This window comes from Kiloniella laminariae (assembly GCF_027214005.1).
In the GTDB taxonomy this organism is placed as follows: Bacteria; Pseudomonadota; Alphaproteobacteria; order Kiloniellales; family Kiloniellaceae; genus Kiloniella; species Kiloniella laminariae_A.
Map to the genome: position 1 here is coordinate 1 of NZ_JAPWGY010000003.1, position 57,671 is coordinate 57,671.

Below are 57,671 nucleotides of genomic sequence, written 5' to 3' on the forward strand. Positions count from 1 at the left end.
TTTCCAATTTCATATCTACAATGTCAAACAACCAAATAACTCCCGGCAACCAAAGCCCCCAAGAGCAAGACGATATATAAAGCTTAATTCCCTATCGTCAAGGACCATCTGAAACATTTCTGTAAAAACTTTCCGAACCCTGCTTAAAGCCCGAAGCTACCTTTCCGAAGATCAGTAACTCTATGTTTTTACTCCATCTTTCCGATGTCCCGCCAGAGCAGCGCCCCGTCGGTGAGCGGTGTTATAGGCCCCCCACCCAACACTGTCAAAGACCTTTTTGAAAAAAAATCACATTTTTGCAAAATTACCGTCACAAGCGCTTTTTGTGTACGATTATTACCCGAATCAGCGCCATTTGGGATCTAATCAAAAAAGCCCCAGATTCCCATCCTATTTAAAACAGCTATATTTCCTCCGAATCACCAAGAAACGCTCTCAGACAAAGGCAAAAAACTTAAAAGATTCGCAAAAATCTTTTCAAAAATAAGGAACTCCACCGCAATGACCCGGGGCAAAGGCGTTAATTGTACAGCCTTCCCTGCTCAACGGCCTGAACATGTCCAGCAAAGGACGCGGAAGACATCAGATCCTTACAGCGTTCAAAACGCGTAATACTATAAGCCCAGAAATCTTCGGCAGGATTCTTGTTGCCGTACTGGATCAGCCCCCAGAGGGTCCAGAGCAAATCACACAGCCCCTTGTAGATAACCATGCGTCCGACAATTTCCGCCGGAGGTTCCCCGCCCCAATAGGCCATGAGCAACTCCCGATCCTGCTCCCGGGTGAATTCCGCCTCAACAGAAAGATCCCCGAGATCCCAGAGCGGATCATTCATCCCGGAATATTCCCAGTCGACAATCCACATCTTCGTCCCGTCATCGAGAAAATTTTCGGACAGAGGATCACAGTGGCAAGGCGCAAGCGGCAGGTTCTTCTTTGAGGCCAGCGTCTTTTGAATTTTCTGTGCCTGCTCGACAACCCTGTGATAGCCATCCGGCAATGCAACACCCAGATCACCAAGAACCTTCAGATATTCGTCGATCATGGAAAAAAGTTCAAAACGGAACCGAAACTCTTTTCCTGAATGATGTAACACGGCCAAGGCCTGACCGGCCCGCGCCACAGAGCCTGGCCGTAGCTTAAACGCAGAAGGGGTCATGGTCTCTGCCCCGTCAAGAAACCGTGACACCATGAGGCCGCTTGCAGGATCGCTATAAAGTACTTCAGCCGAGACCTTTATCTCTGCCGCAAGCTGCGCATTGTGAGATTCTACCTCACGGTCAATATAGCCTTCGGTTCCCTCTCCGGGAATACGCACTATATAGCTGTCTCCTTTTCGCGAGATCCTGAAAACAAGGTTGGTCAGTCCCCCCAGTCGCTCAACTGAATAGCTTTCCGGCTCCCAGTCCCTGAACTCAGACAAGCCTGCCAAAGCTGTCGCAATGCGTTCTTTTTCCATTTTCATCTCCCCTCGTCATGATTACCACATTCTTGAAGGTTCACATTTTCAGGCGTTCATTTCCCGGGTCGTACAAGGCCCCGTCAACACGGGTTGCGGGGTATCGCCTCCCAAAGGCCTCGATTTCAAACCCCTGTCGATCAGCAATTTCGACAGAAAGATACCCCAGGGCGATCTGCTTCCCAATGGTATGACCGTGGTTGGCAGAGGTTGTCAGACCGACAACCTCCTCTCCAAGAAAGATTGTCTCTGCACCATAGAGAGAAACATCGGCCTCAAGTGTAAAGGTGGATAGCCTCTTGCTGGCTCCAGCTTCCTTGATTGCCTGCAGTGCCTCGCGCCCGATAAAATCACCTTTGGATTTCAGGGCCACCTTGAACCCCAGCCCCGCATCATAGGGACTGTAGTCCGGGGTTACCTCTGAACTCCAGTAAACGTAACCCTTTTCCAACCTCAAACTGTCAATGGCACGGTATCCGACATTGGAAATCCCGTGAGCTTGCCCCGCTTGCCAAAGCAACTCATAGACATGTGCAGCAAACTCGGTCGGGATATGCAATTCCCACCCCAGCTCACCGACATATCCGATCCGCAGCGCCCAGAGAGTGGCGGCACCAACCTCGATCTGCTGGCAGGTCGAAAAGGGGAAGTTTTTATTCGAGAGATCTTTATCTGTGACTGACTGCAGAACCGATCTTGAATTCGGTCCGCAGATATTGATTACCGCCCTGGCGGATGTGACCTCAAAAGCATGAACCGAACCATCCGTGGGCAGGTGCGCCTTGATCCAGTGAAAGTCGTGTGCTGCAAAGCCGCTCCCGGTAATGACATAGAAATGCTGTTGCCCAAACCGACAGATGGTCAAATCGGCTTCGATCCCTCCCTTTGCATTACAAAGCTGGGTATAGATCACGGACCCGACTGGTTTATCGATATTGGAAACGGCAAGTCTCTGCAAAGCATCAAGAGCACCAGGTCCGACGATCTCCAGCTTTGCAAAAGATGACTGATCTATCAGAGCAACATTTTCACGTACCGCCTTGCACTCTTGCACAACCGGAGAGAACCAGTTTGTCTTTGTCCGATCGAAATCCAGTTGATCCTCCGGCTCTGTGCCGGGGGGCGCAAACCAATTAGGGCGTTCCCACCCTGCCTTGCTACCATAACAGGCCCCCTTGTCTTTCAGGATATTATAAAGCGGACTGCGCCTGATACCTCTGGCTGTTTCAGCTTCTTCACCAGGCTTATGGAGCAGGTAATGTCCGCCATAGTGTTCTATGGCCCTGCTATACATAAAGTAGCTGGTATTGTGATGCTCACTGAAGCGGCGAATATCCAGCGGCCAAAGGTCAAGACTTGGTCTTTGCTCAACAATCCATTCCGCCATCATCTGGCCTGCCCCGCCGCCTGCTGCAATTCCGTAAAGAAACCCGCTGGCAACAAAGTAGTTATCAAGCTCGGCCGCCTTGCCCATGACAAAATCGCCATCCGCAGAATAGGGAATAGGACCATTGACAAGTTCACGAATACCCACGGTATTAATAACCGGGGTGATTTCCGAGGCAAGACAGGCAAGCTGTTCAAAGCGATCAAAATTTCCGCCCAGCAACTCCCGTCCGAAACCATGAGGGATTCCCTTGTCACCAAAAGGAACTGTGCCTTTTTCATAGCCACCGACAACCATCCCCCGCACTTCCGGCTTATAATAAACCAAGCGATCGGGGTCCCGCATGGTGGGCATATCTTTAGGCACGCCCGGTATAGGATCTGTGATCATATACTGATGCTCCAAAGCGCAGGCAGGAATTTTGACATTACTGAGCGCACCGAGTTCGCGTGACCACATCCCCCCGGCGTTCACCAGAATATCAAACGTCCAGATTCCGTCTGATGTAACAACCTCTGTGGCTCTTTTGCCGTTTCGACGAACTCCGAGGACCTCTACGCCCTGTTGAATGATAGCGCCTTTGTCCCGCGCGCCCTTAGCCAAAGCCTGGCAAACCGAACTGGGATCGATATAACCATCGCTTGGTACATAGGCAGCTCCCTCTACTCCCTCTGTTGTCATGATGGGAAAAAGCTCCTGAGCTTCGCGGGCACTCAGTATCTGCATCTCCAGACCAAAACTTTTCGACGTCGTTGCCAGACGCTTTACTTCCAGCATTCGATCCCTGGAGCTTGCCAGCCGCAGACTACCGACCTTTTTCCAGTCCAGAGCCTGACCTGTTTCCGCTTCCAGGCGGTCATACAATTCAACTGATTTCTGCAACATCCGGGTTGTATTGCGCGAAGACCTCAATTGCCCAACCAGGCCAGCTGCATGCCACGTTGCCCCGTGGGTCAACTGGTTCTTTTCCAGTACAGCAACATCCGGCTTTCCCATACGGGTCAGATGATAGGCAATAGAGCAGCCAATAATACCGCCGCCGATAATAAGTATTTCCACGTGCTGCCGCTTTGACATCTGACCTCTCCCCAAAACACCCCATGACCACATAAAGCCACAATATCCACATAAAACAATGTAAAACAGAGTCGAGTCAATCGCCATAATTGATATTTTATGGTTTTTCTGTGTTTATTCCGTGGATTTAATGATGTTATGGTAAGATTTTGAATAGCAAAGCCACAAAGTGAAAATCCATGCCCCCCTCAAAGCGTCAGCTCGACATCCTCAAGAATGTTCGTTTCAGTGGTTTTTGTACGACTGCAGCACTTGCTGAGTCCCTGCAAGTCTCGATGGAAACAGTCAGGCGCAATGTAAACAGCCTTGTCGCAGAGGGGTTGCTGGAAAAAGTCCATGGTGGAGTTTCTCTCCCCGAAAGCCTGCCCGAACCCTCCTTCACCCGGCGTCTGACGGAAGGAAAAGAAAGCAAACAACAAATCGCCGCCTTGGTATCCGCCCAAATTCGCAATGGGGACTCATTGTTTCTCGACAACAGCTCGACCACAGCTTACGTCGCCATGGCCCTCAGCGATCATCGCAACCTGTTTATAGTTACCAACTCGGCCTCGATTGCCAATATTCTGGTGAGCAGAAACGGAAACCGGGTTTTCTTGGCCGGAGGCGAACTAAGAGAACATGATGCAGGAGCTTTTGGACCAGAAGCCCTGGAGTTTGTCAGCCAGTTTGAACTTCAGCATGCCATATTGTCTGCTTCAGCTGTCCAGTGCGAAAAAGGCTTCATGGTAAACCATCTCTGTGAAGCTGTTTTCTCTCAGGCACTCATCGCACATTCTCAACAGACCATTATGGTTCTCGACCACAGCAAGTTTGAAAAAATGGCCCCTGTCAAACAGTGCGATTTCTCGCAAATACAACAATTCGTCACAGACAAAACCCCGCCAAAGCGCCTGCTTGAAGCAATCAAGCAGGCGGGATGTGATATGGCAATCCCCGAAGAACAGGCCCGATTCACACAAACCCGATAAAACGAGAGCCCGTAACAGATCTTGCCTAATGTCAATTCCTCTGTGATCTTAGCAGCTTGATAGATCAGGAGAATAAACAGGAATGAATGTGGGCGGAGCTCCGGAAAACGGCCAGGTCGTTATCGGCCTGAATGCGGTTATTGTGGCAATTATAGAAGAACAGCCAAAGGTACTGGTTGTTCAACACACGCCGGAAACCCTCACCGCCCAGCACGAAACCCTGACTGATCGCGCCCTCCCACATGACGACCGTCATGAAGCTCTCCCCTTTGGCCCCTTCTATCCCCTGAAACACCGGACACTGGAAAGTGGCCTTCGATCCTGGGTAGAAGAACAGACCAACCATGAAATCGGCTATGTGGAGCAACTCTATACCTTTGGCAATGCTGGACGCGATCCTCGTGAAGGTGCCGGTGGCCCCAGGGTCGTTTCTGTCGGATATCTCGCCCTGGTTCAGGATACCGGACCGACCGCAATCGAGAATGCCATATGGCATAACTGGTATCACTACTTCCCCTGGGAAGACTGGCGCGATGGCACCCCCAGAATTCTCGAAAAAAATATCATTCCGGCTCTGAGGACCTGGATCGCCGGATCAGAAACCCGGGAACAACGCGAAGAACGATATGAACGCGCCTGTATCACCTTTGGCCTCGACGAAACTCCCTGGAGTGACGAACTGGTTCTCGAGAGATACGAATTACTTTATGAAGCCAATCTGGTTAAGGAATCACAGGACGGCAAAAGCAAACCCCTGCCCGTCGATTATCGGGGCACGCCTATGGCCCTGGATCATCGACGGATTCTGGCCACTGCGATTGGTCGCTTAAGAGGCAAAATCAAATATCGCCCGGTGGTTTTTGAACTGATGCCGCCCACCTTTACCCTGCTCCAGCTGCAGCGCGTTGTTGAAGCCCTGTCAGGCACCCGCCTGCACAAACAGAATTTCCGTCGCCTGATCGAAAAAAAGGGCCTGGTGGAAGATACCGGAAAGATAGAAAGCCAGACCGGCGGCCGCCCGGCCAGCCAGTTTCGTTTCCGTCGGGAAGTCCTGATGGAGCGACAGGCTCTCGGCGTCCGGCACAACTAAATCCCAATAGCAATTCCAGATCCCGATACGCGAGCCGACTACAGGACAGCATCAGGTTCAGGCTTTCACCGTCAGAAATTGCCTCTTCGCCCTCCCCTCTTATGCTTTAAATGAGCATAATCTGCTTGACGACAGTAATACTCATTTGTAGCATAACAAAACACAGGGGTTATCCCGTATTTTTTTCACCCCCACTTATACTCAAATTGAGCACATGAGGCTGCCATGACCGTCCGAACAGCGACCATCGAAACAACAGACCTTGTCTACACTGCCGAAGTGGCTGAACGTACAGCAGCTGTTTTTGAGAAAGTCGCGCCTGCGATCAGCGCCGAAGAGTGGCCGGACTTTGCCCCCTACATCGATGAAATCATCCGTCTGAAGCAAGAACGTAACGCCATCATTCTTGCCCACAATTACCAGACCCGTGATATCTATCACTGCGTTTCAGACATCGTGGGTGATTCCCTGGCCCTCGCCCAGAAGGCTATGGATGTGGAAGCAGATGTCATTGTCATGGCCGGGGTGCACTTTATGGCCGAAACCACCAAGCTGATGAACCCGGGCAAGACCGTATTGATTCCTGACCCAAAGGCGGGGTGCTCTCTGGCAGATTCCATTACGGGGGAAGATGTGCGCAATCTGCGTAAGAAATACCCCGGTGTCCCGATCGTCACCTATGTAAATACATCGGTCGAGGTCAAGGCTGAATCAGATATCTGCTGTACTTCCGCCAATGCAAAGAAAATTGTCGAATCTCTCGGGGTTGATCGGGTTCTGCTGATTCCTGACCGCTTCCTTGCCGCCAATGTTGCTGCGGAAACCGAAGTCGAGATCCTGACCTGGGAGGGTGAATGCGAGGTGCACGAACGTTTCACCGCCCAGCAAGTCACACAACTGCGTAAGGCCCACCCCGGTGTCACCGTACTGGCCCATCCGGAATGCCCCCCCGAAGTGGTACGGGAATCTGATTTTTCAGGCTCGACTGCTGCCATGATCAACTTTGTTGTTGATAAAAAACCGGCTGAAGTTGCCCTGATCACGGAATGCTCCATGGGCGACAACATTGCAGCTCATAATCCGGACACCAAGTTTATCCGCTCCTGCAATCTCTGCCCGCACATGCAGCGCATCAATCTGATGAATATCTGTGATTCCCTCAGACACATGACCCATGAAGTCACGATCGACCCTGAATTGGCTGAACCTGCCCGCCGGGCCGTGCAACGGATGCTGGATGCAAGTTAAGGACACACGCCATGGCGCCAAAAGTGAAATCTCCGGCAAATAGAAAAACGGGCCAACAGGCTGACAAAATGGCCTCCGACCAGTCCCTTGCCTGTGATGTCCTCATTATCGGCGCGGGCATTGCCGGCTTGATGACAGCACTCAGTCTCGCCCCCCGTTCGGTCATATTGTTATCAAAAGGACCTCTGGGTCAGGAAGCTTCCAGTACCTGGGCCCAGGGGGGCATATCAGCAGCCCTCTCGCCGGATGACAGTCCTGAGAACCATCAACAGGACACCCTCGCGGTTGCCGGAGGCATCGCCAATAGCGAGATTGCGAAACTGGTCACGGATCTGGGGCCAGAAAGGATCAGACAACTGGTCGAACTGGGGGTGGTTTTTGACCGGGATGGACAAAACCTGAGCCTCAGCCGCGAGGCTGCCCACAGTCATCGCCGGGTGGTGCATGCCAACGGCGATTCCACAGGGCGCGAGGTGATGCGGGCACTGCGCGACAGGACCCAAGAAAGCCCACACATTATTGTCCTTGAACAGGCCGAAGCCCTCGATCTGATAATAGAGGATCAGCGGGTCGCAGGCACCAGCCTGATACATCAGGGAAAAATCAAAACCGTCACTTCCGCGGCCACAGTCCTGGCCACAGGGGGGATCGGTCAGCTTTTTAGCGCGACAACGAACCCCTTTGCCGCTTCCGGCGATGGCCTTGCCATGGCCGCTCGTGCAGGGGCATTGTTACAGGATCTGGAATTCGTCCAGTTCCACCCAACCGCTATAGATGTTGCTGCAACCCCGCTTCCACTCGCCACAGAAGCCTTGCGCGGCGATGGTGCCCTTCTGGTCAATGATCTGGGAGAGCATTTCATGCTGGAGAAGCACCCTCTGGCTGAACTCGCGCCACGGGATGTTGTTGCCCGTGGCATCTGGGATCAGATTGAACAGGGGCGCCGCTGTTATCTTGATTGCCGCATCAAGATTGGTCAGCGCTTCCCCCAACTATTCCCTACTGTTTTTACCCACTGCCAAAATCATGGCATCGATCCCCGGTGCGATCTGATTCCCGTACTCCCGGCTGCCCATTATCATATGGGTGGAATCGCAACTGATGCCCGGGGACGCAGCTCTTTACCCGGGCTATGGGTCTGTGGCGAAGCAGCTTGCACCGGGCTTCATGGCGCCAACCGCCTTGCCAGCAACTCTCTGCTCGAGGCATTGGTTTTCGGCCCGCTGGTCAGTGACGATATCAAAAACAGTCTCCTGCATTCCGGCCTCCAGACTCAGGACGGGCTACTGCGGAAACCAGCTGTTACTCATACAATGCCCCCCGACTTTACTCTTGAGCCGGAAGCGGATGTCATTAAAGAATTACAGCTGCTGAACTATCGCCATATCGGACTTTGCCGAAATCGAACAGGGCTTCAACTCCTGATCGAGCATCTCCGTAAAATAGGGCAAGAGCACGACAATGCCTCCCCCCGCCTGAGAAATCTGATGACCTGTAGCCACCTGATTGCAACTGCCGCTCTTAACCGGGAAGAAAGCAGAGGTGGGCATTTCAGAAGTGACTACCCACAAAGCCTGTCCCGATATCAGAACCACAGCCTCCAGACCTTAAATGACTGCAGCATAGCGACGGGAACACCGTCACAAAGTTTTTGCTCGCCAACCGATCTCTCTCTGGCTTCCTGAACAAAGGAAAGTAACCCATCATGTCTGCTCTCCTGAGCCCCCTTCCCAGAAATCTGGTTATCCCTGCAGTTCAAAATGCCCTGCTTGAAGATTTAGGTTCAACCGGGGACCTCACCAGTAACAGCACCATTCTGCCTGACACCTGCCTTAAGGCTTCAGTCATCAGCCGGCAGGAAGGCTGCATCGCCGGAACAGATTTCCTGATTGCGACCATGGCCGAGATGTCTTCTGCAGTGAATGTAACGGTTCTTGCTGAAGACGGAACAAGGGTTCAGCCCCAATCCGTCGTGGCGACTATCGAAGGCCCCGCCCGGGCCATCCTTGCAGGGGAGCGGGTCGGGCTAAACTATCTTGGTCACCTTTCCGGGATTGCCAGCGCAACCCGAACCATCGTCGATCTGGTTGCAGGTTTGCCAGTCAGGATTACCTGCACCCGAAAAACCACGCCGGGCCTGAGAGCTTTTGAGAAATACGCTGTCCGCGCCGGTGGCGGGCACAACCACCGCTTTGGTCTCTATGACGGGGTGATGCTCAAGGACAATCACATTGCCGCTGTCGTCGGAGACATTGGTACTGCAATCAACCGGGCACGCGCCAGCATCGGGCACATGGTCAAGATCGAACTCGAAGTCGATACCCTTGAGCAGCTGGAAATCGCCCTGCCCCACAAACCGGATATCATTCTGCTCGACAACATGAATCTGGCTCAGCTTCGACAAGCTGTGAAGATGGTCAATGGCCGTGCCATAGTAGAAGCATCCGGAGGAATTACAGCACAGACAGCCCGGGCAATTGCAGAAACCGGCGTTGATGTCCTTTCACTCGGCTGGCTAACCCACAGCGCCCCCTGCCTCGACCTGGGACTGGATATTCTTTGAGATTGGGACTGTGAACAGCCGCAGCAGGCCCTGTTAATAAAACTGAGAACAAAACAAACAAAAGAGACCCCGCATTTCAGAGGGGTCTCTTTTGTCCAACACTGTACTTTCCAGTTCTGATCAAACCGCCTTGACGCTTGAATAATCAATCCAGCTTGAAACCGGGATGACTTTTTCCAAGGGTGATACATTCGGACGGGTGGCCGGGCGGAAACCATCACCGGCACTGCTGCGCAGCTTGCGGTCAATTACGGCGGTATCAGCTGGAGTTTTGCCACCATGAACCAGAATTTTCTGCCCGGTCTGGGGAACAGGGTAGCCCGCCTTTATCGTTTCACTGCTTTCCACAAAGTACACACCATCAGTCAAATCAGCGACAGTGTCATCCGTGAACTCCAAATCCTCGGAGTACTCAAGCAATAGCGGCACAGAAGCCCCCAATTCCAGCAAGGCATGGCGGGCGGATGCCAACTGGGAGCGGGCCTGCTCCAGATTGGGAAGCGTCTTGAAAGAGACCGCATCAACACCCCCAGAAACCAGCCCCTGAACCTGCCGATAAGCATCATTGCGAAGAACGGGGTTATCCCCGACAGAGGCAGACTGATCAACAACACCGAGCACGAACCGGCGACGATTGCCACCTGGCAATGCATCAACGGCCTGACAGGCTGTCTCTGCAGCAAGATGATTAATGATAAAAACCTCATCCTGCATTCCGTATTTCTCCAGAACATCCGGAGATGCATTTCTGGTGTGTGTCCGGATCACATCAGCCCCAGCCTCAAGATAATCACGATGAATAGCAGCAATCACATCCGGACGCGTGATGTTCAAAGCGACATCACAGTCCTCATGGCCAAAGCCGAAACGCTGCATATCGAGGTCCAGTTTATTCAATGCGGGTTTAATATCGCCATCAGTCAAAAGTACACGGCTGTTCAAAGCATCAATAAAAGTACGCATTATGCGGCCTCCTTCGTTTCGGCCTGCAGCGCCAGAAGGCGGCAGACAGCTTCAGTAAGTTGGGGACGGTTAAGAGTATAGAAGTGAAAAGCATCAACCCCTTGGGCCAGCAGATCCCGACAAAGATCGAGGCAGAGAGAAACAGCCACGGCTGCCGAAGTTTCAGGGTCATCCTCAAGACCTTCAAACGCCTTTGAAACCCAGGCCGGGATCCGGGCACCACAACGATCCGCAAATCGGTGTAGCTGGACAATGTTGTTGATCGGCAGGATTCCCGGAATAAGAGGAATGGTAATGCCCGCAGCCCGCGCAGCCTCTTCAAAGCGGTAAAAGCTGCCTGCTTCAAAAAAGAACTGGGTAATGGCAGAGCTTGCACCGGCATCCTGTTTTCGCTTGAGATAGTCAAGGTCAGCCTGCAACGAACGGCTATCCGGGTGTGCTTCTGGATAAGCGGCAACTGCGATCTCAAACGAGCCGAATTCGCGCAGGGCAGCAACCAGTTCTATTGAATCAGCAAAACCTTCCGGATGCGCTTTGAAGGCTTGTCCTGGCTCAGCCGCATCCCCCCGCAAAGCAACAAGCCGCTTGATGCCCAGCTCGCTCCACCCGGACACCATCCGGAGAATATCCTGCCGGGAAGCTCCGGCAAGAGTGATATGAGCAGCAATAGGCAAACCCTTTTCACCCGCCAGTTCCTGGAGCAGTTCTTTTGACTTCGCCTGCCCCGAGCCTCCGGCACCGTAGGTGACAGAATAATAATCAGGGTTAAACCCCTTCAGCCGCTCGATCGTTTTATAAAGACTGCCAAGCCCCGCTTCTGTAGCGGGGGGGAACAGCTCAAAACTTATATCCGTTTTTTTCATTCTTATATTACTCCGCTCCGGGATCGCGACGGGCTGTCCATATGCAGACGGTCAGCGGATCCCCCGGAAGATGTTCTGCTGGCGAAAGGGTCAGACCCGCTTCGGAACAGAACTCTTCTATCTGTGTGTCTTCAAAACCCAGCCAGTGATGCGCATGATCATCGCGCAGGCTGTCCATACGGTGGGGCGCGAAGTCCACCAAGATCACCCGGCCACCCGGTTTAAGAACACGGGCTGCCTCGCGCAGACACATTCGCGGATCCAGGGCATAATGCAGCACCATATTCAGGCTCACAGCATCAAACCGGTCACTGGCAAAGGGAAGCTGGTACATATCGCCCTGACGAACCTGACAGTTACCAAGTCCAGCCCGGTCAATATTATTGCGGGCGATTGCCAGCATCTCGCGAGAGATATCCACACCGATCGCAGACTTTACATCACTTGCCACCAGTTCCAGGACCCGGCCTGTACCCGTTCCGATATCAAGAAGCTCGCCCACCTCCTGTTCATGAAACCGGGCAAGAAAAGCATTTTCGATCAAAGAACTATCAATGTGCAAAGAACGTATCTCATGCCAGACAGCTGCATTCTTGCCAAAATACTCCTGCGCCTTGCGACCGCGTTCTTCCTTGATACTCTGCAAACGTTGCAAATCGAGAGTCAGTTTTGGATCATCATCCGGAATAAGGTCAATAATCAGTCGAGCCAGCTCCGAGCAGGGTTGTTTTTCAGAAAGCCGGAAATACGCCCAGTTACCTTCCTGATTTCGCTCCAGCAGCCCTGCTTCCATCAGAAGCTTGAGATGGCGGGATACCCGGGGCTGACTCTGCCCAAGAATATGAACCAGTTCACTGACGGTCAGCTCGGCATGGGCACAGAGCCCGAGAACACGCAACCGCGTCGGCTCGGCAATCGACTGTAGACCTTTTAGCAATACATCCATGCAACTTCTCCCGCCAGCGCCTCAACAGCACTCTAATTTCATATAACAATATCTTTATATCGTAATTTGACAAGAAAAAAAATACTCCAATTGCGTACATTTAAGAACCAAAAGCGACAAGTTCAATCTATCCAATTGATATATATGAATATATTTTAACCACTCCTCCCGTCGCATTTTTGACTCAAGGTAATGACACCCGAAAAAATTCAGACAGACCAAGACTCTGGCGACAGGAAACCTGCCAGCAGGAATCGCCACAAGGAGTAGTGTCTAATGCAAAATCGTAAGGAAAACGCCCGGCAAGTCTCTATTCACTCCAATCAAATCCCTTAAGGATTCACAGGAGATCCCCCCTGAAACATTTCCTGCAGAACCCAGTTCCGGAAAATATCCAGCGCAGGACAAGGGTCTGCTTTCTTTGGAGTCACAATATAATAGCCTCCCGCAAGTTTTTGTCGTGGGAGTGATGTTGGCGCTATCAAGGAACCGTTATCGATTAAATCGTCCACCAAAGGTGAACTGAGCAAGGCGATACCCTGGCCATTTTGGGCAGCTTGAACCATGGAAGTATAGGCATCAATTGATATATCAGCCGGGTCCTGGTCAACTTCCACCCCGAAATGCTCAAACCAGGTCGACCAGCGGGAATCAACCACGTAATCAAAATCGATTAAAAACTCATCCAGCAGCATTCGGGGATCATCGACCTGTGGACGATCTTTCCAATAAGCGGGACTGCAAAGGGGCAGAACCTCACTATCACACAGATAGGTAGAGGTTAAGCCGCCCCAGACTCCATTTCCATAACGTATCGAGATATGGATCCCGGATGCCTTCAGGTCGACACACTTGTCATCAACCGCAAAACGCAGATCGATCTCAGGATAGGCTGCGTGAAATTTTGCCAGGCGTGGCATCAACCAGTAAGCAGAAAAGGCCGTCGTTGTGCCCACCACCAGATGATTGTTGCCCCTCCCTTTCTGAAAATCGACTACAGCGGCTGCAATCTGGCTCAACCCTCCAGTAACAACCTGTTGAAACTTCCCGCCCTCCGGTGTCAGACGAACGGAACGATTGAGCCGCTCAAATAACCGAACACCCAGGAAATCTTCCAGCGCCTTAATCTGGCGGCTGATGGCAACCTGCGTGACACCAAGCTCATTGGCCCCACGGGTAAAGCTCATATGCCGTGCTGCGGCCTCAAATGCCACGAGGGATCCCAGAGGAGGAATATTTCGACGAAGATTTATCATAACAATAACATTATGCATAATGTCCCGATTATGCAAATTGACGATTTATATCTCCCAAATCTACTGTCCATATGAAAATTAATCCAAACGAAGGTCATGATTATGGATGACACCTCAATCTTCCCTGAAAACAATGATATGTCGATCTACATCGGATGTACAAATGAGGCCCCAGAAGAAAAAATCTTTCCCAATGACCTGGGCCTGAGAATAAATCTTGGCCTTCTTCTCGAACGTCAGGCCGCACGTTTTCCAGATAACAATTTTATTATCCAGGCTGAAACAGGGGAGACATTGACCTATGATGAATTCAACAAACGGGTGAACCGCTTATCCCATGGCCTGAAAGATCATGGGATATGTCCAGGGGACTATGTCGGCATCATGCTGTCAAACTCGATTGATTTCCTCGTCAGTTCCTACGCACTGAAAAAAATTGGTGCAATCGAGGTTTCAATCAACAGTACCTTTCGGGGTATCTCCCTCATACGCATGATCAATCTTACAGGTCTTGAAACCCTGATCACATCTGTAGACTACCTCGATGTCATTGCAGAGATCGCAACTGAGCTGCCAAGATTGGAGCGCTTCATCCTCACCAACGATGCGCGGGATACTGCCCGCGCGGCAAAAGCTTTCCCAACCAGGATCATGCTCCCCCTCAGCAGCATTTTAAGCAACTGTACCCGGGACTGTGCCATTAACACCCCTGACGATGAAACTGCCGGAATATTGTTTACCTCCGGGACGACAGGTGTGTCCAAAGGCTGTGCCATACCACACCGCTCATCAGTACGCGCGGCAGAATCCATGCTGGAAGCCTTTGATCTAGGAGAAAGCGATTGTGTCTACAGCCCTTACCCGCTCTTCCATTGCGGTGCCGCACAATATGATGTGCTCCCCGCAATGATGGTGGGTGCCCGGGCCGTTATCAGGCAAGGTTTCAGCGTCCGCAATTTTTGGCCCGAAGTATGTAAATACGGAGCAACCTGGTTCATGGCACTTGGATCGGTCCAGCAACTGCTCTGGGCCGCAGCGGAATGTCCTGAAGAAACCCAACACCGTCTGCGCTTTATTTGGGGGACGCCTCTTCCTGTCAATCACGATGCCTTTGAAGCACGCTTCAAGGTCAGACTCGTTCGCGGCGGGGGCTATGGTTCTACCGATGCCGGATCTGTCGCCCTGCCGCTCTTTCATAAAACAGGGGCAGGTAAAGTCCTGGATCGCTATGAAGTTGCTATTGTTGACGAACGGGACAATCCACTCCCCACAGGGGCTGTCGGTGAATTGATCATCCGCCCCAAAGAGCCTGCGATCATGGCTTCTTGCTATATCGGGATGCCAGAAGAAACATTGAAGACCTGGCGAAACCTGTGGTTTCACACCGGTGATCTTGCCCGTCTCGATGAAGAGGGTGACCTTTATTGGGTCGCGCGTATTTCAGAAAGAATCCGCGTTAAGGGCGAAATGGTCTCTGCCTATGAAATAGAAGAGGTCATTCTCTCTCATCCAGCAGTGGAAGATTGTGCTGTTTTGGGAGCACCGGATGGAACAGGCGAGGAAACAGTTCACCCCTTTATTACCCTGCGGGAAAATGCAGCACTTAACCTCGAAGAGTTAAAGGATTTTTGCACCCCACGGATGAGCCGTTTCATGGTACCAACCAGCATGACCCTGCTTGATATCATGCCTCGCACCCCAAGCGGGAAACCCGCCAAGGCAGAGCTGAGCAAAAGGTTCTCTTCACCCTGTGGCAGCTAAACAGTAGTCAGAGAACACAAGGGACAGGCCTCTTCCAGGTCATCAAAGAAACGGCCAGATAAATTTCACAAAGGTCAAAAATCACCGTTTCGCCACATTTCCGGCAAAGTCCCTTCGCATTTGGTTCCTATTCTTTAAATCATAGAGAGCTTCCCCTCTCTATGTACGAGATCCTGAAGATCTCCACGTTACCCCAAAGCTGGACTCTGCAGTTGCCGGCCTCCCGACTGGCAACTGCATCTTCTTGTTTCATCACTCATATCCCTGCGTCATAAGGAAACACCCGATTGGCGGCGGGGGTATTTTTTTGTTATACGCAAACAGAAGAAGTGATCATGATGGGCAAGCGGTCTTCCTCAAAGGCCTGAACTTTCCCCGCGACGAGTCAAGGAACAGCATATTGGTCCAAAGCCTATTTACTGGCGAGAAGCTCACCTGCATCAGAGGCGGCAGAACCGTTTTCACAGGGCTTGATTTATCAATCAGTCAAGGCGAAGCCCTTGTTCTCGAAGGACCAAACGGCAGTGGAAAATCTAGTCTGATCCGGCTGCTCTCTGGTCTGGTTCGCCCCAGAAGCGGCCATTTGTTCTGGCACGGGCAGGATGTCACCCGGGAACCCGAGATCTATCAACAGCAGCTCCACTACATCGGGCATCGCAACGCCATCAAACCCGTCCTCACTGTTCTCGAGAATTTGAGCTACTGGGCCGGATTTTCTCCTGAAAAACCATCGGATCTTTCACGGCTTGAACAGGCCCTGATACAGTTCAATATGCTTGCCTTGAAAGACACCCCTGCCAACCTGCTATCTTCCGGGCAAAGCAGGCGACTTGCGCTCTCGCGTTTACTGGCTACGGAGAAAGCCCTCTGGTTGCTGGACGAACCCTCTGTCGGACTTGATGTCAATTCGGTCGCCCTGCTTGAAACCGCAATCTGTGCACATCGGGCAAAAGGAGGCGCTGTTATCCTTGCAACCCACACCGAGATAGGCCTGGACACCCCGCAGAGAATAAACCTGAGTAATTACAGCCCCCTCTACAACACTGCATTACTCAAACAGGAACATCTGGAGGAAAGCTGGATATGAAGGCTTTTCTCAATATTGTGTCGCGTGATCTGCGCCTGGCCCTCAGGCAACGTTCCGACGTAACCATGGCAGTTCTTTTTTTCATTCTCACGACCACCCTGTTTCCCTTTGGGCTGGGGCCAGAGCCCAACCTTTTGGCGCGCATAGCTCCTGGAATCATTTGGGTGACGGCTCTGCTTTCCGTTTTACTTTCCCTGGAACGCCTGTTTCTCGCCGACTATGAAGATGGCAGCCTTGAACAACTTGTTCTTTCCCGCGCATCCCTGGAATCGGCTGTTCTGGCAAAAGTCCTGGCTCACTGGCTGACAACAGGCCTTCCCTTAATGGCGGCAGCCCCTCTGATTGCCTTGCTCTTCAACATGGAAAGTGATGCATTTATTATTCTGATAATTGCCATGGCACTTGGAACACCAAGCCTGAGTCTGATCGGGGCCATTGCAGCCACTCTGACCCTTGGAGCCCGGCGCGGAGGCATCCTGATCCCGCTGCTGGTTCTTCCCCTTTATATCCCGACCCTTATTTTTGGGGTTGGGGCAATTGATGCTACCATGAACAGTCTGGAAGCAGGTGTTGTACTGGCAAATGCCAAATCGCACCTTATGTTCCTTGGTGCGATCTTTCTCGTTTCGCTATTAATCGCCCCCCTGGCAGGTGCAGCCGCCTTGCGACAAGCCATGGAATAGCTTAAAGCCAGCCGGAAAGATAAACGGGACTGTCACGGAACGCCTTTCTGGTCGGCGTTTCATGAAACGGAAAGAGCAAAATCTCAGATCATTGCTCTTGCCACTGGCCAGAATGAAACAACCGGATATCGGCAAGTGACAGATTCACTGGCCTGACCGGTTCAGGATTTGATAGGGTTCGTTCGAAAACGATCTCGTTACGAGGAAGGTTCAGGACAATGTCGGTCTTTCACCGCTTTGCCAATCCAAACCGCTTTTTAAAGCTGACAAACACTGTATTGCCCTGGATTTCGGGGCTGACGGTCTTTTCGTTGTTTGCTGGACTCTATATGGCATTTTTCACCTCACCTGCCGATTATCAACAGGGTGAGAGTGTGCGAATCATGTATGTCCACGTCCCCGCAGCCTGGATGGCAATGTTTGTCTATAGCTCTATTGCTTTTGCTTCGGTCTGCGCCCTGATCTGGCGCCACCCGCTGGCTGATCTTGCCGCCAAGGCTTCTGCCCCCATTGGGGCCGGCTTTACCTTTCTTGCTCTGGCAACAGGGGCGCTTTGGGGCAAACCCATGTGGGGCGCCTGGTGGGTATGGGACGCGAGGCTGACTTCTGTCCTTATCCTGTTTTTCCTCTATCTTGGTCATATGGCCCTGATGAACGCCTTTGAAGACCAGGAACGCGGTAACAGGGCCGCAGCCGTTCTGGCAATTGTCGGCTTTATCAATGTGCCGATCATCAAGTTTTCCGTTGACTGGTGGAACACCCTGCATCAGCCGGCAAGCGTCATGCGTATGGATGGTCCTTCGATAGACCCTTCCATGCTTTGGCCACTCCTGATCATGGGAGTTGCCTTCAAGCTTTTTTATCTCGTGGTTCTTCTGATCCGGATCAAAAGCGAATTGATTGAAGCAAAACTGCGAAAATATCGCCGGGCCCTGGTTGATAACACCTGACGCGTCTGGCACAGACCAGATGATAAAATCCCAGAATAGACCATCCAGAGTCAGTCCCCCGGAGCCAGCGACACAACTTCGGAAAAAACAACTGGATGGTAAAGTAAATTTGATCATGATTTGAATCAAAGACCGACGGCGATAGTGTGACATAATGCCCCCCTGTCCTGTAGAGATGAATTGGTTATCTTCAGGACAGGAAAAACAAGCCGGAACAAGATAATCCCGGCATAACACGTTACGCAGGACAGTATGGATCAGTTAACTACCTTTTTCTCCATGGGAAGCTATGGTGCCTATGTTTGGCCATCTTATCTGCTGACAGCAGCAGTCATGCTGTCTCTGCTGCTGACAACCCTGCAGCGATTGCGTCGTAATCAGGCCGAACTCGCCGAGCTTGAGAGCTTGAAAACAGTCGATAAACAGCAGGAACTCCAAGAAAAGGCCGTCCGCTCATGACACGAAAAAGTCGTCGAATCTATATACTGGTCGTGTCTCTCACCCTTTTGGCAGCGGCCACATTTCTTGTCATAAACGCCCTGGACGAAAACCTTTCCTATTTTCACAGTCCAACAGATCTCAAGACCAAAGAAGTGACCATCGGGCGCTCTCTCAGACTGGGTGGTCTGGTCGAGGAAGGCACCTGGGTAAAGCTGGATGGTGGTCTCACTCACCGTTTTTCCATCACAGACAATGCCGAATCAGTTGAAGTCACCTATAAAGGCATTATGCCCGATCTATTTCGCGAAGGTCAGGGCGTGATCACGGAAGGCAGCCTTAATGAGCAGGGCGAGTTTATTGCTCATGAGGTCCTTGCCAAACACGATGAAAACTATATGCCCGCCGAAGTCACCGAAGCTCTCAAGGCTTCTGGTGAATGGCGTGGCGAAGAAGAAGGCCAGGCAACACAATGATTGCGGAACTGGGACAGTTTGCCATTATCATGGCCTTGCTGGCAGCTGTGGTTCAAGCCACACTGCCGCTGATCGGCGCTGAACGGCTCGACAGCCGGTTAATGAATTTTGGTGGACAGGCCGCTCTAATTCAGATGTTTTTTGCCACCCTTGCTTTTGGCTGCCTGACCCAGGCCTATATCGTCTCTGACTTTACCCTCTTGAATGTTGCCGAGAATTCCCACTCCAGTAAACCGATGCTCTACAAGATTACCGGTGTCTGGGGCAATCATGAAGGCTCCATGCTGCTGTGGGTCCTTATTCTTGCTGTCTTTGGTGCAGCCGTTGCCGCCTTTGGCCGCAATCTCCCAGCTACACTCAAGGCACGGGTCCTCGCCATCCAGGCGATGATCGGTGTCGGTTTCCTGACCTTTCTGATTTTCACCTCCAATCCCTTTACCCGCCTTGTAACTCCCCCTCTGAACGGGAATGATCTTAATCCGCTGTTGCAAGATCCCGGCCTCGCCTTTCACCCCCCAATGCTCTACATCGGCTATGTCGGTTTTTCCGTCGCCTTTTCCTTTGCTATCGCGGCGCTGATAGAAGGCAAGGTTGATGCGGCCTGGGCACGCTGGGTCAGACCCTGGACTCTGACGGCCTGGACCTTCTTGACTGGCGGGATTGTTCTGGGCAGCTGGTGGGCCTATTACGAACTTGGCTGGGGCGGCTGGTGGTTCTGGGATCCGGTAGAAAACGTCTCCTTTATGCCCTGGCTCATGGGGACAGCACTGCTGCATTCCGCCATTGTCGTCGAGAAACGCAATTCATTGAAAGTCTGGACCATCCTGCTGGCCATCCTGACCTTCTCGCTTTCTCTTATCGGCACCTTCATTGTCCGTTCCGGTTTGCTGACATCAGTCCATGCCTTTGCCGTCAATCCCGAACGGGGTATCTTCATCCTCTTCCTGCTTGCCATCGCCATTGGCGGCTCTCTGACGTTATTCGCCCTGCGCGCACCCGCCCTTAAAGCGGGGGGGATTTTCTCCCCGATCAGCCGCGAAGGCGGCCTGTTGCTGAACAACCTCTTGCTCAGCACCGCCTGCGCCACAGTCTTTCTTGGTACGCTTTATCCACTCTTTCTCGAGGCCATTGGCGGCGGGCGGGTTTCCATCGGACCACCGTTTTATAACAACACCTTCGTTCCGGTGATGATACCTCTGTTGTTGCTTGTCTGTGTTGGTGCCCACCTGCCCTGGAAACGGGCAGATCTCCTGGGTGTCCTTGGCCGACTGAAATTTGCCGGACTCGCCACCATCATCGCTGCGCTTGTTGCCTGGTATATTGCCGATGGAGGACCTCTTCTGGCCATTCTGGGGCTGGGAATGGCAAGCTGGTTACTGCTCGGTACGATCAGTGAATGGATGGACCGGATCAAGCTGTTCCGCGCCCCTCTTTCCACCAGCTGGCAGCGTGCCATTAACCTTCCCGGATCAGTCTGGGGGATGACACTCGCCCACGGCGGCTTGGCCATTGCCGTAGCCGGGATGATCGCGACGACAGCCTGGAAGGTCGAAGAAGTTGCCATCCTCAAACCCGGGGAAACTCTGAGTGTTTTCGGGACGGACTATCGTTTCGAAGGTGTGCGGGAGATCACAGGTCCGAATTATGGGGCAATTGAGGGCACCTTCGTGGTGAGCCAAAACGGCGAGTATATGGCGACATTGAAGCCGGAAAAACGCCTCTATAATGTTCAGAAAATGCCAACTACCGAAGCGGCAATCCATTCAACCTTTGTCGGCGATTATTATGCTGTCATCGGCGATCCGGACGGCACGGGGGGGTGGACTGTCAGGATCTACCGCGAACCGCTGGTCACCTGGATCTGGTTCGGCTGCGGACTTATGGTTTTTGCCGGACTGGTTTCTCTGGCTGACAGGCGTTTGAGGGTCGGTGCCCCGGCGGATAAAAAACAAGCACGTCTGCCACGCAAAGCAGCAGAGGCCTCCTCATGAACAGAAAAGTTCTTTTTCTCCTCCCTCTGCTGGTGACTATTACCATCTTCGGATATTTTTTCTGGGCATTGACCTCCCCTGGTCGCGACCCTAAAAAATTACCCTCGGTTCTGATCGACAAGCCTGCACCGATGTTTGATCTTGTTGGCCTCGAAGGCCTGGATGTGCCAGGGTTTGCGCGACAGGACCTGACAGACAACGGCAAGATATCCGTGGTAAATATCTTTGCCTCCTGGTGTATTCCCTGTCTCGCCGAACATCCCTATATGCTCAAACTCGGCGCAAGAGATGATATCAACCTTTTCGCCATCAACTATCGGGACAAGCCAGAAGATGCCCTGAAGTGGCTCAAGAAACACGGAAACCCCTATCACCGTATTGGACGCGATCCCAACAGTCGCGCTGGGATCGACTGGGGTGTGTATGGTGTTCCTGAAACCTTCATTGTCGATTCTGGTGGCACCATTCGCTATAAACATGTTGGCCCCCTGAACACGGGGGATCTGGAAAATATTATTCTTCCAATCATTGAAAACCTTCAAGCACAGCAATAGCCATAGACCGCTAGGGAAGCTCTGTACTTATGCGCGCCACCATTAATGCTACAGGCCTCGGCCTGCTGTTCTTTACCCTGATGCTTCTGATGGCAATTAATCTTGCCCATGCTGTCGAGCCGGATGAAATCCTCGACGATCCCGTTTTGGAGGCCCGCGCCCGCGAAATTTCCCAGGAAGTTCGCTGCCCGGTCTGCCAGAACGAGCCAATCGATTCCTCCAACGCCGAACTCGCCCGGGAACTCCGTCTTGTTGTGCGCGAACGGCTGGTTGCGGGTGACAGTGATGAGCAGGTCAAAAACTACCTTGCAGATCGCTACGGAGACTTCGTGCTGTTTCGCCCACCTGTGAAAACGACAACATATCTGTTATGGGCAGGACCGGGGTTGTTTTTTCTCCTCGGCGGGGTGGGAGTTTTCTTTTTTTATCGGGGCAGCCGACGCCAAAAGGTACCCACACCACTCAGCCCGGAAGAACAGAGCAAACTCGATCAACTTCTCGCTGATAAGAGCGGCAAAGAGGATTCCGCATGATTTTCTGGATCACAATTGCAACACTGAGTGCACTTTCCCTGCTTGTGCTCCTGAAGCCCTTGATGAAAAGCGCTGAATCAGCCCCCGCCGATACCGCTGAATCCGACCTCGCAGTCTATAAAGACCAGCTCGAGGAAATCGAGCGGGATTTGTCTGCCGGAAACCTTGCTCCTACACAGGCAGAAACAGCAAAACTGGAAATTCAACGCCGGATTCTCAACGCCAGCGATGGCCAGTCCTCAACAACAAGCGGCAATCCGCTCCCGGCACCTGCCATCCGGGCTCTCGTCTGGGGTCTGGTCGTCTCCTTTCCGCTCGGTGGTATCCTGCTTTATCTCCAGCTCGGGAGCCCCGATCTGGGAGGTCAGCCCTTTGCCCAGCGGGATATTGCGGCTGAACAGGCCACAATCATCAACCAGCAGGAAAATGCCCGGAACAGTGAAATGCTGATACTGGCTGAAAAACTGGAAGCCCGTCTGAAGCAAGATCCGGAAAAACCTGATGGCTGGATGTTGCTGGGCAGTACCTATGCTGAACTTCAGGAGTTCGCCCGCGCCGAAGAAGCTTTCCGGAATGCCGAAAAATTCAGCCCCCCTTCACCGGTCATTTACGGGGCGATTGGGGAAATGCTTGTCGTCCAGAACAACGGTCAGGTCACCAATGAAGCCATCAAGCTTTTTCGACAGTCACTGGAACTGGACCCCCGTGATGCCCGCGGTCTCTATTACAGTGGCCTGGCTCTGGCCCAGGCCGGGGACACCAATAGCGCCCTGCAGGTCTGGCTTACCCTGCGCAAAACTACTCAGGAAGATGACCCCTGGCTCCCCGTGCTTGATTCGCGCATTGGCGAATTGGCTGACACCCTGCAACTGAATGCTGAGGAACTTATCGCTACAGCGCCAGCTCTTTCCGCGGCGCTCCCCGAAAGTCAGCGCCCAGTTGGACCAGATTCAGAAGACATGGCCGCAGCAGCCGAACTCAGCAACGAAGATCGTCAGGCCATGATCAATGGCATGGTCGATCAACTGGCAGAACGGCTCGAAGCCACGCCGGATGATTTCGAGGGCTGGTTAAGGCTCATCCGCTCCTATCACACCCTGGGACGTGGCGATGATCTCGCAACAGCTCTTGAACAGGCCGAAAAGGCTGCCTCCCGACAGGCAGATGCGTCTCTTGCCTCGACACAGCTTCAGGACCTGAAAAAAGAACTCGATCTTTGAACCGCCCGCAAAAGAGGCCCAACCGATGAGCAGGCCGTCAAAGCAAAAACCTGACAGGTTGCTCGGCCTCTCCACGCGCTCAAAACGAGTGTAACTATTACAAATCTGGCATGTCAGACGCGCAAATATCAGCCTGGAGACATCAATATTTCTCTTTTTGATGACTCAGGCAGCAGAAGTCTCTGTTAATTTAAAGAAATATTCTTCCGTTTCCAGAGCCTCACCGGAATATTCTGCGCCTTGAACGGCCTGTACAGAATTATCTTCACTTTCCGCTACAGGCCTTTCGCCTCAACTCTTTTTTCTTTCAATTATAACAAAACAACACTAATTTCGTTAGGAACGAAAAACAGCAATAAATAAAACAACGGGAACAGATCATATGGCGTCAGTCGCCACGGCAACAGCAGATCAGATACCCGCTCTTGTCTGTGAAGATATCCACAAATCTTTCGGTTCCATCGAAGTTCTGAAGGGAGTTTCCCTTACAGCCAACGAAGGTGATGTGATATCCATGCTAGGCTCGAGCGGTTCCGGAAAGAGTACTTTCCTCCGCTGTATCAACCTGCTTGAAACGCCAAATGCGGGACAGGTCACAGTCAGTGGTGAACTGATCAAGATGGCCACCAATAAAAAAGGCGAATACCTCCCGACCGATCCCAGGCAGATCGAAAAAATCCGAACCAAGCTGGCTATGGTGTTCCAGGGCTTTAACCTCTGGTCACATATGACCACGCTGGAAAACATTATCGAGGCTCCGATCCATGTCCTTGGTTTAAGCAAGGCTGAAGCAACAGAGCGCGCCAAAGCGGTTATGGATAAAGTCGGCATTTATGAACGTCGTGACTATTACCCCGCCCATATGTCCGGCGGACAGCAACAGCGTGTCGCCATTGCCCGTGCTTTGGCTATGGAACCCAAAGTCATGCTGTTTGACGAACCAACCTCGGCGCTCGATCCAGAGCTGGTCGGGGAAGTGCTCAAGGTCATGCGTGATCTGGCCGATGAAGGCCGCACCATGATTGTGGTAACCCATGAGATGGGATTTGCCAGAGAAGTTTCCTCTGAGACAATTTTCCTGCATCAAGGGCGTATACTCGAACAAGGACCGCCAAAAGAAGTCTTTGGAAATCCAAAATCTGAACGCTTTCAACAGTTTCTCGCTGGAAACCTGAAGTAAATCAATTCAGAATAGAAAAATAATAAACCGACTAGGGAGTCATCAAATGAAGAAGTTTATTGTTGCTGCCGTTGCTGCAGCTATGACATTTGCAGCAGGTTCTGCCTCTGCACAGGAAGAAATCCGTATTGGTGTTGAAGGGGCCTACCCCCCTTTCAGCAGTGTCGACCCGAGTGGCAATCTTGTCGGATTTGACATCGAGATCGCCAATGCGCTTTGTGATGAGATGAAAGTCAAATGTACTCTGGTAACCCAGGACTGGGACGGAATTATTCCGGCTCTGCTGGCGAAAAAGTACGATGCGATTATCGCCTCTATGTCGATCACCGAAGAACGCAAGCAGAAGGTTGATTTCTCAGAGAAATACTACAACACTCCGGCACGTTTCCTGCGTAAAAAGGGTTCCGGCATTGAAATCACAGCCGAAGGCCTCAAAGGCAAAAGTGTTGGCGTACAGCGTGGTACAATCCACGACACCTTCCTGACCGCAGAATTCCCTGATGTTGAAATCAAACGTTACGGCACCCAGGACGAAGCCTATCTTGACATGACTGCTGGTCGTGTGGATCTGCTGCTGGCTGATTCTGTTGCCATGGACGACGGCTTTGTCAAAACCGACGCTGGTAAAGACTACGAACTCTTTGGTCCTTCCTACAGCGAGCCAAAATACTTTGGTGAGGGTGCCGGTATTGCCGTTCGTAAAAGCGACACTGAATTGCGTGACCGTCTAAGCGCAGCTATCATGGCAATCAGAGCCAATGGCGTTTACAAATCCATCAACGACAAATATTTCGACTTCGATATCTATTAAGATCGAAGGCGGATTTGATTCTGCCGTCTTTTGGCGGCGAATAGCGTAATGAGCACCGCCAGAGTCACAACTCTGGTGGTGCTTTTTTAAAAGGGAACGATCTCAAGAAGATCGTATAAGAAATATGCTTGATCTGGAAGGCTATGGGTATGGCATCATTGTGGAAGGTGCGGGGGTGACATTGTTTGTCGCGCTCAGCTCTCTTTTCATTGCCGTGCTTCTGGGGATGACAGCCGCCCTTGCAAAGCTGTCAAACAGTCCTACAGCGCAAGCCATTGCCGGAATCTATACGACGGTTATCCGAGGCGTTCCTGACCTTGTCCTGATGCTGTTGATTTTTTTCGGTGGCCAGATCTTTATCAATAATCTGCCAGACAACCTTCTGGAACTGCTTCTCTACATCGGCGAGAAAACCGATCAGGGAGATGCTCTAAAAATCTCCATGGCACCGTACCTCGACTGGGGATATATCGATGTTAACCCCATGATTGCCGGGATTTTGACCATCGGTTTTATCTTTGGTGCCTATATGGGCGAGACCTTCAGAGGCGCCATTTTGGCCGTAGATCGTGGCATGCTCGAAGCGGGCACAGCTTACGGTATGTCCAAAATACAGATTACCCGTCGGATACTTATTCCTCAGATGATGCGACACGCCCTGCCTGGTTTTGGGAATAACTGGCTGGTTCTTATGAAGGCAACTGCGCTGGTATCCATTATCGGGCTTTCTGATATGGTTCGCCGCGCGGGACTGGCGGCTGGTGCAACGCGAGAACCTTTCAAATATTATCTGGTTGTGGCCCTCGTCTTCCTGTTCTTTACAACCTTGTCTATCTGGTTCCTGAAGTGGGCGGAACGCCGTTACAGTGTTGGTGTCAGGAGAATGAGCTAATGGATTTTTCTGTCATCATCAACGAGCTCCCTCTTTACTTTGAGGGCCTGCTGCTCACTGCACAGCTTGTACCCTTTTCCCTCATCCTAGGTTTCCTGGCCGCCATTCCCGTTGCCATCATGCGGTTATCGCGGAATCCGCTGGTCAATTATCCTGCCTTTGCCTTTACCTATTTTTTCAGAGGTACGCCGCTTCTTGTCCAGCTTTTCCTGCTTTACGCAGGAGTTGGCCAGCTCGACGGTTATAGCGAACTCACCAAGGAATTCGATTTCCTGAAAGGCGCTTACTTCTTTGCCTTGCTGGCTTTCTTCCTCAATACAACGGCCTATACTGCTGAAATTTTCCGTGGAGCCATGGCCGAGACCCCCTTTGGCGAGATAGAAGCGGCAAAGGCCTGTGGCATGTCAAAGTGGATGATCCTGCGCCGGATTACCATTCCCAGTGCCCTGCGGCGGGCTCTCCCTGCCTATTCCAACGAGGTCATCTTCATGCTGCATGGCAGTGCTCTTGCCAGCACAATCACGCTTGTGGACCTGACCGGAGCTGCCAGAATTGTACAATCTCGATACTACGCACCTTTTGAAGCTTTCATTACTGCCGGGGTCTTCTATTTCGTGCTGACATTCCTGCTGGTCTGGGCTTTTCGCCTGGTTGAAAAGCATTTCAACAAGCACCTCAACCGCCGCGAGGAAACCATCATCGAGGTTGTCACCTGAAGCACCCTATTCAATACAAATTACAACAGGCCGGAATTGTTCCGGCCTGTTTCTTTTTGCGCTACAGCTTAATAAATGAGCCATCAAAAGCTATAGAGCTCAAAATTTCTAACAAATTTGAAGTCGCTCTAGACATCCGCTCGACAGCTCCCTTCAGTTGATTATGTCTCACCCTCAAAAGCCTTCAGATGTATTTAATTTCTTTTTTGGTTTATTGTATAATTTTTTAACAACCATAGCCTTCACAGGACCGTGACGACATAAAATCGCTGGAGTTATCTCATTATTAACCCCTCTTGCATTAGCGTTTTAATCTAGGTTAATGGTTAATTTGCACACAAACCGATCATAAATAGATCGGAAACAGTAAAAGAGAATCTGTACGGGGAGCTGGGCTATAGAAATGACCTCAAGCAAAGAAGACCTCGAAAAAATCAGGGCAAGACTCCCTGGCTCCAATATTGATGAGACTTCTTTTCTGGCTACAGATTACCTGAATCATCTTAATGAAGCAGTCATGATGCTCGAAATGGTACCGGACATGCCGGACCTTTTTGAAGAGGTTCAGGAGTGGCAACCCAAGAGCTATCAACAGCATTTTCTGGACAGCAGTTTTCAAGCCAAGGATCTCGCTGTCGCAGCTTATGAGGCTGCACCGGTCCAATTCCGTACCCCCTTTGATAAAGCGGTTGAACTGGCTGATCAGGGGATCAAGGATAGCAAGGACGCCATCGAACAAGCTCTGGCTGTCGGGGATATGGTGGCGATAGCTGCGCTTGTCCCCAATGCCTCGACCCATATCCGGCATATGATCGACATTGCCAGCGCGGTCATTCACGGGAACAGCAACGTTCTCTCTCCTGAAAAAATTATGGAAATCGAGATGGACTGGCAGGCAACTCTTTCCGGCAGCATGATGGCCGGCGGTTTTGATCACGCCAAAGATGATGAGGAGGAAGAAGAGGCAATCAACATTGGCGCCATGGCGCAAGACGATATTGATGCGCTCTTCGACTGATCCTTTAAATTCCCGATTAAATCATCAGTTATGAGGTCATTAGCTGATCTGGTAACTTGACGCCCCCTACAGGCTTTAGCAAACTCCCCTCGCTTTATTAGGGAGAGAAGAATGCAGGATCTGGAGAATTTCTGGGCGATTACACTAGAAGTCTGGCATCAGGGTGTTTTTGGCATTGATGTAGGCCGTATCATTACTGCAGCAGCTATTTTTATCGGCTTCCTGATAATCCGGGGATTGTTTTCCCGTATTGTCATGAACCGCTTGAAAGTGGTTACCCTCAGAACCAAAAACTCGATTGATGACCATGCTCTCGAGGCATTGGACGGTCCCATTCGTATGGTCCCCATTGCGCTAGGCGTTTTCTTTTCTCTGGATTATCTCAACCTTGATGGCGAGGCAGCAAATCTGGGAAACAATTTTCTACGCTCTCTCATCGCCTATACCCTTTTCTATGCCATCTATAAACTGATCGATCCGCTTGATTTTCTCCTGCACCGTTTTTCCAGCGTCCTCACATCCATCATGGTCGAGTGGATTATCAAGGCACTGAAACTTTCGATTATTCTGCTTGGTGCTGCGAGTATACTTGAACTCTGGGGCATTAACGTCGGTGCCATTATCGCCGGTCTCGGCCTCTTTGGCGTAGCTGTTGCTCTCGGTGCCCAGGACCTGTTCAAAAACCTGATTGCTGGCATCCTGATTATTGCCGAGAAACGTTTCTCTCGTGGCGACTGGGTTCGCATCGAGGGTGTCGTCGAAGGGACAGTCGAAGATATCGGCTTCCGCTCCACCCGCGTGCGCCGCTTTGACAAGGCGCCGGTGTATGTTCCGAATGCAAAACTGGCCGATAATGCCGTTATCAATTTCTCAAAAATGACGAACCGGCGGATTTACTGGACCATCGGTCTTGAATACGACACCACCACCGAACAGCTCAGAGCTGTTGTTCAACAGATCAAAGAACATCTCTACAGCAATGAAGCTTTTGAAACAGATGATGCCCGCGTAACCACTCTGGTGAACGTCGACAGCTTTAACAGCTCTTCAATCGATGTGATGATCTACTGTTTTACCAAAACCACAAACTGGGGTGAGTGGATGGATATCAAACAGAACTTTGCCCTGACCCTGAAAGAAATTGTCGCTGCCAATGGCACCGCTTTTGCGTTCCCCACCTCCACACTTCACCTGGCCTCTCTTCCAGAAGCACCTGCGCAGGTCAGGTCGCTCCCTGATCACATCGTCGAAAGGCCATCCAATACAGCGGGACAAAGCTCATAGGCAAAGAATCTACTGCTCCCCCCAAGGCATAATCGGAACCGAACTTATTGAATTTTTGGGACTACCTTCGATCACCCGGTCGCTGTAGACCAGATAAACCAGAACGTTTCGTTTTTTGTCGAGGAACCTGACAACCTGTAAAGATTTAAAAATAAGGGATGTCCGCTTGGTAAAAACCTCTTCCCCGTCATCCAGCTCCTCTCGAAACTTGATCGGGCCGATCTGACGACAGGCAATAGCAGCATCAGAAGTATCTTCAGCCAGCCCGACTGCCCCTGACACACCGCCGGTTTTGGCCCGACTGAGGTGACAAGCCACGCCTTCCACCTTTGGATCATCAAAGGCTTCGATGACGATCTTGTGGTTGGGCCCAAGCCACTTGAACACAGTATCAACAGAGCCGATCTCCTCGGCCTGCAAGGGGTTTGTCAATAACGCAGCAAAGCTGGCAATCCACAAACTACGCCAAACACGGGTCATATTCTTTCCTGTTTATTCTTTCCCGGAACACGCCGGGTGGTTAACCTTTACCTGCTGACTCTGTCAGCGCGGTTCAATTTCTTCATATCGGAAACAATCCGTAACATGATCATTCACCAGACCACAGGCCTGCATAAAGGCATAACAGATCGTCGGTCCAACAAAGCGAAAGCCCTTTTTCTTTAAAAGCCTGGAGAGTGCTTCGGACTCAGCCGTACTGGCAGGAACATCGGAAAGTTTCTCCCACCTGTTGTTCAGGGTCTGCCCCGACACCACTGACCAGACCAAGTTCGAGAAAGCCCCTTCGCCCTGTTTCATAATTTCCAACCAGGCTTTGGCATTGGAAATTACCGAACGGATCTTCAGGCGATTACGCACCAGCCCTGTATCTTCCATTAACCGCTCGACATCTGCCTCACCAAACCGGGCTATCGCTTCCGGATCGAACTGCGCAAAAGCGGCGCGATACCCTTCGCGCTTTCTCAAGATGGTAATCCACGATAGCCCCGCTTGTGCTCCCTCAAGGATCAACATCTCAAACAGCACGCGATCATCATAAACCGGAACACCCCACTCTTCGTCATGATAGGCAAGATATTGCGGGTCGTCTGTAACCCACCCACAGCGAATAACCTTTTGATCTCTATCGTCCATGCTCCCCCCTCCTGAGAAATATACGAACTGTTCACCCCTGAAATTCAGAGTAAAACATCTTATATCTTGCCAGCTTGTCCCCCTGGACAATGCCCAAATTCAATACCCGGGTACAATATCAGGACTGACCCCTACAAGGTTTACAAATCCTCCGCTTCGCGATAATCAATCACTTCCTTGCACACTGGATCAACAGAACTGGTATATAGGTAGATTATGGACGGAATCAAACCACTACTTGATGGATACAAAGCATATCTGACTGTCGACTATCGTCGTGATGAAGCTCTGTTACGCTCTCTTGCCGAGCATGGACAATCCCCAAGAGCAATGGTGATAAGCTGCTGCGACTCCCGCGTTGAACCTTCAGCCGTTCTGGGTACAATTCCAGGAGATCTTTTTGTCGTACGAAACGTCGCCAACCTGATCCCTCCCTATCTTGATGACAGCAGACACCACGGTACTTCTGCCGCGCTTGAGTTTGCAGTGACCAGTCTTGAAGTGCCACACATCATCATCATGGGACATGCAATGTGCGGCGGGATCAAGGCCCTGATTGAAGGCTCTGTTGACGAATCCGGCGGCAGTACCTTTATTGCCAACTGGATGTCGATTGCGCGTGAAGCAAAAGATTCTGTCATCTGCAATGGACATGATCATGAGAAAGTTCAGGAAGAAGTAGAGAAGGCAGCAATTCTCCACTCACTCAAAAATCTGATGACATTTCCTTTTATCAAACAACGGGTTGAGGCAGGAAAATTGCAGTTGCATGGCTGGTATTTTGATTTTTCCAGCGGTGAGCTTCTCGGATACGACAAGGATCACGACGGCTTCATCAATCTCACTGCGAATCTATAAACCCGGAAATATTTTCACAGATTAACTATTCATCAAAAAAAGCAAGGCATCATAGTCCCCAGACAAAGTCACAATAAAAACACAGGGGGTGGTGCGTCCCGCGCACTACAGACAATATGGCACTTGCAGAACTGGATAGCCGAAAACGCAATTCAACCGATGAAAGTGCCGGTTCTAAACGGAAAAAAGATTCCGATCTGTTTATCAAACACTATTTTAGCCGGATTTCCCCCGAGGTTGCCGCCACCTTCACCGATGAACAAAAACATGCCATCAAACAGATGTTCGGAGCCCGTGAAATTGCCCGTCACCCGGTTGAATTCAGACGGTCTATTCCTTTTGGCCGACACAGGTTTTATCTGATCTTTCTTTCAGGTCGGGAACGCCGTGCTTTTGACAGGTTAAAAACCGAAGGTCAGGCAACAGGGTATGTTGCCTATGCCCTCGCAGGGGCATTCTGGCTGGTCCCGTCAGTCGCAATAGCAGCAATGTTGTATTTCTTCAGCTGAACCGAAAGAACAGCACACAGGATTACTTCTGATTTTCCTGAATTTTTGCCACGGTTCCAGTGGTCGAAAAACCGTCTTCTAGTTTTGCAAGAACAACCTCTCCACCGTTCCTGATCACCACATCTCCCCCGACTACCTGATCAACACTATAGTCAGCCCCCTTGACCAGTACATCCGGCAAGATTGCTTCTATCAAAGCCAGCGGCGTGTCCTCTCCAAACAAGATAACCTGATTCACGCTCTCGATTGCAGACAGCACCACAGCCCGGGCGTCCTCATTTTGAATCGGGCGGCTTTCCCCTTTCAGGCGTTTGATTGAGGCATCCGTGTTCAGACCCACGATCAGGCGATCACACGATGCCCGAGCCTGTCTGAGAATAGAAATATGCCCGGGGTGCAACAAATCGAAACAACCATTGGTGAAACCGATTTTGTACCCCGCCTTACGCCACTGACCTACCCTGTGTAACACAGTGTCCAGTTCGGCAATCTTTCCTTTAGAAGAAAGACCGTTGCGGGCGAGCAGAGCCTGACGGATCTCGCTTCCGTAGGCAACAGCCGTTCCTGTTTTACCAACCACGATCCCCGCGGCAACATTGGCAAGACAAGCAGCTTCTTTCATGCCGAGTCCGGCAGCAAGCGCAGCCCCCAGCACGGCAACAACCGTGTCTCCAGCACCGGAAACATCAAAGACCTCACGCGCCTCAGCAGCAAAGTGTTCAACCACACCAGCCTCTGTTACCAGGGTCATGCCTTCTTCGCTACGCGTTGCCAAAACCGCCTTGATGCCACAGCTTTTAATCAGCTGTTGGCAGGCAGCCACCACCGCATCATCTCCGGCAACAGACATCCCTGTTGCCTCCTGCAGTTCTCGACGGTTTGGTGTAACAACTGTTACACCCTTGTAAACGCTGTAATCGCGCCCTTTCGGATCAGCGATAATCTGACACCCGGCCGCGACCCCGATTGCAATGATCTCTTTAAGGGTTTCCGGGGTCAGAACTCCCTTGCCATAATCTGAAAGGATCAACACAGGTGTCGTCCCCAGGCGCTCCCGCACCCGTGCCACAAGCTGTGACCGGGTATCCGCAGTAAGCGGCAGATCCATTTCGCGGTCTGCCCTGAGAAGTTGCTGATTGCTGGCAACGTAACGTTCCTTGATTGTCGTCAGTCGACCGGCTTCAACAATAAGATCAAGGGCAGCTCCTCCCGTCTCTTTCTGAACCAGCTGTCCGACCTCCTCCCCGACCATGTCATCCCCAACCACAGCAATAAATGCTGCCGAGGCCCCAACGGCCGCGAGATTGCGCAGGACGTTGCCTGAACCGCCAAGCATGGAGACCTGGCGATCTATCTTCAGCACCGGAATCGGCCCTTCGGGAGAAATCCGTTCAACATGACCATAGATAAATCTATCCAGCATCAAGTCCCCTACAGTCTGGACCGATGCTCCTGCCAGATCATCTACACGGGATGCCAGGTCGAGAAATTCAACAGGGTTGGAAATGTGTGCTGTCATGTAATGTCATAGCCAATTCAGAATTAAGAGGCCTCTTTTGTGCTATCAAAATAGCTTTTGGGCAAGGTTTTTACCACAAGATCAACCAGACTTCTGGAGGGATTATTTATCTGGAACTGAGGATCGCACGACTTGTTTCTCTCTTACTGGTCCATCAGGAATACTGTATGATGACACTCAGAAAGCCAGAAAGAGAAAACAAGGTTAACGATCTTTGAAGACTCTTCCGGGTAATAATGATAGTTCCTAATCTCTCGCAACCGGATTCAGCAAAGCCCGTCGATGGAAAATTCTTTTTCAAGTACGGCCCCAGAAGGCCCATTCAATCAGGAAAAGGTTTTTCTTGATTTTGTAAAGCGTATTGGAAAACAGACGGATAACCGCAGAGCTGTACATATCCATTTGTCACGTCTACGCCCCTATCATCAACGGGAACACCATCTTCGTATCGCACAGAATGCCTGTGAAGAACTCATCGCTAAATTCCAGGGCACACTCTTTCGACTTATTAACAATGACATCGTTCTGGTCACCAACGGGGCAACAATAACCCAGATTGACGAAACCATTCTGCGGCTTCGTTATCTCTTTAGTGACGATCCCATGCTCGCGGGGGACTATGATCTCGAAGCTGACCAATTCTGTACCTGGTTTGACCTTACCCGGCAGTATGCAGAACTGATCGCATTGGCAATCCAGAAAAATGAAGAACTGGAAGCCCTGAAGCTAAGGGAAAAAGCAGAAGCTATCGCTGCCATAAACGGCAAACCCCCTGAATTACCGACAACTCCCTTGGCGCCGTCCCAGCTGGCTGCCGTTGCCCAGGCAATTAACCAGGCAGATCTTTCCAGCCTGTTAAAACGCCAGGCGATTTTTCTGGTCAACGAAGACCGGAAGCCCGAGCCTCTGTTCAAAGAGCTTTTTTTCTCGATCGAACAGCTGCAGAAAACCCTCCTCCCGACACACAACCTGTTGTCAAACCGCTGGCTGTTTCAGGATCTGACCCGTTATCTCGACAAACGCATGCTCGTTATCTTGCGTCAGAATGATGATTCGACCCTGACCCGCTCTTACAGCCTGAACCTCAATGTTGCGACGGCACTATCCAATGAGTTTCTGAAACTGGACCAGACCCTCGGCGCGTCTGTGCGCAAGAGTATCGTTATCGAATTCCAGTTGCTTGATGTCTTTGCCGATGTCGGCAGCTTTACCTTTGCCCGCGATTTTCTCAAGGAACGTGGCTACAAGATCTGTCTGGATGGCATCACCCATCTGTCCATGCCGATGATTGATCGTCGTAAAATGGGCTTCGATCTGGTCAAGCTGCAATGGAATCAGGACCTGACCAAGTTTCTCACCACTTCCCGTGCCGAGGATATACGGGCAACAGTTCAGAAAATTGACCCCAACCGGATGATTCTTTGCCATTGTGGTGCTGTGGAAGCAATCAAAACTGCCCAGGATCTTGGCATCAAGCTAATGCAGGGGTTCTACATTGACGAATACGTTCGCAACTATGGGCGCAATCAGAAAGAAGAAACCCGCAACCTTGCCGATGCAATAGGCCGGCACCGGGCTGAGGCAGATCACAGCTAGAACCGTTAAGGCTTGCTTCTGTCCGGGCTGTTTTGACAACAGCCCAGAAGCATCAATTTTCTACAAATATCTTCAGGCGTGTGGAGCGTATTTCGCGAGAATTCGCTGTAATGTCCGGCGGTGCATGCGTAAACGCCGTGCAGTTTCGGAAACATTCCTGTCACACTGTTCATAGACCCGCTGAATGTGTTCCCACCTTACCCGGTCAGCCGTCATGGGCAACTCGGGCGGTGGTGGCATGTCACCTTCCTCGCTGGATTGCAACAGAGTTGCCGCAACCTGATCAGGATCGGCTGGTTTCGGCAGATAATCCAGTGCACCAACCTTTACAGCAGCAACAGCTGTCGCAATATTGCCATAGCCCGTCAGAACCACAACTCTCGCATCTGCAGAAAACTCATGGATGGCCTTGACCACATCCAGTCCGCTGCCATCCTGAAGTCGTAGGTCCACGACCGCGTATTCCTGATGTTCCGACTTGGCCAGACGAGTACCATCCGCAACAGAATTGGCGACAACAGGGACAAATCCGCGCCGTTCCATTGCCCGGGCAAGCCTTTCCGCGAAACGTTCATCATCATCTACGATCAGCAGCTTTTTACCTGCAGCTTCTTGCGATTCCGACATTACCTGTTAACCCCTAGAGTTCTTGTTTATTGTTATCATTGTATCTTAAGCATCTCAGCACATCGGGTCAAAGAGCCATTAAGCTGAGCAGTTCTGCAAAAAATTCAAAGCATATCAGATAGTAACCTCAAGCCTCTGCCGAGGCCAGACAACGCTCACCAGCGCCCCTCCCCCGGCATGATTGTCATAGGTTATCTTGCCACCCGTGTGGGTCAGAAGTGTCGTGGCAATAAATACCCCAAGCCCCATATGTTCTCCATCTTCTTCCTTGCGGGGATCGTGACTCTTGAGGGCTTTATCCTTGCTTCCCAGAAGAGGATCCCCCAGTTGGCGCAATATCTGTGGATCAAATCCCGGCCCATTATCCTGAATGACAAGAGAGATAACACGTTCGTCCCAGAGCAGGGATATCTCAACCTTTCCCCGCGAAAACTGGATTGCGTTTTGAACAAACAAACCCAGACTGTGCAAGATCTCCGGGCTCCGCCGCACCATCGGCTGCGGGCTGTTACTGCCCTCGACCGACCCTGCAGAAATCACTGTGCTCACGTCTGCCTTCTCATGCGGAATGACAGCAGCTTCGATCAGGCTTTCTATCGGAATAATGTTATAGGGGTCTCCGCCATCTTCTTCCGGCCAGGTGGCCAGATTTTGCAAGATCTCCCGACACCGCAGAATTTCACTGATCAGCAATTCCACATCTGCCAGATAGATATCATCCGGCGGCAATTCTTCTTTCATCTCCTTGGCTACAACCAGCATGGTGCCAAGCGGGCTGCCCAGTTCATGGGCCGCGGCCGCCGCAAGTCCGCCCAAAGCAGAAAGCTTCTGCTCACGCGCCAAAGCCATCTGGGATGCAACCAGCGCCAATCCCATGGATCGGGCTTCTTCAGTCAGGGATGACACATAAACAGCAAGAAAAATCGCGGTAAAGACCAGTGCCGCCCAAAGTCCATAGAGATAAAGCGGATGCAGATAAAAGCTCCCTTCGGGCCACGGCAGAGGCATAAACCAGAAAGCATTAATCGATACCATCAGAATGGCCAGAGCGCTCAAACACAAGGTACTCCGCCGGGAAAGAATAGACGCGGATACAGTGACGGGCCCAAGAATCAGGATCGAAAAGGGATTGGTCAAGCCACCTGTCAGGGACAAAAGCACCGAGACCTGCATCAGATCAAATGCCAGTGACATGGTTGCTTCTTTGTTGCGCAGCCAGGACGAAGCCGGGCGGGTCACAATCTGGGCAACATTCAACGCACCGGATGTCAACACCACGAGTAAAGCCGGAATCAACTCCAGTTCCAGCCCAATTCCAAAATGGACCGTAAGCAGGGCGGTTGTCTGCCCGCAAAGCGCAAGCCATCTGATCAAGACCAGCGTGCGTAACCGCACCCGACCTTGATCCGGTTGAAGTCCCAGCTCGAGTTGTCGCTTAAATAACGTTTTCATGACGTGGTCCGGGGTCGTTTTTACTCTGTAGCTATTTCACTAACAAACTTCAGGAGAAAGCAAAACAGGACAGGAAATAATTATTGGGCATGTTATATAGAAAGAATGACACAACTCTCAATTGAGGTTGAGAATCTCTGTAAATCCTTCGATGAGATACTCGCCGTTCGCAACATTTCTTTCACGGTAGCACCTGGTGAAACCGTCGCCCTGCTGGGCGGGAACGGTGCAGGGAAGACCACAACAATCTCGATCCTGCTTGGTGTTCTTCTCCCCACTTCAGGGACAATAAGACTGCTCGGGCAGGATATCGTCCGGGATCGGTTCCCGATTATGCACCGGATCAATTTTTCTTCCCCCTATGTCGATCTGCCCCGGCGCCTGACTGTCCGACAAAACCTGATGTTTTTCTGCAAGCTTTACGGGATCGTCAACGCCCGGGAACGAATCGCTCAACTCAGCGACGAACTCGAACTGAAAGACCTGTTGAAGCGCCAAACAGGAAGCCTTTCTGCCGGACAGAAAACAAGGGTTTCCGTTGCCAAGGCCTTGATCAACGAACCTGAAATTCTGTTGCTTGATGAACCCACCGCCTCCCTTGATCCCGATACCGCCGACTGGGTAAGAAGTTATCTCAAAGCCTATCAGAACAGAACCAGGGCAGCGATCCTGCTTGCCTCACACAACATGTCCGAGGTTGAGCGTCTCTGTGACAATGTCCTGATGATGAAGTCAGGCCAGATCGTCGACCAGGGTACCCCTTGCGAACTTCTTCAACGCTATAGCCGAACCAATCTTGAAGAAGTATTTCTGGATATTGCCCGGGATAGGAACAGGCCAAACACATCGGAATCGACAGAACCGAGAGAAAATATCGAAGTGGGAGATATCTGACATGTCCGATTCCCTTCAGATTGGCACCCGGTCTTCAGATACGGCAGTTCGTGTCATCAGAAAAGACTCCTCCCTGATGCGGGTACAGGCCGTTCTCTTGCGCCATCTCTATCTGATGCGCGCTTCCTGGCCACGGATTTTCGAGTTGATGTATTGGCCCTCCATACAGATTGTCATCTGGGGATTTTTTACACAGTTCCTGCTGACAAACAGCTCGTACGTTGCCCAGGCAGCCGGGGTTCTGGTTTCTGCTGTGCTGCTTTGGGATGTGCTTTTTCGCGCCCAGCTCGGGTTCAGTCTTTCTTTTCTTGAGGAACTCTGGTCACGCAACATTGGAAATCTGGCTGTCAGTCCTTTGCGCCCGATAGAATTTCTCGGCAGCCTGATGATCATGAGCGCGTTCCGGACATTAATCGGCATTCTCCCGGCCACCTTTATCGCCATCCTTTTTTACGAGGTATCAATATACGAACTCGGCTTGCCGCTCGTCCTGTTCTTCTCGAACCTGATGATTATGGGCTGGTCAATCGGTCTGATGGTTTGTGCTCTGATTCTGCGGGTTGGTCTTGGCGCTGAATCCATGGCCTGGCTGACAATTTTCCTGATCGCACCAGTTTCGGCAATTTATTACCCCGTTGATATTCTGCCAGGATGGCTACAATCCATCGCCTGGTGCTTGCCAACCGCCCCGGTTTTTGAAGGCATGCGCGCCATCCTGTTTCATCAGGGATTCAGCCTCGAGCTTTATCTGCATTCTCTCGGTCTGAACGCAATCTATCTTGCTATCGCAATGGGGCTCTTTATCTGGTCCTATCATGTCGCCAGAAAAAGAGGATTGCTGTTACAGATCGGGGAATAGTCTCCGGTGGATTCAGACAGAAAAAAGCCTTCAGGCTGCTTTCCAGCTGAAGGCTTTTTTGTTTGGTCGACTAATTTAAGTCAGCATCTAGTCTGCGGGGCCACTGACACCCGCTTCGGCAAAGGTCGCCATGCCGTTATGGCAGGCACAAGCAGCCTTCAGCAACAAGATCGCAAGGACTGCACCTGACCCCTCGCCCAGACGCATGTTGAAATTCACCAGAGGCTGTTTCCCGATCTTTTCCATCAGGGCGACATGACCGGGTTCGACTGACTGGTGCGCGACAACACAATGGTCCAGTAACCGGGGATCAATCGCGTGGAGAACCGCTGCAGCTGCTGTACAGGTATAGCCATCCAGAAGAACAGGTGTCCGCGCGAGACGGGCAGCAATGACCGCACCAGCAATCGCGGCAAGCTCCAGACCGCCAACGCAACGCAATATTTGCAAGGGGTCTTTGGCAAAGTCTGCTTGATGCAGCTCCATTGCCTGATTTACCAGATCTTTTTTCAGCTTGAGTGTTGCATCATCGACGCCAGTCCCACGCCCGACCCAGTCTCCGGCATCGCCGCCATAAAGCGCCGTGCAGATCGCCGCCGCCGAGGTGGTGTTACCAATACCCATTTCCCCGAGGGCCAACACATCAATCCCCTCTTCGACGGCCATCATGCCGTAGGCCATAGCCCGGATAAAATCGTCTTCCGGCATGGCTGGAGCTTCACTGAAATCAGCTGTCGGTTCATCCAGCGACAGTTCGTAAACCCGCAGGTCAGAATCCGCCAGACCACAAAGCTGATTCACGGCAGCACCGCCATGAATGAAGTTTGCGACCATCTGTTTTGTTACTTCCGTCGGATAAGCCGAGACACCTTTGGCAGCAATACCGTGATTTCCGGCAAAGACAGCCGTAAATGGTCGTTCGATCTGTGGCTTTGCCCTGCCCTGCCATGAAGCAAGCCATATTGCCAGCTCTTCCAGGCGTCCAAGTGCCCCGAGGGGTTTGGTCAACTGGCTTTGCCTCTCTTCCGCCTTTGCCGCAGCGGCCCTATCCGGGCCAGGCAATTCTTTGAGCAGAACATGAATTTCATCCAGTGTGGAAATCGAGGCCACATCAACCATTATCAGTATCTCTCCCTGATTTTCACCGCGTGGTAAAAACCCTATCCATAAACACGCAAAACGCTTTACAGCACCGTATCTGCACGGCAACTGTTGCGTCTGATTTTGTAATCTTGCCGGCAAAGCCATAACATAGCCCCTGGACTTTGTCTTGACACTTTGCTCCGCTATTTGTCGCATCTCCTCCAGTTCACTCCACGAAGGTTACCATGAACATCCGGCAACTGATTTCCTCGATCCCTTTCCAGCTACTGACACAGGACATCAGAATTGCGTTTGCCTTTCTCACCCGTATTCCTCTGTCTTATCCGCTAAATGCACAAGGACAGCCGGTTGAACGTACCCTTGCGGCTGCTTCCTGGGCCTTTCCTCTTGTAGGGCTTATTGTCGGTCTCACGGGGGCTCTGATCTTAACACTCTCTGATCTGTTACATTTTCCTGCGCTTGTCAGTGCTCTCCTGGCCATAACAGGGACCATTCTGGTAACCGGCGCACTTCACGAGGACGGGCTTGCTGATGTGGCTGACGGTTTTGGCGGCAGTCATGAACGCGACCGAAAGCTCGAGATCATGAAAGACAGCCAGGTTGGGAGCTACGGCGTTCTGGCGCTTTGCCTATCGCTCCTGCTTCGTACAGCTCTGATCGCTGGCTTGATCGACTTTGCCTCCATGGATCAGGAAGGAGCAATCACCCCCAATGCCGCGGCAGCTGTCGTGATCGCAGCCCATATCATTGCACGGGGATATCTTCCTCTGATGATGAGCCACCTTCCCCTCGCCCGCAGGAGTGGCTTAGCCGCTCAGGCAGACAAACCCAAACTTCGCAGCAGTTATGCTGCTTTCCTCATCTGCCTGATCCTCGCCGGAAGCCTTTTGCCCTTCACCATGGCTGTTCTCGCAATCTTCCTGTCACTTCTCGCAACAGCCCTGTTTTCGTGGTTAAGCTTCCGGCAAATTGGCGGCTATAGTGGTGATGTTCTGGGCTCTACTGCTCAGCTTTGTGAAATAGCAGTCTATATTGCTGCTCTGGCTTATATCACTTAGGATCACCCCCGCAGCAACATGACCAGATAGAGTAACAAATAATGTCCAGAACCAGGTGGTGGTGGATCCGGCACGCTCCGGTGACTGAAAACAACGGTACGATCTATGGCGATGCCGATCTGAATTGTGACTGCAGCAATCTCGAAGCGTTTACTGCTTTGGCTCACCGTCTTCCAGAGCAGGCAATCTGGGTAACGACACCTCTGCTGCGAACCCGCCAAACGGCAGAGGCTCTATTCAAACAAAAAGCGTTTCTCCCCGAACCCTCTTATTATGAGGTTCGCGAATTTCAGGAGCAATCCTTTGGCGAATGGCAAGGAATGACACACAAGGAGCTTGGCGAGAAACGAAACAAAGCCTGGCATCGCTTCTGGCTCGCACCGGCCTCAGAAGCACCCCCGGGGGGCGAAAGTTTTCTTGATTTGCTTCTGCGAACTGACAAAGCCATAGATCGTTTGAACCACGATCATCAGGGCCAGGACATTGTTGTGATAGCCCACGGAGGCACCATTCGGGCAGCTGTTGCGAAAGCTCTCGATCTCTCTCCGGAAAAAGCCCTTGGTCTTGCCATCGACAACCTCTCGCTGACTCAACTTGACTACTATACCGCGGAAAATGATCCCTTTACCGACCAGAGTTCCTGGGGCGTTGGCTGTCTGAACGCCGCGCCCCTTGCCTTTAACTTCAATCAAACATCCTGAAAGAAAAAGGCTCCCGGAGGAGCCTTTTCACAACAATCTGAAGACCATATCTTACCAGATCATTGTTATCACAAAGAAAATACAGGCTGAAAGCAGCGCCGCTGCAGGCACAGTAATAACCCAGGCAGCGATGATCGTCGTAAAGTGAGAGCGACGAACCAGCTTGCGTCGAGCAACATCTTCCTGATCATAAACCGTCTCTTTCCCGTCATCCTCATCATCGGTATCTTCGCTCGTACCATCGAGAACAGCCCGGCTGTGCTTTTTTACATACTGTCGGCGACGATTGCTTTTGCTCGTATAGTATTCGCGGAAAAACCCAACCCCAAAAACAGCTCCGACAGCGATATGGGTAGAGCTAACGGGCAGACCAAGTGCCGAAGCCAAAATTACGGTTATAGCCGCTGACAAAGCCACACAATAAGCCCGCATCGGGTTCATCTTGGTAATTTTCTCACCCACCATCCGGATCAATTTTGGTCCATAGAGGAATAGCCCGAGGCTGATCCCGAAAGCACCAATAATCATGACCCAGATCGGCAGTTCCACCTTAGCCGCAATATCACCGGACTGTGCGGCATGCAGGATCGCGGCAAGAGGGCCAACCGCATTCGCGACATCATTTGCTCCATGCGCAAACGACAACAGGGCAGCCGAGAAAATCAGAGGCAGATGAAACAGTTCCCGCAAAGACTGATTCCGATTCTCCATACCCTCAGACTGTTTCCTGATCATTGGCTTGAGAATGACATAAGCGAGAACGAACACAGCAACACTGATCAGGGCGATGTAGCCAATACCCGGCTTCCATATTTGCTTCAGCCCCTTCATCAGCAGGTAGCAGGAGAAGGCACTCGCCATGATCGCAAGCAATACAGGAACCCAGCGACGGGCTGCAGCAATTTTGTCATCACGATAGATGATATTGTTCTTAATAAAGGCAAGAAAGAGAGCGGCAATCACACCACCAAGCAAGGGAGAAATCACCCAGCTCGCAGCAATCGCGCTCATGGTTCCCCAGTTAACCGCACCAAAACCAACCGCCGCTATCCCGGCTCCCATTACCCCGCCAACAACCGCGTGTGTGGTCGAAACCGGTGCCCCGATACAGGTCGCGAGATTGACCCAGAGCGCAGAAGCAAGCAATGCAGACATCATCGCCCAGATGAAGGTCTGGCTATCAGACACAAGTGACGGATCAATAATTCCCTTGGAAATCGTTGAAACAACATCACCCCCGGCGATCAGAGCACCCGCACTTTCAAAGACCGCCGCGATAATCAAAGCGCCCGTCATGGTCAGTGCTTTGGAGCCAACTGCCGGCCCGACATTATTGGCAACATCGTTGGCCCCGATGTTCAGGGCCATATACCCGCCGAGGATTGCAGCGACAACGACAAAGACGGCGTTGGGCTGGGCACCGATCAGAACACTGGCAAACCCACCGGCAACCGCCAGAAACAGAACCGCAAGTCCAGGAGCCATGAGGTGCTGGGAAAGCGAGCGGGTTGCCTCTTCCATCGAGACAATCTTGCTCAGATCCTTGTCGAGGGAAGGTTTTGAAAGATGGACTTTTTTAGAGGACCCGGAGGAAGACGCATTATCAGGCTGATCTGAAGTCGGCATTTTTTCAACTTTCACAGATGCAAAGCCCCGCTACAGCGTGGGGCTCATGAAGCAATGTTGAAATGTGATAGTTTCATTGCATTTAAATGACAAATGACTGTTTCATGACTTATATATTACAGTTCAATGACATGCACTTTAGCGATCTGATTTTAAACAGAAGTCGTCGATTTATAACATCTGGACGATATCCACCGGGCAAAGAAACTTTGCCCGGTCACGACCTTTTAATGTGATGAGAGGATCAAATCCGCCGCCTTTTCGGCAATCATCATGGTCGGGGCATTTGTATTACCAGACGTGATTGTCGGCATGATAGAGGCATCAGCTACACGTAATCCGTCAATCCCGATGACCCGCAGCTGTTCATCAACGACGGCCAAGGGATCAGATCCCATTTTGCAGGTTCCGACCGGATGAAAAATTGTCGTCCCGATATCTCCCGCCGCCTTTGCCAGGTCCCCGTCAGAGATAATACCAGCTCCGGGAAGATGCTCAACCGGACTGTATCTGGCAAAGGAAGGAGCACTGCAAATCCGGCGGGTCAGCCTGATTGCCTCTGCGGCTATCAGGCGGTCTTTCTCTGTCGAGAGATAATTTGGGGCAATAATCGGTTTCTTGCTGCCATTCGGTCCATCCAGATGGATATACCCTCTCGATTCAGGGCGCAGATTACACACTGAGGCAGTAAAACCATGGAAATCATGTAGTGGATCACCAAGCTTGTCCGTAGAAAGAGGCTGGACATGATATTCCAGATCCGGTGTTTCCAGCGCAGGATCACTTTTGGCAAAACAGCCCAGCTGGCTTGGTGCCATTGACAGGGGACCGCGACGGAACAGGGCATAATTGATCCCCATACCGATTTTGGATAACAGGCTGTGCGACATCTCGTTCAGTGTCCGCACCCCTGAAACCCGGAATACCGTCCTGATCTGAAGATGATCCTGCAGGTTTTGCCCAACACCAGGCAGGTCGTGCAGAACCTCTACCCCGTTTTTCTTTAACAATTCTCCGGGGCCGATACCTGAGGTCTGGAGTAAAACAGGGCTTGCTACCGCCCCGGCCGACAAGATGATTTCCTTGTCCGCGAAAACCCGGGCGTCTTCACCTTTAATGTTAAGAGATAAAGCCCGGGCTTTTTTCCCCTCCAGTTCAATTCTCCGCACTTCAGCTCCTGTAAGTACGGTGAGATTCTTACGGGTTTTTACAGGGTGCAGATAAGCCCGGGCAGCACTGAAGCGGAAGCCCTTTTTCTGGGTCACCTCAAAATAACCAACCCCTTCGTTATTTCCCCGGTTAAAGTCTTGGCTCCGTGGTATGCCCGTTTCCACTGCGGCATCAAGAAAGCCATCAAGGATTTCCCACGAAAGCCTCTGTTCTTCAACGCGCAGTTCACCCTTACCCCCGTGGAATTCCCCCTCACCGCGGTGGTGATTTTCACCTTTTTTGAAATAGGGCAGCACATCATCCCAGCCCCAGCCCTGATTGCCCATCTGACGCCATTGATCATAGTCTCTGGCCTGCCCCCGCATATAGATCATGCCATTGATTGAGGAGCAGCCTCCGATAACCTTACCTCTCGGGTACCCGAGTTTGCGCCCATTCAGCCCTTTCTCCTCAACAGTCGAAAGGCACCAGTCCGTCCTCGGATTGTTGATGGTATAAAGATAACCAATGGGGATATGTATCCAGTGGTAGTTGTCACTGCCACCTGCTTCGAGAAGGAGTACCGAGTTATCGGAGTTGGCAGAAAGCCGGTTGGCAAGAACGCAACCGGCAGAACCTGCACCGACAATGATATAGTCAAACTTTCCCAGATCCCTCACAGCTGTCCCCCTGATCCCCCTGTCATCCACCAAAGCAAGTATATCGCTTTCATTGACAGGATAAGCCATCAAACCAGCCAGATCCTGCTTGGCAGTAGAGACTGGAAGTCTTGATTAATCGACCCGTTTGCAGATTTTTCTCACTCAATAATATTCAAACTAGGCTATGGTCCCTAAAATGTCTCTGCCTTTTCACCGCTTTTCCTGCGATACTGCTGTGCAGATTTAACCATACCTTCATTCAGGCTTACCTTTCGAGCCAAAAGAATATTCAGGAGAATACAATGACCTTGAGCCTCGCCCGGGCTTTCTTCCCAGCCAGTTTCTTGAGACTTGCGATCATCACCACTGCTTTCGCCACCCTGTTTTCCTTTAATACAGCAAAAGCGGCAAGTGATGCTGAACAGCTGGTTGCCGCATCCCGTTACAGCCTCGAAAAACTTCTGAGCAACCCCGATTATGCCAAGCTCAAGGAATTCGCTGGCAAGGCTCATGGCATTCTTATTATTCCCCAGCTGGTTAAAGCCGGGTTTTTTATCGGGGGCGAAGGTGGATCTGGCGTGCTGCTTGTCAAAGGTGCTGATGGTACCTGGAGCTATCCCGCTTTCTATACCTTGGCAGCGGGGAGTATCGGTTTGCAGATAGGCGGGGAAGTTTCAGAAGTCGTCTTTACCCTGATGAATGCCGGGGCAGTCGAAGCCATTCTTGACAGCGAAGTCAAATTTGGCGGGGATCTCAGTCTTGCAGTTGGCCCTTTTGGGGCCGGAGTGGAAGCTTCGACCACAGCCAATCTTGATGTTGACGTCTATGCTTTCTCCAGCTCGGTTGGTCTGTTTGGCGGCGGTGCCTTCGAAGGAGCCAAGCTCTTTACCCGTGAAAGTTATAACAGCAGTTATTACGGTGCCGGAGCTGCACCGCGGGGCATCACCATTGAACGGGCTTTCTCGAATAGCCACGCAGATAAACTGCGGGCAGCCCTGCCACAGTAGACATAACTCTATCTGGAGCAGCTCTTTCCAGTTATTGATAAAGCTGCTCCAAACCAGATACGTACACTTGATCTTTAAAGGGCATACCGCAGCAGTACGACACCTGCGATCAGACCAACCGCCAGTATTCCCGAGATGATAACAATCAGGCTGGCTCTCTCCAGATCTTTGCGGCGATGCCCCTTCTCCGCCTTTTCCTCTCCAGGCTGATCCGGCTGGAAATTAAGCGCTCCACCCAAAGCAGCATCTGCAAGCCGATGGCTGCTCCAGCAGCGCCGGATGGCTTGACCTATGGCCGTGCCAGGAACGAAAAATGCAGCCAGAATAAACAAGAGCGCCGTTAAGGCATCAGGTAAAGCCATCAAGACATGATCCATTCCGGTAAAAGGCTTACCGAAATTCCGTTCGAGCGGCGCCTGAAGCTGCCGTTGTCGATAAAACCGCGTGCCCTGGTAAACCGCCTGCTGGACAAACAAGCCAGGCAAACCGAGTAAACCATACCAGAAAGCCGGGGCGACAAAGCCCTCGACAAAGCCGCGCGCCATGCCGCCAACAGCCGTTGCAGCCAACCCGCTCCCCTGGAGCCGTTCAAGGTCATTAATCCGGAACCAGCTGGACACAAGAGGATAGAGTTCGCCACGTACGGTGATCAGGCTATTCAACGCCAGAGCTTTTCGTACCCGGTTTAAACGGACCTGATGCGAACGATTGTCCAGACAAAGTGCAATCAGCACCACCTCGATCAACCAAAGAAATGGTGCATTGCGGCTAATAAAGGACAGTCCATACCCTGCCAGAGCTGCCAGACCGCCAAGAAGGAAAAGACTGGTCGCCCCGTTGACCAGTTGGGTGACAGCCCCCTGGCCCGGTTGTTTTTGTCCAGCCGCGCTGCTACGGGAGTTATTCAGTGCCCGATCAAGCCTGACAATGACAAGCCCCATCACCTTGCGAGGACGGGGCAACCAGTCTTCCAGGCGCAAAATCCCGCCATAAAGAGCCTCTAGTCCAAAGGCAAAGAGCAGAAGAAACAGGGGTTCTGCTGAACCAAATACACCCGGCACCGTGATAACGTCCTCATAAAACAGAGCAAAGTTCTCTTGACCGATCATCGTCTGATTTTGGGTCAAGGGGAAGCCCGGACTTGCAAAAAGCATCTGGATGGGTCAATTGATCCCCGATTAAAACGGCGGATTAAAATCCAGGACATAAATCGGGACCAATAACCGGGGATCACATGACGAGTTCAAATACCACTATCGCTACCGGCGTAAATAACAATGCCGTGCTTGATGTAGAAGACAAACCTTCTGTTAAACTTTGGGGCCTGTTGAGCCTGCAACACCTCTGCGCCATGTTTGGGGCAACAGTACTTGTGCCCTATCTTGTTACCGGCGGTATTCTTGCCAATGATCCTGACGCAACAGGTTTAAGTACAGCCATTGCCCTGATTACGTCCGGTGGCGGGACCTTGCTTTATCTCTGCATCACCGGATTCCGGATTCCAGCCTATCTTGGATCATCCTTTGCCTTCATCGCGCCGTTGATTTCTGCCGCCGTCGCCGCCGGGTTGCCCGGTGCAATGTTTGGTGCATTCTGTGCTGGTCTGGTTTATATCGCCGTTGCCATTCTCATCCGCTTTTTTGGTGTAAGCTGGTTGATGAAAATCCTGCCGCCAGTCGTGGTCGGCCCTGTTATCATGGTTATTGGTCTCGGGCTGGCTCCTATCGCCATTGGTATGGCAACCAAGGGAGCAGGCGATGACTACAGTGCACTCAACCTCTCGGTTGCGCTCTTCACCCTGGTGATGACGCTTCTCTTTTCTCTCGCCTTCAAGGGGATTTTCAGCATCATTCCCATTCTGCTGGGTATTATCTGCGGGTATATTCTCGCATTGACCCTTGGCATGGTAAACCTCTCGCCAATAGCCTCAAGCAACTGGATCGCCGTTCCGGACTTTACTTTCTTCCCTGCTGTTTTTGCCGAAGGACTGCCCTGGTTTGTCCTGCCACTCCTGGTCCCCGTCGCGCTGGTGACTATTGCCGAACACATTGGTGATCAGATGGTGCTTTCCCGTGTTGTCGGCCGGAATTTTCTGCGTAAACCAGGGTTGGACAGATCACTTGCCGGCGATGGAATTGCCACTCTCTTTGCCTCACTTCTTGGTGGCCCGCCCAATACGACTTACGGAGAAAACATCGGTGTTCTGGCCATTACCAGAATTTATTCTGTCTATGTCATCGCAGGGGCTGCTGTCCTCGCCCTCTCGCTCGGTTTTATCGGCAAGATCTCTGCGCTGGTCAGTTCCATACCCGTCCCGGTAATGGGTGGAATCGCCATCGCCCTGTTTGGTGTGATCGCCTCGTCAGGACTGCGGACGCTCATAGAAGGCAAGGTCGACCTCAATGAAAAACGCAATCTGCTGATCACTTCTGTTATTCTGGTGCTGGGTATTGGTGGGGCCGAGCTCCCGATTGGGCAGTGGGCAACGCTCTCCTCCATGGCCTTTGCAACGCTGGCCGGGATTACCATGCATCTGATCCTTCCAGGAAAAGAGACCGCAGGAGACAGTGATAAATCACTCGGATAGCTTTTTTGGGGAGAACATCCCGGAAAAACTGCAGGATCTTAATCGTGAGGCCGGACATAGGTTCGGCCTCACGTGCTTTTAAAGCAGAGACGCCCCCGCTGGGTCTTGCAAAGGCAAAAGAGTTGCCTGTAAAGCCAAAGCCAGTTCTTCTCTTTCGCCAGGTGCCAAAAACTCTCCCAGCACGACACTGCGTCCATGTGAAGAAAGGATCAGCCGCCCTTCAGCGTTTTCAGAGCGATCAAACGAAACTCTGAGCCAATAGGGCTGAAACCTCGTGCAACTGCGTGTCCCCCAGTGGCTGACTTTTGTGACGATCAGATCATCGGCAGTAACCTGTACGGTTTCATAACCGCTGCCAGAGCGATAACTCAGGCGAAAAGCAAAATAGACAAGGGCAACATCCAGACCGAGAAAACCAAGTACAGGCCAGGCTCCTGCCAGCATGAACCCGGTTCCAGACAACACGACTGAGGCAATCACAAAACCCATCAGATAACGGAATCCTCGAGGACTCAGACTCCGGTTTGGCTGTAACAACGCCTGAAAGAGAACAGCTTCATTCCTGTTTTCCGCTGTTGCAGGTCCTCTACCTCCAGGGCCAGCATGACTCCAGTCTTTGGAAAGCATCTTGGTTCTACCCGGTTCACCTGGTCGTTCAGATTATAACTGAAACAATAACCGACTTCGCCCCTCGACAATAAATCATCATGATCAGGATCGCGAAACTGTGATCAGAGAGGGTCTGATTACCTCCCCCGATACACTTTCTGTAAGTCCGACCGTGAACCCGGGTTTACAGCAGCTTTGGGGCGTGACATCCGTCAGGGTCTTTGGCGCGCCAGCAACAGGCTTCGGAAACAACTGCGTTTATCCATTGGCTGAACCGCCGCATTGCGCGCTTCAACATAGCTGGTCAGGGCATCATAAAACACCAGATCCAGCACGCAGTCGGCAGCATTATATTGCCAAATTTCCGCGGGACTTTCCTGCCGAATAAGTTTTGGCGTGCCGAGCAACTCCTCAAGACCAGCAGCATCAAGTCCGATCAGCTGTTCCGGATTGTCATCGACTTCCAGCTCCGGCTTAGCTTTTTCCGGAGGCAGGGACGCCAGTTCTTCCCCCTCTGGACCGATATCGCCCGTGACCGATGTTTCTGCTTCTGCCTCTGGCTTACTCGATTTGCCATCAACACGACCTGTCTCCCCGGCAACAGACCCTTGCGTCCTGTCAACAGAGGTTGCAGGTGGAAGCTCGGTTATTTTGAGCACTCTGTTCGGTCTTGATTTTCCACAGGCCGATAAGCTGGTGAGAACAAGAAAAACAATCAGGATCTTGAAAGGATAAGTCATGAGAAGGTTAATACCCTCATGCCTCTAGCTGCCGGAAGTTTTCGAAGCGATGAAGCATAAAAGCTGTCGCCCAGATTGGCATGACAATGTTCAGGACAGGCACCGTCAGAAGGAAAGCCAGAACGAAACCAGCCAGAACGACCCGCCCACGATACTTCCGGCGAAGGGTTTTGACTTCTGCCAGCGCAAAGCGGCGCAAAGCAACCATTTCAAAATATTCCCGCCCCAGAAGGTAGCCGTTGATCACATAAAACAAAATCAGATTCACACCCGGCAGAAGATAAAGCGGCAAGGCAAGGATATTTACCAGCAAGGTAATTCCCAGAAAAGACAGACTTCCCCATATCGTCTCGCCCAAAGGCGGTTCCCGTCCGGCGTCAAGCTGTGGATAGTGTTTGCTTTCGACAGCCCGGGCGATGTCCTCGAGGAAAAAGGGAATAATGACCAACATAACGGAGGGGAAGAGCAGAAAGCTCAGGACCACGACGCCAAGCCAGGAGATCAGTTCGGCCCCCCAAACCAGAATGGATGTAAACCACCCACCTGATTCTGACCACTGTACAATCTGATCATCAAGCAAACCGACCGCGTATCCTGCAGCAATCCAGAGAAGAGCAAACACAACCAGAGAAGCTGCAGCAGAAATAAAGAACACGCGCCGGAAGGCGGGATCACCTGTCTGACCAAATGCTTTCGAAAGATCACTGAACATGAAGGCTGCTTCCATTTATTGAGAATTCAGATTTGGCGAGACCAGCCATACCAGAACAATACCCTGATTGGCCTCCCCCGGATGCTTTCTTTTTTAATAAGGGGGAAACGCGACTTTTTCAAGACGCGATCCGGTAACCGAACGCCAACCGATTATCAAGGCCGGCCGACACTTCGGATCAAACGGCACGCCCTTATCTTGCAGTCCCAATCAAACCGGGCGCTTATGTCGCAAGTACCGACGCAGTTGTGATGGAGAGAAACCATTGTTTTCCAGTTTCCTACCCGTTAGAACAAAAGACAATCTCACCAATTCAACCACCCGCGGGATATGCTCATGCCAACCAGTTTTCTATCACGCTCTGTATTTGTTATTGCCTTGGCCCTGATTGTTGCAGCAGCGGTCTTTCTGGGCATGAACTATCTCAACAAGTCTTCTTCAAATAATGCCCGGTCCCTGATTGGCGGCCCGTTCTCGCTGGTCACCCATACCGGTAAAGCCGTTACGGAAAAAGATTTCGAGGGTAAATACATGCTGATTTACTTTGGCTATACCTTCTGTCCAGACGTCTGCCCAACCTCTTTGACCCTCTTGTCCGATGCAATGGATATTGTTGAAGCAAAGGATCCGGAGCTTGCCGGGCTTGTCGTCCCGGTTTTTATCACCGTGGATCCCGAAAGAGATACCGTCTCGGCGCTCAAGGACTATGTAGGTCACTTTTATCCAACCATGGTTGGCTTGACCGGGAGTCTGGAACAGGTGTCTGCTGCAGCAAAGAGCTATAAGGTGTTTTACCAAAAAGCAGAGGCCGAGGAATCAAGCGACTATCTGATGGATCACTCCTCCATCACCTATCTGATGGGTCCGGATGGTGTTTATGTGAAACATTATTCCCACGGCACCAATGGTGAAGTCATGGCCGCATCCCTGCTGGAGATCCTTAAGAAGTAATACGGCAAGACCGTCCCGCAGGTTCTCTTGTCTGGGAACCTGCGGAACGTTACTCTCTAGCCATGGCAAAACAGAGTTCCTCACATCGAACCAGAATTAATGGAAAAGAGCTTGATGTCCGGATTCAATCCCATCCGGCATCCCGCAAGCTATCCTTACGCCTGATCACCGGAGAAAATGCTGTAAAGGTGGTCTCGCCCCCGGACTATCCCCTTCAGGAGATCCTCGATTTTGTTTCACGCCAGCACGACTGGATTGCCCGCAGGCTAGAAAAACACCCCGAAATCCCCGCCTACCATCACGGCATGACAATTCCAATCCTGGGCAAGGATCACAGGATCACCAGAATAGAGCCTGGTACCGCGGCAAACAGGAACAAGGGGGCAGCCTGGCTTGAATCTGAACAGCTTTTCATCAAATCTCATGAAGAGCACCTCCCGCGTAGAGTCCGCGACTTTCTCAAAGAAGAAGTCAGGTATGAGATCAATCTTCGGGCCAGGGAAAAATCAGCAAAGATTGAAAAAAAAATTACCGGCATACGGATCAAGGATACGACCAGTCGCTGGGGAAGCTGTTCATCAAGTGGCAATCTGAATTTTTCCTGGCGGCTTATATTTACCCCAGAAGCTGTTCTCGATTACGTGGTCGCCCACGAGGTTGCTCATCTTGTGCATATGAATCACAGCTCTGATTTCTGGGGTCTTGTTGATCAGCTAACCACAAGCCGGAAAACGTCCCAACACTGGCTCAAACAACATGGTTCCCGATTGCTAGCCTATGGATAACTTTGTAATCCCTGCTTTGTAACCCCGGTTTTTCCTGATCAAGGCTCTCCGTAGACCTCGATTTCCACGATACGAAAATCGCCAGCATGGTTACCAATAAGCAGGCCATCGAAATCGCCCGCCAGTCTGGTATCAGTGACAGAAAAAAGCTTCTGATCATCCAGAACCACGTCCATCAAACCTTCTCGGTTCCGGTTGAATTCAAGACTGTGGCCAATACCGGTCAAGCTCTCTGCCAAGGCTATAGAACCGATTGTCTCCTGACCGCTGGAAGTTGTGGCGAGCAGCTCTATTCGACTTGTCGCTCCGGTCTGATAGGCCAGTTTATACCCATTAATGCGCGCGCCACCCTGGTAAACACCTGTAACCAGGCGACCACCATCCAAAAGGCCATTCAGGTTAATTCTAACAGAAAAACTCCCTGGAATCGGGGATGCATTATAGATTTCTGCATAGCCGGTGTACTGCCCGACCCTCTCTTCAGGTTGAAGGGCTTTCGAAAAAATTCCCGAAAACAGTCCGACCGCTTTTTGAGTAGTACTTTTTTCCCCGGTGGATGTTTCCCCAGAAGAAGATGATGTACGAGGCACAGGAACAGAGGTAAAGAGGTAATCCCTGCTGCGGACCTCGAAATCTCCGGATTCAACACTCCATTCAGGGTTTTGGACAAAATCACCGTCAATAAAATTGTCGAAGAAAACCCGAAGGGACCATGGACGATCATATTCTTGAAGCAATGCCGAGATTCTTTGTTGGTAAACCTCTTCCGGCAAGGCTGTCTTACTACCATCGTTCACAAGTTTTCTAAGCTGATCCACCAGAATTTTCTCTTTGTCGACAGCTTCAAAAGTCGCCTTGGAAGAAGAAGGTACCTCTGTTTCAGAAGATATTTTCCCTTGATTTCGGCTGCGCAACTCATCCAGAAGAGCCCGCTGCACCAAACCATCTATTTCCAATCCGAAATCAGCCTGATAACTGCGAATAGCCTGCCGTGTCCTGTCCCCGGGCAGACCATCAAGAGGTCCCGGGTCATAGCCTAAAGCCTTTAACAGACTTTGAAGGGTTCGTTTTTCTTCCCGATCTAATGGTGTACTCTCGCCAGGGGGCGCAGACCAGACAAGAACCGGTTCATCTTCTGTGGTTGCAGCCGTATCCGTGTTCTTTGAACTTTTCCCTGCCTCGTCCAGGGTAACCGCTTTCCATTCCTGTGCCAGCTTTTGAGCCAGCGACACCTGCTCTGCTGTCATTGCCGCAACAAGCTTGTCTCTCGCCCGGCCAGCTTCCCGGTCCCCCTGAGCTGCCGCCAGATTGAACCATTTATGAGCTTCGACATAATCCTGGGGCGCCCCGAAACCTTTGGAATAGACATAACCCAGCATGAATTGTGCATCCCGATGTCCAGTAGCAGCACTTGCTGAAAACCCTTGATATGCCACAGCATAATCACCGTTTTCAAAATGCCCCATCGCCTCCTCAAAGTTCTGAGCACTTGCTGGGAAACTGACCAGTAGAATTCCCAGAATCATCACAGCCGTTGCACAGAGCTGGCGGAATGTCTTCATTTTTGATGCCTTACACTAAAAGCCGGACTTTATAAGATCTCGGTAGAGTTCTTCGTCAGTATAGACATTGGAATTTGTCAAAAATGTGCTGCAGGTTCTTTAGCAGCATTCGTTATCCAGTAAGGTCACAACGGATACCCGGCGGTATTCCCAAGATTTGGAAAATAGTGTCTCCTTGATCAAGGAACCTTTGCACCGCAGAGACCGTGCAAAATCAGAATCAAAATCAGGACCCCAGACTTCATCAGAATCCTCAATACAGTCATTATTCATTGTTTTTCTTCTCGCAGAACCCCGATTTCACAAGAAATAAATGCATTTTCCCCAGTCGCAGACTATAACAACGCAAACACGACATTTTAAATTCCCATCCAGAAAGTACCCGGACCATGCCTTCAAACAAGGAAACGGAAAGCCGTCTCTTCATTGCTCTTCTGATTTTCCTTATGGCGCTGGGACCAATTTCAACGGATCTCTATCTTCCTTCCCTGCCCAGCATAGCTACTGATCTCCGTGCGAGTCAGGCAGATATTCAGCTGACCCTGTCAGTTTTTCTGCTCGGGTTTGCCACGAGTCAGCTGATTTATGGGCCGCTGTCCGATCGCTTTGGGCGCCGTCCTGTCTTTATTGGCGCTCTGTTTCTGTATCTGCTGGCCTCTTTGGCCTGCACCTTCTCCAGCACAATAGGGGAACTGATCGCGTTACGTTTCGTTCAGGCACTGGGTGCCTGCGCGGGCCCAGTTCTAAGCCGAACAATCGTGCGCGACGTGTATCAACGTGACGAAGCTGCCCGTATTATGTCCTGGATGGGAATGGCCATGGCGCTGGCCCCTGCTGTCGGTCCCATTATCGGTGGACAGATCGAAATCCTTTTCGGCTGGAGAGCCAACTTTCTGGCTCTATCGGGTTTCTGCAGTCTTGCACTGATATGGCTGCTGTTCCGCCTGCCGGAAACCAATCTGGATCTGAACATGGAAGCCATGCAACTCCCCCGCCTGGTCCGGAACTATCTCGGCTTGCTCGGCAACACACGGTATATGGGCTATGTTCTGATATCCACGGGAAGCTTTTCTGGTATTTTCTGTTTCATTTCCGGCTCGCCTTTCGTCCTTATCGATCAGCTTGGCCTGTCCCCCGATGTCTTCGGGTTATACTTTGCCGTCATAGTTGTGGGCTATATGACCGGAACTTTTCTTTCTGCTCAACTCACACTTCGATTTGGGCTCCATCGAATGATTATGATCGGCTCTAGCATCAGCTTTGCCGGGGGCCTGGCTGCTGTGGGACTCTCCTTGTATGGAGAATTCGGGGTTCTCAGTATTATTGGACCCTTTGCCATCTTTACAATCGGGGCGGGCCTGACCTTCCCGAACAATATGGCTGCTGCCCTTGCGCCCTTCCCCCGGATTGCCGGATCGGCTTCTGCGCTAATGGGTTTTATCCAGATGATCTTTGCTTCAGGTGTTGGTGTTCTGATCAGCTCTTATAACGACGGAACGGCACTGAGCATGACGGCAGCTCTTGCCGGTGTTACAGCAATGGCATTTGCATCCTATGTGTTCCTGATCCATCCCCATAAACTCGAAGTCGTTGAAACCCCCAAAACCCCTGCTATTTAAATTGAGCTGTCCCGCGCTGATTTTTTCCTGCGTCAGGAGCATGACTGCTCGGCTTTTCAGTACTCTCGTTTCCACTTTGACCTGACTTCAGACGACCAAACAAATTCTGCAAGAACCCGCCAACCTCCTCAATTTTTTCTTCCACAACATTTGAAGGCGCATTCTGTGGGAGTTGAGCGACCGGTTGACCTTGCTCAATCTCCTTGATCAAGCCGCCCCAAACACTTGCTGGAAGGGTTCCGCCGGTCACACCCTTCATCGCACTGCCATCATCATTCCCGAACCATACCCCCGCGACAGTCGTGGGGGTATAACCGATAAAAAGAGCATCTCGATTGCTTTGAGTTGTCCCCGTTTTACCTGCGGCGGGTCGTCCGGTCTGTGCCGATTTGCCTGTTCCCCAAGCCACCGTCGCACTCATCATATCATTCATCATGGCAACATGCCGAGGTTGAACTGCCTGCCCCAGACCACTTCCACTGCGCCGATACAATTTTTGCCCCTGAGCGTTCTGGATCTCAAGAATGCCATGTGGTTGCACCACCTGACCACCATTGGCAAAAACCGCATAACTTCCGGTCAACTCCAGCAATGTCACCTCTGATACCCCCAGCGCAACAGCTGGTGAATTATCAAGCGAAGAGCTTATACCCAACCGTTTAGCCACCTCGATTACATTGCCTGGTCCTACCTGTTGCGAAACCTGTACCGCTACCGAGTTCATCGAGCGGGCAAAGGCTTCCCGAAGGGTCACATCACCATAATACTTATCTTTATAATTTCCAGGTTTCCACTTGCCCACGGCTATTGGCTTATCGACAAAACGACTGTCCGGGTAAAGCCCGCTTTCCAGCCCGGCCAGAAAAACAAAAGATTTAAAAGCCGATCCCGGCTGCCTCAGTGCTTGTGTTGCCCTGTTAAACTGGCTGGCCCGATAATCCCTTCCCCCGATCATGGCACTGACCGCTCCCTGCGGAGACATGATGATCAAAGCGCCCTGACCAACCCTGCTCTGGTCATGGGCCGCGGCCAGAACCTGTTCCATATGTTTCTCCGCCAACCGCTGATGACGGGTATTGAGGGTCGTGTGAACAATCAGATCGCCGTTATATCCCCCGGTATAGTCATCAACCTGGGACAAGATCCAGTCCGCAAAAAATCTTTCCTGGTCACTTGAATTTCCGCCAAGAGTGGGCCGGTTTTTCTTGGCTTTGGCTGCTTCCTCGGGTGAAATGAACCGAGCGTCTACCATCGCATCCAGCACCAGTTCTGTCCGGCGTTCTGCCTTTGATGCACTGCTGGTGGGATTATACCGCGAAGGGGCCTTGAGCAGACCGGCAATAAGCGCTGATTCATAAAGACCCAGGTTCCGGGCTGACTGACCAAAATAGATTTTGGCCGCAGCATCCACGCCATAGGTCCCTGCACCGAAGTAAACCCGGTTCATATAGAGCGTAAGAATCTGGTCTTTGGTGAATTTTTGTTCAAGCCAGATGGCCAGAAGGGCTTCCTGGACCTTTCGTTTCAGACTGCGTTCAGAACTGAGAAACAGATTTTTTGCCAGCTGCTGGGTAATCGTTGAGCCCCCATGCGCCATCCGCCCGGCTTTAAGATTGACCAGGCTGGCACGGACAATGCCCAGAACATCTATACCAAAATGATCATAAAAACGGCGATCCTCAATCGCAATAATCGCCTGAGGCAAGAACCGGGACATCTCTGATGCCTCGAGTGTCTCACCATAGAGATCACCATAACTTGCCAGGCGAATACCGTCTTCCGACATTAGTGTCACAGAAGGACGCCGGGATATCTGGTCCATATCACCAACATCGGGCAAGTCCCAGGCATACCAGGCGACAACACCAGCGAGGAAAATAAAACCCCATATGGCAACAACCGACGCCCAGGTCAGCAGGGTTTTAAAGATCCCCTTA

General features: G+C 51.5%; 53 protein-coding genes (1 of these 53 running past the window's edge). 33 read left to right on the forward strand and 20 right to left on the reverse strand.

Annotated elements, in window-relative coordinates; all coding sequences use genetic code 11:
- Positions 1-520: 520 nt before the first annotated feature.
- Both O4H49_RS09035 and O4H49_RS09040 read right to left on the reverse strand, forming a co-directional pair.
- Positions 521-1,459, reverse strand: a complete 939-nt coding sequence (locus O4H49_RS09035; protein ID WP_269423108.1) for a choline kinase family protein — start codon at positions 1,457-1,459, stop codon at positions 521-523.
- 40 nt (positions 1,460-1,499) lie between these two features.
- The gene (locus tag O4H49_RS09040; RefSeq protein WP_269423109.1) at positions 1,500-3,923 is read right to left on the reverse strand and encodes a GcvT family protein; all 2,424 of its coding nucleotides are present in this window, start codon (positions 3,921-3,923) and stop codon (positions 1,500-1,502) included.
- A 179-nt stretch (positions 3,924-4,102) separates the two neighbouring features.
- On the opposite strand from O4H49_RS09040, the gene O4H49_RS09045 reads away from it, so the two are divergent.
- The 5 genes from O4H49_RS09045 to nadC all read left to right on the forward strand — a co-directional run bounded on the left by O4H49_RS09045 (position 4,103) and on the right by nadC (position 9,792).
- Entirely contained in the window at positions 4,103-4,891 is a 789-nt protein-coding gene (locus O4H49_RS09045) for a DeoR/GlpR family DNA-binding transcription regulator (protein WP_269423110.1), read from the forward strand.
- An 82-nt stretch (positions 4,892-4,973) separates the two neighbouring features.
- Positions 4,974-5,981 (forward strand): NUDIX hydrolase, encoded by a 1,008-nt coding sequence (locus O4H49_RS09050; RefSeq protein ID WP_269423111.1) that lies wholly within the window; start codon positions 4,974-4,976, stop codon positions 5,979-5,981.
- A 225-nt stretch (positions 5,982-6,206) separates the two neighbouring features.
- Positions 6,207-7,229, forward strand: coding sequence for a quinolinate synthase NadA (nadA, locus tag O4H49_RS09055; RefSeq protein ID WP_269423112.1), 1,023 nt, complete (start codon positions 6,207-6,209; stop codon positions 7,227-7,229).
- Positions 7,230-7,240: 11 nt separating this feature from the next.
- Positions 7,241-8,914 (forward strand): L-aspartate oxidase, encoded by a 1,674-nt coding sequence (locus O4H49_RS09060; RefSeq protein WP_269423113.1) that lies wholly within the window; start codon positions 7,241-7,243, stop codon positions 8,912-8,914.
- Positions 8,915-8,934: 20 nt separating this feature from the next.
- On the forward strand, positions 8,935-9,792 hold the full coding sequence (gene nadC / locus O4H49_RS09065) for a carboxylating nicotinate-nucleotide diphosphorylase (RefSeq protein ID WP_269423114.1): 858 nt from the start codon (positions 8,935-8,937) through the stop codon (positions 9,790-9,792).
- Positions 9,793-9,912: 120 nt separating this feature from the next.
- On the opposite strand, the gene O4H49_RS09070 is transcribed toward nadC, so the two are convergent.
- The 4 genes from O4H49_RS09070 to O4H49_RS09085 all read right to left on the reverse strand — a co-directional run bounded on the left by O4H49_RS09070 (position 9,913) and on the right by O4H49_RS09085 (position 13,778).
- Positions 9,913-10,755, reverse strand: a complete 843-nt coding sequence (locus O4H49_RS09070; protein ID WP_269423115.1) for a homocysteine S-methyltransferase family protein — start codon at positions 10,753-10,755, stop codon at positions 9,913-9,915.
- Positions 10,755-11,618, reverse strand: coding sequence for a methylenetetrahydrofolate reductase [NAD(P)H] (gene metF, locus O4H49_RS09075; RefSeq protein ID WP_269423116.1), 864 nt, complete (start codon positions 11,616-11,618; stop codon positions 10,755-10,757). Before metF ends, O4H49_RS09070 begins: the two co-directional genes overlap by 1 nt.
- A gap of 7 nt (positions 11,619-11,625) precedes the next feature.
- Positions 11,626-12,564 (reverse strand): ArsR/SmtB family transcription factor, encoded by a 939-nt coding sequence (locus O4H49_RS09080; protein WP_269423117.1) that lies wholly within the window; start codon positions 12,562-12,564, stop codon positions 11,626-11,628.
- 332 nt (positions 12,565-12,896) lie between these two features.
- Complete coding sequence (locus O4H49_RS09085; RefSeq protein WP_269423118.1) at positions 12,897-13,778, reverse strand: LysR substrate-binding domain-containing protein; 882 nt, start codon at positions 13,776-13,778, stop codon at positions 12,897-12,899.
- 144 nt (positions 13,779-13,922) lie between these two features.
- Between O4H49_RS09085 and O4H49_RS09090 the strand changes: the two genes are divergently transcribed.
- The 16 genes from O4H49_RS09090 to O4H49_RS09165 all read left to right on the forward strand — a co-directional run bounded on the left by O4H49_RS09090 (position 13,923) and on the right by O4H49_RS09165 (position 29,414).
- Entirely contained in the window at positions 13,923-15,581 is a 1,659-nt protein-coding gene (locus O4H49_RS09090; protein WP_269423119.1) for an AMP-binding protein, read from the forward strand.
- A gap of 400 nt (positions 15,582-15,981) precedes the next feature.
- A complete protein-coding gene (ccmA, locus tag O4H49_RS09095) occupies positions 15,982-16,668 on the forward strand; it encodes a heme ABC exporter ATP-binding protein CcmA (RefSeq protein ID WP_269423120.1) in 687 nt (228 codons plus the stop codon).
- Positions 16,665-17,351: a heme exporter protein CcmB gene (gene ccmB / locus O4H49_RS09100; protein WP_269423121.1), complete on the forward strand. Its 687-nt coding sequence runs from the start codon at positions 16,665-16,667 to the stop codon at positions 17,349-17,351. Before ccmA ends, ccmB begins: the two co-directional genes overlap by 4 nt.
- 218 nt (positions 17,352-17,569) lie before the next feature.
- Positions 17,570-18,301, forward strand: coding sequence for a heme ABC transporter permease (locus O4H49_RS09105; RefSeq protein WP_269423122.1), 732 nt, complete (start codon positions 17,570-17,572; stop codon positions 18,299-18,301).
- A 252-nt stretch (positions 18,302-18,553) separates the two neighbouring features.
- Entirely contained in the window at positions 18,554-18,760 is a 207-nt protein-coding gene (gene ccmD, locus O4H49_RS09110) for a heme exporter protein CcmD (protein WP_269423123.1), read from the forward strand.
- Positions 18,757-19,215: a cytochrome c maturation protein CcmE gene (gene ccmE / locus O4H49_RS09115; protein WP_269423124.1), complete on the forward strand. Its 459-nt coding sequence runs from the start codon at positions 18,757-18,759 to the stop codon at positions 19,213-19,215. Before ccmD ends, ccmE begins: the two co-directional genes overlap by 4 nt.
- Positions 19,212-21,206, forward strand: coding sequence for a heme lyase CcmF/NrfE family subunit (locus O4H49_RS09120; RefSeq protein WP_269423125.1), 1,995 nt, complete (start codon positions 19,212-19,214; stop codon positions 21,204-21,206). The genes ccmE and O4H49_RS09120 overlap by 4 nt, the downstream gene beginning before the upstream one ends.
- Positions 21,203-21,760 carry a DsbE family thiol:disulfide interchange protein gene (locus O4H49_RS09125; RefSeq protein WP_269423126.1) on the forward strand — a complete coding sequence of 186 codons (558 nt, stop codon included), beginning with the start codon at positions 21,203-21,205 and terminating at the stop codon, positions 21,758-21,760. The genes O4H49_RS09120 and O4H49_RS09125 overlap by 4 nt, the downstream gene beginning before the upstream one ends.
- A 29-nt stretch (positions 21,761-21,789) precedes the next feature.
- Positions 21,790-22,293 carry a cytochrome c-type biogenesis protein gene (locus O4H49_RS09130; RefSeq protein ID WP_269423127.1) on the forward strand — a complete coding sequence of 168 codons (504 nt, stop codon included), beginning with the start codon at positions 21,790-21,792 and terminating at the stop codon, positions 22,291-22,293.
- Positions 22,290-23,513 carry a c-type cytochrome biogenesis protein CcmI gene (gene ccmI, locus O4H49_RS09135; protein ID WP_269423128.1) on the forward strand — a complete coding sequence of 408 codons (1,224 nt, stop codon included), beginning with the start codon at positions 22,290-22,292 and terminating at the stop codon, positions 23,511-23,513. The genes O4H49_RS09130 and ccmI overlap by 4 nt, the downstream gene beginning before the upstream one ends.
- Positions 23,514-23,928: 415 nt before the next feature.
- Positions 23,929-24,693 carry an ABC transporter ATP-binding protein gene (locus O4H49_RS09140; RefSeq protein WP_419715224.1) on the forward strand — a complete coding sequence of 255 codons (765 nt, stop codon included), beginning with the start codon at positions 23,929-23,931 and terminating at the stop codon, positions 24,691-24,693.
- A 46-nt stretch (positions 24,694-24,739) separates the two neighbouring features.
- Positions 24,740-25,504: an ABC transporter substrate-binding protein gene (locus tag O4H49_RS09145; RefSeq protein ID WP_269423130.1), complete on the forward strand. Its 765-nt coding sequence runs from the start codon at positions 24,740-24,742 to the stop codon at positions 25,502-25,504.
- Positions 25,505-25,628: 124 nt separating this feature from the next.
- Entirely contained in the window at positions 25,629-26,396 is a 768-nt protein-coding gene (locus O4H49_RS09150; RefSeq protein WP_269423131.1) for an ABC transporter permease, read from the forward strand.
- Entirely contained in the window at positions 26,396-27,112 is a 717-nt protein-coding gene (locus tag O4H49_RS09155) for an ABC transporter permease (protein WP_269423132.1), read from the forward strand. The genes O4H49_RS09150 and O4H49_RS09155 overlap by 1 nt, the downstream gene beginning before the upstream one ends.
- A 403-nt stretch (positions 27,113-27,515) precedes the next feature.
- Positions 27,516-28,130, forward strand: a complete 615-nt coding sequence (locus tag O4H49_RS09160) for a hypothetical protein (protein ID WP_269423133.1) — start codon at positions 27,516-27,518, stop codon at positions 28,128-28,130.
- Positions 28,131-28,241: 111 nt separating this feature from the next.
- A complete protein-coding gene (locus O4H49_RS09165) occupies positions 28,242-29,414 on the forward strand; it encodes a mechanosensitive ion channel family protein (protein ID WP_269423134.1) in 1,173 nt (390 codons plus the stop codon).
- Positions 29,415-29,423: 9 nt separating this feature from the next.
- Here the strand turns inward: O4H49_RS09165 and O4H49_RS09170 are convergent, their stop codons facing one another.
- Positions 29,424-29,894, reverse strand: a complete 471-nt coding sequence (locus O4H49_RS09170; protein ID WP_269423135.1) for a CreA family protein — start codon at positions 29,892-29,894, stop codon at positions 29,424-29,426.
- A 63-nt stretch (positions 29,895-29,957) separates the two neighbouring features.
- Positions 29,958-30,548, reverse strand: a complete 591-nt coding sequence (locus O4H49_RS09175) for a DNA-3-methyladenine glycosylase I (protein WP_269423136.1) — start codon at positions 30,546-30,548, stop codon at positions 29,958-29,960.
- Positions 30,549-30,764: 216 nt separating this feature from the next.
- On the opposite strand from O4H49_RS09175, the gene O4H49_RS09180 reads away from it, so the two are divergent.
- Complete coding sequence (locus tag O4H49_RS09180) at positions 30,765-31,406, forward strand: carbonic anhydrase (protein ID WP_269423137.1); 642 nt, start codon at positions 30,765-30,767, stop codon at positions 31,404-31,406.
- A gap of 116 nt (positions 31,407-31,522) precedes the next feature.
- Entirely contained in the window at positions 31,523-31,915 is a 393-nt protein-coding gene (locus O4H49_RS09185; RefSeq protein WP_269423138.1) for a hypothetical protein, read from the forward strand.
- Positions 31,916-31,937: 22 nt separating this feature from the next.
- Here O4H49_RS09185 and rfaE2 read toward each other — a convergent pair whose 3' ends face one another.
- Positions 31,938-33,434 (reverse strand): D-glycero-beta-D-manno-heptose 1-phosphate adenylyltransferase, encoded by a 1,497-nt coding sequence (gene rfaE2 / locus O4H49_RS09190; protein WP_269423139.1) that lies wholly within the window; start codon positions 33,432-33,434, stop codon positions 31,938-31,940.
- A 282-nt stretch (positions 33,435-33,716) separates the two neighbouring features.
- Here rfaE2 and O4H49_RS09195 point away from each other — a divergent pair, with 282 nt between their 5' ends.
- Complete coding sequence (locus O4H49_RS09195; protein WP_269423140.1) at positions 33,717-35,030, forward strand: hypothetical protein; 1,314 nt, start codon at positions 33,717-33,719, stop codon at positions 35,028-35,030.
- A 72-nt stretch (positions 35,031-35,102) separates the two neighbouring features.
- Here O4H49_RS09195 and O4H49_RS09200 read toward each other — a convergent pair whose 3' ends face one another.
- The gene (locus tag O4H49_RS09200) at positions 35,103-35,657 is read right to left on the reverse strand and encodes an ActR/PrrA/RegA family redox response regulator transcription factor (RefSeq protein WP_269423141.1); all 555 of its coding nucleotides are present in this window, start codon (positions 35,655-35,657) and stop codon (positions 35,103-35,105) included.
- 114 nt (positions 35,658-35,771) lie between these two features.
- Complete coding sequence (locus tag O4H49_RS09205; protein ID WP_269423142.1) at positions 35,772-37,109, reverse strand: ActS/PrrB/RegB family redox-sensitive histidine kinase; 1,338 nt, start codon at positions 37,107-37,109, stop codon at positions 35,772-35,774.
- Between the two features lie 105 nt (positions 37,110-37,214).
- Between O4H49_RS09205 and O4H49_RS09210 the strand changes: the two genes are divergently transcribed.
- A complete protein-coding gene (locus O4H49_RS09210; protein ID WP_269423143.1) occupies positions 37,215-38,003 on the forward strand; it encodes an ABC transporter ATP-binding protein in 789 nt (262 codons plus the stop codon).
- 1 nt (position 38,004) lies between these two features.
- Entirely contained in the window at positions 38,005-38,862 is an 858-nt protein-coding gene (locus tag O4H49_RS09215; RefSeq protein ID WP_269423144.1) for an ABC transporter permease, read from the forward strand.
- Positions 38,863-38,949: 87 nt separating this feature from the next.
- Here O4H49_RS09215 and cobT read toward each other — a convergent pair whose 3' ends face one another.
- Complete coding sequence (cobT, locus tag O4H49_RS09220) at positions 38,950-39,981, reverse strand: nicotinate-nucleotide--dimethylbenzimidazole phosphoribosyltransferase (RefSeq protein WP_269423145.1); 1,032 nt, start codon at positions 39,979-39,981, stop codon at positions 38,950-38,952.
- A gap of 209 nt (positions 39,982-40,190) precedes the next feature.
- Here cobT and O4H49_RS09225 point away from each other — a divergent pair, with 209 nt between their 5' ends.
- Both O4H49_RS09225 and O4H49_RS09230 read left to right on the forward strand, forming a co-directional pair.
- Positions 40,191-41,024, forward strand: a complete 834-nt coding sequence (locus tag O4H49_RS09225) for an adenosylcobinamide-GDP ribazoletransferase (protein ID WP_269423146.1) — start codon at positions 40,191-40,193, stop codon at positions 41,022-41,024.
- Between the two features lie 41 nt (positions 41,025-41,065).
- A complete protein-coding gene (locus tag O4H49_RS09230; RefSeq protein ID WP_269423147.1) occupies positions 41,066-41,725 on the forward strand; it encodes a histidine phosphatase family protein in 660 nt (219 codons plus the stop codon).
- Between the two features lie 51 nt (positions 41,726-41,776).
- Here the strand turns inward: O4H49_RS09230 and O4H49_RS09235 are convergent, their stop codons facing one another.
- Both O4H49_RS09235 and O4H49_RS09240 read right to left on the reverse strand, forming a co-directional pair.
- Positions 41,777-43,351 (reverse strand): inorganic phosphate transporter, encoded by a 1,575-nt coding sequence (locus O4H49_RS09235; RefSeq protein ID WP_269423148.1) that lies wholly within the window; start codon positions 43,349-43,351, stop codon positions 41,777-41,779.
- Between the two features lie 227 nt (positions 43,352-43,578).
- Positions 43,579-45,249: a GMC family oxidoreductase gene (locus O4H49_RS09240; RefSeq protein WP_269423149.1), complete on the reverse strand. Its 1,671-nt coding sequence runs from the start codon at positions 45,247-45,249 to the stop codon at positions 43,579-43,581.
- Positions 45,250-45,464: 215 nt separating this feature from the next.
- Between O4H49_RS09240 and O4H49_RS09245 the strand changes: the two genes are divergently transcribed.
- Entirely contained in the window at positions 45,465-46,169 is a 705-nt protein-coding gene (locus O4H49_RS09245) for a lipid-binding SYLF domain-containing protein (RefSeq protein ID WP_269423150.1), read from the forward strand.
- A gap of 74 nt (positions 46,170-46,243) precedes the next feature.
- Here the strand turns inward: O4H49_RS09245 and O4H49_RS09250 are convergent, their stop codons facing one another.
- A complete protein-coding gene (locus O4H49_RS09250; protein ID WP_269423151.1) occupies positions 46,244-47,296 on the reverse strand; it encodes a cobalamin biosynthesis protein in 1,053 nt (350 codons plus the stop codon).
- A gap of 107 nt (positions 47,297-47,403) precedes the next feature.
- Between O4H49_RS09250 and O4H49_RS09255 the strand changes: the two genes are divergently transcribed.
- The gene (locus O4H49_RS09255) at positions 47,404-48,756 is read left to right on the forward strand and encodes a uracil-xanthine permease family protein (RefSeq protein WP_269423152.1); all 1,353 of its coding nucleotides are present in this window, start codon (positions 47,404-47,406) and stop codon (positions 48,754-48,756) included.
- 78 nt (positions 48,757-48,834) lie between these two features.
- Here the strand turns inward: O4H49_RS09255 and O4H49_RS09260 are convergent, their stop codons facing one another.
- The 3 genes from O4H49_RS09260 to O4H49_RS09270 form a co-directional block, all read right to left on the reverse strand.
- Positions 48,835-49,383 (reverse strand): DUF2244 domain-containing protein, encoded by a 549-nt coding sequence (locus O4H49_RS09260; protein ID WP_269423153.1) that lies wholly within the window; start codon positions 49,381-49,383, stop codon positions 48,835-48,837.
- A 194-nt stretch (positions 49,384-49,577) separates the two neighbouring features.
- Positions 49,578-50,024: a hypothetical protein gene (locus O4H49_RS09265; protein WP_269423154.1), complete on the reverse strand. Its 447-nt coding sequence runs from the start codon at positions 50,022-50,024 to the stop codon at positions 49,578-49,580.
- A gap of 97 nt (positions 50,025-50,121) precedes the next feature.
- A complete protein-coding gene (locus O4H49_RS09270) occupies positions 50,122-50,817 on the reverse strand; it encodes an EI24 domain-containing protein (protein WP_269423155.1) in 696 nt (231 codons plus the stop codon).
- Positions 50,818-51,153: 336 nt separating this feature from the next.
- On the opposite strand from O4H49_RS09270, the gene O4H49_RS09275 reads away from it, so the two are divergent.
- Both O4H49_RS09275 and O4H49_RS09280 read left to right on the forward strand, forming a co-directional pair.
- A complete protein-coding gene (locus O4H49_RS09275; protein WP_269423156.1) occupies positions 51,154-51,768 on the forward strand; it encodes an SCO family protein in 615 nt (204 codons plus the stop codon).
- 62 nt (positions 51,769-51,830) lie between these two features.
- Positions 51,831-52,553, forward strand: coding sequence for a M48 family metallopeptidase (locus tag O4H49_RS09280; protein WP_269423157.1), 723 nt, complete (start codon positions 51,831-51,833; stop codon positions 52,551-52,553).
- Positions 52,554-52,591: 38 nt separating this feature from the next.
- On the opposite strand, the gene O4H49_RS09285 is transcribed toward O4H49_RS09280, so the two are convergent.
- On the reverse strand, positions 52,592-54,115 hold the full coding sequence (locus O4H49_RS09285; RefSeq protein ID WP_269423158.1) for an SEL1-like repeat protein: 1,524 nt from the start codon (positions 54,113-54,115) through the stop codon (positions 52,592-52,594).
- A 389-nt stretch (positions 54,116-54,504) separates the two neighbouring features.
- Here O4H49_RS09285 and O4H49_RS09290 point away from each other — a divergent pair, with 389 nt between their 5' ends.
- Positions 54,505-55,734, forward strand: coding sequence for a multidrug effflux MFS transporter (locus O4H49_RS09290; protein WP_269423159.1), 1,230 nt, complete (start codon positions 54,505-54,507; stop codon positions 55,732-55,734).
- Here O4H49_RS09290 and O4H49_RS09295 read toward each other — a convergent pair.
- Positions 55,727-57,671 carry the 3' portion of a transglycosylase domain-containing protein gene (locus O4H49_RS09295; protein ID WP_269423160.1) on the reverse strand. 158 nt of this gene lie beyond the right edge of the window, so 1,945 of the gene's 2,103 nt are visible here — the last part of the coding sequence; the start codon falls outside the window, past its right edge; its stop codon occupies positions 55,727-55,729. The two genes, O4H49_RS09290 and O4H49_RS09295, sit on opposite strands and share 8 nt — an antisense overlap.

Bases quoted from the DNA above. Each gene is read 5' to 3' on its own strand.
- O4H49_RS09035 (WP_269423108.1), bottom strand. From the start codon at position 1,459: ATGGAAAAAGAACGCATTGCGACAGCTTTGGCAGGCTTGTCTGAGTTC.
- O4H49_RS09040 (WP_269423109.1), bottom strand. From the start codon at position 3,923: ATGTCAAAGCGGCAGCACGTGGAAATACTTATTATCGGCGGCGGTATT.
- O4H49_RS09045 (WP_269423110.1), top strand. From the start codon at position 4,103: ATGCCCCCCTCAAAGCGTCAGCTCGACATCCTCAAGAATGTTCGTTTC.
- O4H49_RS09050 (WP_269423111.1), top strand. From the start codon at position 4,974: ATGAATGTGGGCGGAGCTCCGGAAAACGGCCAGGTCGTTATCGGCCTG.
- nadA (WP_269423112.1), top strand. From the start codon at position 6,207: ATGACCGTCCGAACAGCGACCATCGAAACAACAGACCTTGTCTACACT.
- O4H49_RS09060 (WP_269423113.1), top strand. From the start codon at position 7,241: ATGGCGCCAAAAGTGAAATCTCCGGCAAATAGAAAAACGGGCCAACAG.
- nadC (WP_269423114.1), top strand. From the start codon at position 8,935: ATGTCTGCTCTCCTGAGCCCCCTTCCCAGAAATCTGGTTATCCCTGCA.
- O4H49_RS09070 (WP_269423115.1), bottom strand. From the start codon at position 10,755: ATGCGTACTTTTATTGATGCTTTGAACAGCCGTGTACTTTTGACTGAT.
- metF (WP_269423116.1), bottom strand. From the start codon at position 11,618: ATGAAAAAAACGGATATAAGTTTTGAGCTGTTCCCCCCCGCTACAGAA.
- O4H49_RS09080 (WP_269423117.1), bottom strand. From the start codon at position 12,564: ATGGATGTATTGCTAAAAGGTCTACAGTCGATTGCCGAGCCGACGCGG.
- O4H49_RS09090 (WP_269423119.1), top strand. From the start codon at position 13,923: ATGGATGACACCTCAATCTTCCCTGAAAACAATGATATGTCGATCTAC.
- ccmB (WP_269423121.1), top strand. From the start codon at position 16,665: ATGAAGGCTTTTCTCAATATTGTGTCGCGTGATCTGCGCCTGGCCCTC.
- O4H49_RS09105 (WP_269423122.1), top strand. From the start codon at position 17,570: ATGTCGGTCTTTCACCGCTTTGCCAATCCAAACCGCTTTTTAAAGCTG.
- ccmD (WP_269423123.1), top strand. From the start codon at position 18,554: ATGGATCAGTTAACTACCTTTTTCTCCATGGGAAGCTATGGTGCCTAT.
- ccmE (WP_269423124.1), top strand. From the start codon at position 18,757: ATGACACGAAAAAGTCGTCGAATCTATATACTGGTCGTGTCTCTCACC.
- O4H49_RS09120 (WP_269423125.1), top strand. From the start codon at position 19,212: ATGATTGCGGAACTGGGACAGTTTGCCATTATCATGGCCTTGCTGGCA.
- O4H49_RS09125 (WP_269423126.1), top strand. From the start codon at position 21,203: ATGAACAGAAAAGTTCTTTTTCTCCTCCCTCTGCTGGTGACTATTACC.
- O4H49_RS09130 (WP_269423127.1), top strand. From the start codon at position 21,790: ATGCGCGCCACCATTAATGCTACAGGCCTCGGCCTGCTGTTCTTTACC.
- ccmI (WP_269423128.1), top strand. From the start codon at position 22,290: ATGATTTTCTGGATCACAATTGCAACACTGAGTGCACTTTCCCTGCTT.
- O4H49_RS09145 (WP_269423130.1), top strand. From the start codon at position 24,740: ATGAAGAAGTTTATTGTTGCTGCCGTTGCTGCAGCTATGACATTTGCA.
- O4H49_RS09150 (WP_269423131.1), top strand. From the start codon at position 25,629: ATGCTTGATCTGGAAGGCTATGGGTATGGCATCATTGTGGAAGGTGCG.
- O4H49_RS09155 (WP_269423132.1), top strand. From the start codon at position 26,396: ATGGATTTTTCTGTCATCATCAACGAGCTCCCTCTTTACTTTGAGGGC.
- O4H49_RS09160 (WP_269423133.1), top strand. From the start codon at position 27,516: ATGACCTCAAGCAAAGAAGACCTCGAAAAAATCAGGGCAAGACTCCCT.
- O4H49_RS09165 (WP_269423134.1), top strand. From the start codon at position 28,242: ATGCAGGATCTGGAGAATTTCTGGGCGATTACACTAGAAGTCTGGCAT.
- O4H49_RS09170 (WP_269423135.1), bottom strand. From the start codon at position 29,894: ATGACCCGTGTTTGGCGTAGTTTGTGGATTGCCAGCTTTGCTGCGTTA.
- O4H49_RS09175 (WP_269423136.1), bottom strand. From the start codon at position 30,548: ATGGACGATAGAGATCAAAAGGTTATTCGCTGTGGGTGGGTTACAGAC.
- O4H49_RS09180 (WP_269423137.1), top strand. From the start codon at position 30,765: ATGGACGGAATCAAACCACTACTTGATGGATACAAAGCATATCTGACT.
- O4H49_RS09185 (WP_269423138.1), top strand. From the start codon at position 31,523: ATGGCACTTGCAGAACTGGATAGCCGAAAACGCAATTCAACCGATGAA.
- rfaE2 (WP_269423139.1), bottom strand. From the start codon at position 33,434: ATGACAGCACACATTTCCAACCCTGTTGAATTTCTCGACCTGGCATCC.
- O4H49_RS09195 (WP_269423140.1), top strand. From the start codon at position 33,717: ATGGAAAATTCTTTTTCAAGTACGGCCCCAGAAGGCCCATTCAATCAG.
- O4H49_RS09200 (WP_269423141.1), bottom strand. From the start codon at position 35,657: ATGTCGGAATCGCAAGAAGCTGCAGGTAAAAAGCTGCTGATCGTAGAT.
- O4H49_RS09205 (WP_269423142.1), bottom strand. From the start codon at position 37,109: ATGAAAACGTTATTTAAGCGACAACTCGAGCTGGGACTTCAACCGGAT.
- O4H49_RS09210 (WP_269423143.1), top strand. From the start codon at position 37,215: ATGACACAACTCTCAATTGAGGTTGAGAATCTCTGTAAATCCTTCGAT.
- O4H49_RS09215 (WP_269423144.1), top strand. From the start codon at position 38,005: ATGTCCGATTCCCTTCAGATTGGCACCCGGTCTTCAGATACGGCAGTT.
- cobT (WP_269423145.1), bottom strand. From the start codon at position 39,981: ATGGTTGATGTGGCCTCGATTTCCACACTGGATGAAATTCATGTTCTG.
- O4H49_RS09225 (WP_269423146.1), top strand. From the start codon at position 40,191: ATGAACATCCGGCAACTGATTTCCTCGATCCCTTTCCAGCTACTGACA.
- O4H49_RS09230 (WP_269423147.1), top strand. From the start codon at position 41,066: ATGTCCAGAACCAGGTGGTGGTGGATCCGGCACGCTCCGGTGACTGAA.
- O4H49_RS09235 (WP_269423148.1), bottom strand. From the start codon at position 43,351: ATGCCGACTTCAGATCAGCCTGATAATGCGTCTTCCTCCGGGTCCTCT.
- O4H49_RS09240 (WP_269423149.1), bottom strand. From the start codon at position 45,249: ATGGCTTATCCTGTCAATGAAAGCGATATACTTGCTTTGGTGGATGAC.
- O4H49_RS09245 (WP_269423150.1), top strand. From the start codon at position 45,465: ATGACCTTGAGCCTCGCCCGGGCTTTCTTCCCAGCCAGTTTCTTGAGA.
- O4H49_RS09255 (WP_269423152.1), top strand. From the start codon at position 47,404: ATGACGAGTTCAAATACCACTATCGCTACCGGCGTAAATAACAATGCC.
- O4H49_RS09260 (WP_269423153.1), bottom strand. From the start codon at position 49,383: ATGCTTTCCAAAGACTGGAGTCATGCTGGCCCTGGAGGTAGAGGACCT.
- O4H49_RS09270 (WP_269423155.1), bottom strand. From the start codon at position 50,817: ATGTTCAGTGATCTTTCGAAAGCATTTGGTCAGACAGGTGATCCCGCC.
- O4H49_RS09275 (WP_269423156.1), top strand. From the start codon at position 51,154: ATGCCAACCAGTTTTCTATCACGCTCTGTATTTGTTATTGCCTTGGCC.
- O4H49_RS09280 (WP_269423157.1), top strand. From the start codon at position 51,831: ATGGCAAAACAGAGTTCCTCACATCGAACCAGAATTAATGGAAAAGAG.
- O4H49_RS09285 (WP_269423158.1), bottom strand. From the start codon at position 54,115: ATGAAGACATTCCGCCAGCTCTGTGCAACGGCTGTGATGATTCTGGGA.
- O4H49_RS09290 (WP_269423159.1), top strand. From the start codon at position 54,505: ATGCCTTCAAACAAGGAAACGGAAAGCCGTCTCTTCATTGCTCTTCTG.